A 56,026-nucleotide genomic window follows, 5' to 3' on the forward strand; every position below is an offset into this window, starting at 1 on the left:
ATCGTCGGCCGGCTGATCGCCCCGCCCGGTGAGGTGCCGGCCGGGATCATCACCGCCCTGATCGGCGCGCCGCTGCTGGCGTACCTGGTCCGCCGCGCCAAGGTGGTGACCGCGTGAGCGCGAGGAGTGAGCCGGGTCTGCGAGCCCCGCAGTCGCGAACTGAGGCTGGCACCGTGAGCGTCCACGACCTGACCGCCGCCGCTCCGACCGGCCTGACCGGGCTGCCCGGGCGGTCGCTGGTGCGGGTCGGGCCGGTCAGCCTCCAGGTGCGCCGCCGCGCGGTGCTCGTCGCGCTCGCCTCGACCGTGCTGCTCGCCCTCGCCGCGCTGCTCAGCCTCTGCCTCGGCACCCCGTACGTCGCGCCGGCCGACGTGCTGCGCGCGCTCTCCGGCGCCGGCACCCCGTACGACCTGGTGGTGCTCGACCTGCGGCTGCCCCGGCTCGTGCTGGCCGCGACGGCCGGTGCGGCCTTCGGGATCGCCGGCACGCTGATCCAGAGCGTGGCCCGCAACCCCCTGGCCAGCCCCGACGTCATCGGCATCACCCAGGGCGCCGGCCTGGCCGCCACCGTCGCGATCACCACCGGTGCGGCGGCCGTGCTGGTCGCCCCGGCGGCCCTGGTCGGCGGGCTGGCCGCCGCGGTCCTGCTGCTCGCGCTCGGCGCCCGGCACGGGCTGGCCGCGCAGCGGTTCGTGCTGGCCGGCGTCGCCGTCGCGTTCGCCCTGCGGGCACTGACCGAGGTGGTGATGCTCTCCGCCGACCCGATCGACGGGCTACGGGCGCAGATCTGGCTGATCGGCACCCTCGCCGGCAAGGGTTGGACCGAGACGGTCTGGATCGCGCTCACCCTGGCCGTGCTGCTGCCGGTGCTGGCCTGGGCCGGCTGGGCGCTCAACGGCTCCGCCCTGGACGACGACACCGCCCGGGGGATCGGGCTGCGGCCGGTGGCCCGCCGGATCGGCCTGGCCGCCACCGGCGTCGTCGTCGCGGCCACCGTCACCGCCCAGGTCGGCGCGGTCGACTTCGTCGCCCTGGTCGCCCCGCAGGTGGCCCGCCGGCTGGTCCGGGCCGAGCGGCCGCCGATGGTGTGCGCCGCGTTGCTCGGCGCCCTGCTGCTGGTGCTGGCCGACCTCGCCGGCCGGCGGCTGTTCGCCCCCACCCAACTGCCGGCGGGCGTGCTCACCGCCGCGATCGGCGGGCCGTACCTGATGTTCCTGCTGGTCCGCGGCCGTCGGCGGTCGTCGTGACGTCCACCCCTGGCACAGGAGGCGCGATGCTCTCCACCCGCGACCTGGTCGCCGGTTACGACGAACGGACCGTGCTGGACGGGCTCGACCTGGAGCTGCCCGCCGACGCGTTCACCGTCATCGTCGGGCCGAACGCCTGCGGCAAGTCCACCCTGCTGCGCACCATGGCCCGGCTGCTCACGCCCCGCCGGGGCGCGGTGCTGCTGGACGGCACCGCCATCCGCGACCTGCCCACCCGGGAGGTGGCCCGCCGACTGGGTGTGCTGCCGCAGAGCCCGCTGGTGCCGGAGGGCGTCACCGTGGCCGACCTGGTCGGGCGGGGCCGGCAGCCCTACCAGCGGTGGTGGCGGCAATGGTCGGAGCAGGACGCCGTCGCGGTGGACCGGGCGATGGCGCTCGCCGACGTCGCCGGGCTGGCCGACCGGCCGGTGGACACCCTCTCCGGCGGCCAGCGGCAGCGGGTCTGGATCGCGATGACCCTCGCCCAGGACACCGAGGCGCTGCTGCTCGACGAGCCGACCACCTTCCTCGACCTGGCCCACCAGGTCGAGGTGCTGGACCTGCTGCACCGGCTGCGCGCCGAGCGCGGCCGCACCGTGGTCGCCGTGCTGCACGACCTCAACCAGGCCGCCCGCTACGCCGACCACCTCGTGGCGATGCGGGCCGGGTCCGTGGTCGCCGCCGGGCCGCCACGGGAGATCCTCACCGCGGAGTTGGTCCGGGACGTCTTCGGGCTCGACTGCGTGGTGGTGCCCTGCCCGGTCACCGGCGCCCCGCTGGTGGTGCCCGGTCTCACCAGCCCGTCGCTGGCCCCGCTGCCCGGCGCCCCGCTGCCCGCCGATCCGGCTCCGGCCGCCGGCACACCCTCCGTTGCCGGCCCGGCCGGCTCGAATCCCGTGGGCCCGACCGCTCCGGCGGCCCGCACTCCCATCGACGACGCGGACATCCCGCGCGTCGGCCCGTACCCCTCGAAAGGACTCTGATGCGTCGTCTCGCCGCCACCCTCACCGCGGCCCTCGCCCTCGGCGTGGGCCTCACCGCCTGCGGGGAGAGCGACCCGGTCGCCGGCACCGCCACCGGGGAGACCCGGGAGATCACCCACGCCATGGGCAGCACCAAGGTCCCGGCCGAGCCGAAGCGCGTGGTGGTCCTCGACACCGACAAGATCGACACTGCGCTCTCGCTCGGCGTCACGCCGGTCGGCGCCGCCACCGCCGGTGAGGCGAAGAGCTGGCCGACCTACTTCGGCGAGGAGAAGCTCGCCGGCATCAAGGCGGTCGGGGTGCTCACCGAGCCCGACCTGGAGGCGATCACCGCGCTGAAGCCGGACCTGATCCTGGGCAGCAAGTTCCGGCAGGAGAAGTTCTACGACGAGCTGAGCGCCATCGCGCCCACCGTCTTCACCGAGAAGGTCGGCATCACCTGGAAGGAGAACCTGCTCCTCGACGGCAAGGCGCTCGGCAAGGAGCAGCAGGCCCGCGACCTGCTCGACGCGTACGAGAAGCGGGCCAAGGAGTTCGGCGCGAAGCTGGGCGACGCCCCCTCCCGCAAGGTGTCGATCGTGCGCTTCATCCCGGGCAACATCCGGGTGTACGGCCCGGACTCGTTCTCCGGCATCGTCGTCGGGGACACCGGGCTGGGCCGCCCCGAGCGGCAGCGCCTGGAGGGCAAGGAGGACAAGCGCTTCGACCTGGTCAGCGCCGAGCGGATCAACGAGGTCGACGGTGACGTCATCTTCGTGACCGCGTACGGCGAGAAGGCCGCCGCCGAGCAGGCCAAGGTCACCGCCGGCTCGCTCTGGCAGGGCCTCTCCGCCGTCAAGGCCGGCAAGGCGCACGTCGTCTCCGACGAGGTCTGGATGACCGGCATCGGCGTCGGCGCCGCCAACAAGATCCTCGACGACCTCGCCAAGTACCTCACCGCCTGACCCCCTCGCGCCCACCTCGGCGCGCACTTACCGAGAAAGGGTGCCTATTCCACGTGGAATAGGCACCCTTTCCGTGTTGGGGGACGGTCAGGGGGTGGGGTGGTCGGATTCGAAGCGGGAGCGGGTGAGGAAGGCTAGTCGGGCGCGCTTGTCGGGCATCTCGATCTCCTCGTCGAAGGTGAAGCCGACGCGTTCGAAGAGGCGCAGCGACCGGTGGTTGCGGACGTCCGGTTCGACCACGATCCGCTGCCGGGTCGGGTCGCGGAACAGGAAGCGGGCCAGGGCCGGGAAGGCGGCGGTGGCCAGGCCGCGCGGTGCCTCCGGGGCGGGCGCGAACAGCAGGTGCATCCCGATGTCGCCGGGCTGCACCGGGTACCGCTCGCCGACCGGGTCCGCCTCCGGCTGGTAGGTCTGGAACAGGCCGGCGGGGGTGCCGTCGAGCATGATCAGGTACGCGTGGTGGGTGGTCAACCCGTCGATGAACGCGTAGACCTCGCGCACCTCGTCCACCGTGTACCCGCCCATGCCCCAGAACCTCGCGCGTGGCTGGGTCACCCAGCCGTGCAGCAGTTCGGCGTGGGCGGCCGGGTCGACCACGACGAGCCGCAGCTCGCCGAAGCCGGGGATGTCCTGCTGGTACGTCACGTGTTCTCGTCTCCTGCTTCTCGGGTCAGGTGTCGCCAATCGGTGTCCACCGGGTCGAGTTCGCCGGCCGCCCAGCGGCGCAGCTGGTCGGCGAAGTGCGGGTCGTCGGGGCGTCCGGACGCGCCGAAGGGGACGATCCAGCGGCTGCGGGCGCGGTCGCCGAGGTCCCACACGTAGCGGGCGACCGGCCCGCGCCAGCAGGCGTCGGAGACCCCGGGGACGCTGGTAGTGGCGAGCACGCAGTCGGTGTCGCCGGCCAGCGGAGTCGCGGCCCGCATGGCGGCCACCGCCGCGTCGACGGCGGGGGCCACGCCGAGGTGCAGCGGATGCAGCAGGTGCCGCCGGCCCCAAGGCGTCGGCGGCCCCTCGGCGGCCACGTCCGTCAGGGCCGCGGCCGCCACCGGCGCCACGTCGACCCCGAGGCGGTGCAGCCCGGCGACGACGCCGTCGAGGGCGTGGCCGATGCGCGCCAGCGGGTCCGTCCACGGCGTGAACAGCTCGTCGTACGCGCCGGGGGCGCGCAACGGGCGCAGGCTCGGGTGCTCGTGCAACCGGCGGGCCAGGGCGGTACGCCAGGCCGCGAAGGCGCCCGCGTCGGTGCTGTCGGCTCGCATCGCGCCGTCCCAGGCGGTGAGCCGGTCCCATAGCTCCCGGGCGGGCGGGTCGAGGTCGCCGGGATCGAGCCGGTGGAGCAGCGCGCGCAGCGGCGTCGCGGCGAGCCGGGTGTCCATGTGTACGTCGTCCGGCGCGACGTCGTCGGCCAGCAGGGCGCGGATCCGGTCGGCGCGGTGTGGTGGGGCGAAGTCGGCACCGAGGTCGGCCACGTCGGGGCGGCGGTCGTTGGCGCAGACCGCGATGCCGTCGACCGCGACCGGCTTGGTCTCGGCGTAGCCCCCGCGCCAGCGGTAGCGCGGGTCCCAGCCGGGCACCGGTTCCCGCCGGCACCGTTCGTCGCGTTTCGGCACAAGCCCGGCGACCAGCTGGTACACGGCCCCGCTCCGGTCGGCCACGAGGACGCTGTTGACCGGCTCGACCCAGGCGCGCAGCGCGTCGGCGACGTCGTCGACGGTGCGGGAGCGTAGCAGCGGCAGCAGCGCCTCGAAGCCGAGGTCCGCCTCGACCCGGGCCGGGATGCGCAGGCTGATCGCCTCGCCGGTGTGCCGGTCGTGGTCGATCACGGGCCCGCGCGGCGTCTCGATCACCTCCACGGTCTCCGGGTCGCCGTCGCGTACGTCGATCCGCTCGACGTGCCGCCGCGCCGGCACCCAGCCGTCGGCGTCGCGGACCAGCACCCGGTCGCTGTCGCGCCGCAGCTGCTCGCGGTACAGGTCCTGGTAGTCGGCCATCGCGTTGGTGACCGCCCAGGCGACCTCGCCGGCGTGTCCGAAGTGGGGCAGTCCCGGCACGCCGGGGAAGGCGAAGCCGAGCACGTCGAACTCCGGGCAGGCCAGGCGTACCTGCTGGTAGATGCCGGGCAGTTCGAGCAGTCGGTGCGGGTCGCCGGCGATGACCGGCGCCCGGCCGGTGGCGGTGTCCCCGGGCACCGCCCAGGCGTTGCTGCCGGAGCCGCCGGGCCCCTCGACGGCGAAGAGGTCGGTCGCGTCCGGGCCGAGGGTCGCGGCGACGTGGGCGTGCCAGAGCTTGTTCGGGAAGGTGGCGAAGAGGATGTGCTGGACGGTGAAGACGCCCAGCGGCGACCACGGCTGCCAGCGTCCGGGGGCCACCCCGACCGCCGCGAACTCGGGGGCACCGGCGGCGCCCTCGGCGAGCCCGTCGTTGACGCCGGCCGCGTAGGCGGCGACCCAGCGCCGGGTGCCGGGGGAGAGGCGGTGGAAGCACCGCCGGGCGGTGTCGTCGAGTCGGGCGCGCCGGGCGAACCGGTCCCAGCCCAGCGCGTCGGGGCCGACGTGCGCGGCGAGTCGCCCCTCGGAGCGCCACCGCTCGACCTCGATCTGCCAGGCCCGGTCGAGGGCCGCCACCCGGCCCTGCAGCCGGGCCAGCTCGTCGGCCGAATCGGCGCGCAGGTGCGGCACGCCCCGGGCGTCGCGGTAGACGCCGGTCATCGTGCGGCCGGTCCGGAGCCCCGGTGAGCCGCGTGCTCCACGAATATCAACTTAGGTTACCCTCCCCTAACTAAGGCGAACCTTACTGGAGGCCGGGGCGTGAGACGCAACTGGGAGGCCCTCTGGTGCTCAAGGTGTCGGGACGGCTTCATCACCGTCGGTCACCATGGACTACTCCCGGCCCGGCACCGGCGGCAACCGACTTCACCGCCCTTCGGGCTGGTCTGCTCGTTCGTGGCGGCCTCGGTCGGGCTGGCCGCCGCCGACGGGGCGGGGTACCCCGTGGTCGCGGCGGCCTGCGTGGTCCTGGTGCTGCTCGGCGTCGTGGTGGGCGTCGCCCGCCAGCGGCGGTTCGCCCCCGCGTCCGGCTCCGACCCTGCGGCAGAGCCGGAGCCGACGGCCGAACTCCGGCGCGCCGAGCCGGTGCGGCGTTGACCGCAACTTAGGTTAGGGTAACCTAACTTCACTCGATCAACTCGGGACCGCTGGTGGACGCCGCGCCGTCACCCGTCCTCCCGCCGTGTCCACTCTCGACCATTGAGGACTGCCATGAAGCTGCCCGGAGCAACCGTTCAGGCTCTCCCGACCGCAGCGGTTCCCGCTCCGGCGACCGCCGACCGGGCCCACCTGTTCACCGCCGGCTCCGTCGCGCACTACCGCCGGGTGCTGGCCGATGGGATCGACCGGGTGGCCGAGCGGGTGGCCGCCACCGACCGTCCCTTCACCGGCGTCACCCCCCAGGACCTCGCTCCCCGGATCGCCGGCATCGACCTGGACCGGCCGCTCGGCGACACCGGGGCGGCGCTCGACGAACTCCAGGACGTCTACCTGCGCGACGCCGTGTACTTCCACCACCCGCGCTACCTGGCGCACCTGAACTGCCCGGTGGTGATCCCCGCGCTGCTCGGCGAGGCGGTGCTCAGTGCGGTCAACTCCTCCATGGACACCTGGGACCAGAGCGCCGGCGGCACCCTCATCGAGCGCCGGCTGATCGACTGGACGGTCGACCGCGTCGGGCTGGGCCCGGCCGCCGACGGCGTGTTCACCAGCGGCGGGACGCAGTCGAACCTCCAGGCGATGCTGCTCGCCCGGGAGGAGGCCGTCGCCGCGGACGGCGGCGCGGCCGCCCGCCCCGAAGCGCTGTCCCGGCTGCGGGTCCTCACCTCGGCGGCCGGCCACTTCAGCGTGCAGAAGGCGGCGAAGCTGCTCGGCCTCGCCGCCGACGCGGTGGTCGCGGTGGGCACCGACGCCGAGCGCCGGATGCGTACCGACGAACTGGCCCGGGAGATCGACCGCTGCCGCCGCGAGGGGCTGCGGGTGATGGCCGTGGTGGCGACCGCCGGCACCACCGACTTCGGCACCATCGACCCGCTGCCGCAGATCGCCGACATCTGCGCGGCGGCCGGCGTGTGGCTGCACGTCGACGCCGCGTACGGCTGCGGGCTGCTGGTCTCGCCGACCCGGCGGCATCTGCTCGACGGCATCGAGCGGGCCGACTCGGTGACCGTGGACTACCACAAGTCCTTCTTCCAGCCGGTCAGCTCCAGCGCGCTGCTGGTGCGCGACCGCCGGGTGCTGCGGCACGCCACCTGGCACGCCGACTACCTCAACCCCGCCCGGGCGGTCGAGCAGCGCATCCCCAACCAGGTCGACAAGAGCATCCAGACCACCCGTCGCTTCGACGCCCTGAAGCTCTGGCTCACCCTGCGCATCATGGGCCCGGACGCGGTCGGGGCGCTCTTCGACGAGGTGATCGACCGGGCCGCCGCCGCCTGGCAACTGCTCACCGAGGACCCCCGCTTCGAGGTGGTGACCCGGTCCCAGCTCAGCACCGTGGTCTTCCGCTACCTGCCCTCCGGTCCCGGCCGGGCACTCGTCGACGAGGCCAACCTGTACGCCCGCGAGGCGCTGGCCGCGTCCGGCGCCGCCCTCGTCGCGGGCACCACCGTGGACGGCGCGCACCACCTGAAGTTCACCCTGCTCAACCCCGAGACCACCGTGGACGACATCGCCCACGTCCTCGACCTGATCGCCGAACACGCCGGCTGGTACGTGCGTACCCGCACGGCCGGTGAGCTGTCCTGCCCCATCCGCTGACCGGCCGTCCCGCCCTGGAGAACCCCATGTCGACCCACGACTTCATCGCCGTCGGGCTGGGCCCGTACAACCTGGGCCTGGCCTGCCTGACCGCGCCGATCCGCGACCTCGACGGCCTCTTCCTCGAGGCCCGCGACGAGTTCAACTGGCATCCCGGCATGCTGCTGGAGTCCACCCGCCTGCAGACGCCGTTCCTCGCCGACCTGGTCACCCTGGCCGACCCCACCTCGCCCTACTCGTTCCTGAACTACCTCAAGGAATCCGGGCGGCTGTACCCGTTCTACATCCGGGAGAGCTTCTTCCCGCTGCGCAGCGAGTACAACGACTACTGCCGGTGGGCGGCGGCGAAGCTGTCCAGCGTCCGGTTCGGCCACGAGGTCACCTCCATCGAGTACGACCCGGCCGACGAGCGGTACGTCGTGCACGCCACGGCGGCCGGCGAGCGGGTCATCCACCGAGCCCGGCACCTGGTGCTGGGCACCGGCACCCCGCCCCACGTGCCCGACGCCTGCCGGGACCTCGGCGGCGACGTGATCCACAACTCGCGGTACCTGGAGAACCGGGCGGCGCTGCGGGCCAAGCGCAGCGTCACCGTGGTCGGCAGCGGGCAGAGCGCGGCCGAGATCTACCACGACCTGCTCTCCGACATCGGCACCCACGGCTACCAGCTCAACTGGGTCACCCGCTCGCCGCGGTTCTTCCCGCTGGAGTACACCAAGCTCACCCTGGAGATGACCTCGCCGGACTACGTGGACTACTTCCACGCCCTGCCCGAGGCGACCCGGTACCGGCTGGAGGCCGAGCAGAAGGGCCTGTTCAAGGGCATCAACGCCGACCTGGTCAACGACATCTTCGACCTGCTCTACGCCCGCAGCGTGGCCGGCCCGGTGCCCACCCGGCTGATGACCAACACCGCGCTGAGCACCGCCACCCACGACCCGGCGAGCGGGACGTACACGCTCGGCCTGCGCAACGTCGAGCAGGGCCGCGACTTCACCCTCACCACCGAGGGGCTGGTGCTGGCCACCGGCTACCACTACCGGGTGCCCGACTTCCTGGAGCCCATCCGCGACCGGCTCCGCTGGGACTCGCACGGCCGCTTCGACGTCGCCCGCAACTACTCGGTCGACCAGACCGGCCGGGGTGTCTTCCTCCAGAACGCCAGCACCCAGGCGCACAGCATCACCTCGCCGGATCTCGGCATGGGCGCGTACCGCAACTCCTGGATCATCCGGGAGCTGACCGGGCGCGAGCACTACCCGATCGAGCGGCGCATCGCCTTCCAGGAGTTCGGTGCGCCGGTGGCGGTGACCGCATGACGGTGTTCCGCCGGGTCGACGACCGGCTCGGCGAGTTCGCCCTGCGTACCCTTGATCCGGACGGCGACGCCGCGCTGCTGCACGGCTGGGTCACCCACCCCAAGGCCGGGTTCTGGCTGATGCAGGACGCCGACGTGGCCCGGGTGGCGCAGGAGTACCGGCGGATCGCCGCGCACCCGCACCACGACGCGTACCTCGGCTCGTGGCGCGGCCGGCCGGCGTTCCTCGCCGAGCGGTACGACCCGGCCCACGTCGAACTCGTCGGCCTGTACGGCGCCGCCGACGGCGACGTCGGCATGCACTTCCTCTGCGCGCCCGCCGACAACCCCGTGCACGGCTTCACCCGCGCCGTGATCACCACGGTCATGGCGTGGCTCTTCGCCGACCCGGCCGTCCGCCGCGTCGTCGTCGAACCGGACGTGCGCAACCACGCCGTGCACGCGCTCAACGCCGCCGTGGGCTTCACCGTCGTCGGCCCGATCCGCAAGCCCGAGAAGGACGCTCTGCTCAGCGTCTGCACCCGTGAGAAGTTCCTGGCCGCCACCCGAGGAGACCTGCCCGCGTGAACCCGCTCGCATCCGTGGACCACCTGACCCCGGGGCACTGGGCCGAGGCCAACCGGCTGCTGGTCCGCAAGGCCCTCGCGGAGTTCGCCCACGAACGACTGATCACCCCCGAGCCGCTGGGCGCGGACCGCTACCGGGTACCCGGCGACGACGGCACCGTCGAGTACCGGTTCACCGCCCGGCTGCTCGCCCTGCGGCACTGGCAGGTCGACGCGGCCAGCATCACCCGGCACTCCGACGGCCGGGAGCTGCCGCTGGACGCCGTCGACCTCTGCCTCGACCTGCGCGGGGCGCTCGGCCTCACCGACGAGATCCTGCCGGTCTACCTCGAGGAGATCACCTCGACGCTGGCCGGCACCGCGTACAAGCTCGGCAAGCCGGCGATGGACGCCACCAAGCTGGCCCGGGCGGACTTCCAGGACGTCGAGACGCAGATGACCGAGGGGCACCCCTGCTTCGTGGCCAACAACGGCCGGATCGGTTTCGGGGTGCACGAGTACCACCGGTACGCCCCGGAGGCCGCCCGGCCGGTCCGGCTGATCTGGCTGGCCGCACACCGCGACCACACCACCTTCAGCTGCGCCGCCGACCTGGACTACGACACCCTGGTCCGCGCCGAACTCGGCGACGACACGCTCGCCGGCTTCGCCCGTACCCTCACCGGGCTGGGCCTGGACCCGGCCGACTACCTGCTCCTCCCGGTGCATCCGTGGCAGTGGTGGAACAAGCTCTCCGTCACCTTCGCCGGCGAGGTGGCCCGGCGGCAGCTGGTCTGCCTCGGCGAGGGCCCCGACGAGTACCTCGCCCAGCAGTCCATCCGCACCTTCTTCAACGTCACCCACCCGGAGAAGCACTACGTCAAGACCGCCCTGTCGGTGCTCAACATGGGCTTCATGCGCGGGCTGTCCGCCGCGTACATGGAGCACACCCCGGCGATCAACGACTGGCTGGCCGACCTCGTCGCCACCGACCCCGTGTTCCGGCGCAGCCGGCTGACGATCATCCGGGAACGCGCCGCGATCGGCTACCGCCACCGGCAGTACGAGGCGGCGACCGACCGGTACTCCCCGTACCGGAAGATGCTGGCCGCGCTCTGGCGGGAGAGCCCGGTCGCCGGGCTGGAGCCGGGCCGCCGGCTGGCGACCATGGCGTCCCTGCTGCACGTCGACCGGGGCGGCCGGTCGGTCGCCGGCGCGCTGGTGGCGGAGTCGGGGCTGGCGCCGACGGTCTGGCTGCGCCGTTACCTCGACGCCTACCTGGTCCCGCTGCTGCACAGCCTCTACGCCCACGACCTGGCCTTCATGCCGCACGGGGAGAACGTGATCCTGGTGCTGCACGACGGGGCGGTGGAGCGGGTGATCTTCAAGGACATCGCCGAGGAGATCGCGGTGATGGACCCCGAGGCCGACCTGCCACCGGCGGTGCGGCGCATCCGGGTCGCGGTTCCCGACGAGGAGAAGATCCTGTCGATCTTCACCGACGTGTTCGACTGCTTCCTGCGCCACCTCAACGCCATCCTGGTCACCGAGGGCGTCCTGGCCGAGGACGAGTTCTGGCGCACGGCGGCCGAGTGCGCCGCCGACTACCAGCGCGGCGTCCCGCACCTGGCCGAGCGGCTGCGCCGGCACGACCTCTTCGCCGCCGAGTTCCCGCTGTCCTGCCTGAACCGGCTGCAACTGCGCAACAACCGGCAGATGGTCGACCTCGCCGACCCGTCGGCCGCGTTGCAGTTCGTCGGCACCCTGGCCAACCCGCTCGCCCGCTTCGCCCCGCCGCGATGAGCGCCCCCGGCGCGGTACGCGACGGCAGCCCGGCGGCGGGGACCCCGCCGGCCGGCCCGGTCCGACACCGCTGGCTGATCCTGGCCGTGCTCTGCCTGGCCCAGGTCACCGTGGTCCTCGACAACACCGTGCTGACCGTGGCGATCCCGGTGCTCACCGGCGAACTGGACGCCACCACCGCCGACGTCCAATGGATGATCAACGCGTACGCGCTGGTGCAGTGCGGCCTGCTGCTCACCGCCGGCAGCGCCGCCGACCGGTACGGGCGGCGGCGGATGCTGCTCGCCGGCCTGGTCCTGTTCGGCGCCGGCTCGCTGGCCGCCGGGCTCGCCGGGACCAGCGGGCAGCTCATCGCCGCCCGGGCCGGCATGGGGATCGGCGGCGCCCTCCTGGTCACCGCCACCCTCGCGGTCGCCATGCAGATCTTCGACGCTTCCGAGCGGACCCGGGCGATCGGTCTCTGGGCGGCCACCAGCGCGCTGGGCTTCGCGGCCGGGCCGCCGATCGGTGGCGCCATCCTCGCCCACCTGCCGTGGAACGCGATCTTCCTGGTCAACGTCCCGATCGTGCTGGTCTGCCTGCTGGCCGCCGGGGCGCTGGTGCCGGAGTCCCGCGATCCGGTGGACGGCCGCCTCGACCTGCTCGGCGTGCTGCTCTCCACGGCCGGCCTCACCGGGGTGGTCTGGGCGATCATCTCCGGGCCGGAGCACGGGTGGGCGGCGCCGGCGGTGCTCGGCGCGGCCGGCGCCGGCGTGCTCCTGCTGTTGCTCTTCGTGGCGTGGGAGCGGCGGATCCCGGCCCCGATGCTGGACATGAGCCTGTTCTCCGAACGCCGGTTCGTCGGCGCGGTCTGCGGGGTCGTCCTGATCACCTTCGGCGCCACCGGCGCACTGTTCCTGCTGACCCAGCACCTCCAGTTCGTGCGCGGCTATTCGGCGTGGGAGGCGGGACTGCGGATGGTGCCCTTCGCGCTCTCCATCGTCGTGCTCAACCTCGCCGGTGTCGCCGCCCGGGTCATCCGCCGGCTCGGGTCGCCGTCGGCGATCGCCGTCGGGATGGCGCTGCTGGCCGGCGGACTCACGGTCGTCACGCACGCACCGGGGGACGGCTACCCCGTGCTGCTCGGCGGGCTGCTGCTGATGGGCGCCGGCTGCGCGCTGGCCAACCCGGCCATCGTCGAGGCGGTGATGAGCGCCGTGCCGGCGCGCAAGGCCGGCGTCGGCGCGGGCGTGGACGGCACCATGACCGAGGTCGGCGGCAGCCTGGGCATCGCCGTGCTGGGGGCCGTGCTGAACGCCCGGTTCGCCGCGCTGCTGCCACCCGCCCTGGCCGGCGCGGGATCGCTCCCCGCCGCCGTGGCCGCCGCCCGGTCGGAGACCGAACGGCAGGCCGTCTCCGATGCGTTCCGCGCGGCACTGGAGACCGGCCAGACGGTGGGCGCCGTGGCGGTTCTCGTCGGCGGCCTCGTCACCGCGGGGCTGCTGCACAGGGCCGACCGCACCGGCTGATCCCCCGGACCCACCCGCCGGCTGACCCGGCGCGCCGCCACCGGTCCCGAGGTGGCGGCGCGCCGGAGCAGCACGCCCGTCCCGTCCGGACCGGTGGCCGGCCCGGGCGGGGGTACCACGCCCGCACCCGGCCGGATCGTGGCCGGCCCGGCGGGAGCGTCGGGTCAGGCGGCGGTGGACCAGATGGCGCGGAAGGCGGCGGCCTCGCCGGCCAGCCACTGCTCGACCTGCTCGGGCTTGATCGTGTCGGGCATCCGGTGGGCCTCGCCCCGCCGCACGTCGACCAGGACCGGCTCGGCGTGCGGCAGCACCGCGTCCATGTGCCGGGCCATCAGGTGCAGCGTGGCCAGCGTCGCCTCCTCGCTCGGCGGGGCTTCGTCGAAGTGCAGCCGGACGGCCTCGGCGTGGCCGTCGGCGTACCGGACGCCGAAGTGCGGATTGATCTTGACGGGCAGGTCGCCCAGCATGGCGAGCGCGTCGCGGGTCTGGGCCAGGTCGATGCCGGCCGGCTCGCCGAGGGACTCCAGCCAGGCCGTCGCCCCGGGGACGAGCGCCTGGTAGAGCGGGCGCCACCGGGGCTTGACCACGTCGGCCACGCCGGCGAGGTGGGTGCCGCCGGTGTGGAAGGCGATGTCGGCCTTGAGGGCCTTGACGAACTGGCCGTGCGGGTTGAACCCGTGCCGGCTGGCCCGCTGCTTGCGCAGCCCACCGACGAAGGTGGCCTTGGTCGGCCCGGTGCGGTCGACGTACCGGGTGAAGCCGAGGAGCGTGGCGTAGGGGGTGAGCGGGGCGGCGGAGGTGGGCGCGGTCACGAGCGTCCTCCCAGGTCAGGAACCTCGATTAGTACACACATTCTAATCGACAGGAGTGACATCGCCCAGGGAACGAAAGGGGCCGCCCGGACACTCCGGACGGCCCCGCGAAACTCTTTTCTACAGCTGCCCGACGTCGGTGATCCGGACGACCGCGGCGCCCGCCTCGTCGGACGCGGCGAGGTCCACCTCGGCGCTGATGCCCCAGTCGTGGTCGCCCTCGGGGTCGTCGAGGATCTGCCGTACCGTCCAGCGTTCCCGGCCCTGCTCGATCATCAGCAGCGCCGGCCCGCGCGCGTCGGGGCCGACCCCGATCGAGTCGTACAACTCGAAGTACGGCTCCAGCGCCTCGGCCCACGCGTCGCCGTCCCAGCCCGACGCGGAGTCCAGCTCGCCCAGGTCGTACCAGCGGCGCAGCGCGGCCAGCTCGACCCGGCGGAACAGCGCGTTGCGCACCAGCACCCGGAAGGCGCGGGCGTTGCGGGTGACCGCCGGCGGCTTGTCCGCCAGCGACGAGGCCAGCTCCGCCACGTCGGACGGGTTGCGCAGCCGCTCCCACTCGTCGATCAGGCTGGAGTCGACCTGGCGGACCAGCTCGCCCAGCCACTCGATGAGGTCGACCAGCTCCTCGGTCTTGGCGTCCTCGGGCACGGTCTGCCGCAGCGTCTTGTACGCGTCGGCGAGGTACCGCAGCACCAGGCCCTCCGAGCGGGACAGCCCGTAGAACTGCACGTACTCGGTGAAGGTCATCGCCCGCTCGTACATGTCCCGGACCACCGACTTGGGGGAGAGCTGGTGGTCGGCGACCCAGGGGTGGCCCTGCCGGTACATCTCGTACGCGGCCCCCAGCAGCTCGGCGAGCGGCTTGGGCCAGGTCACCTCGTCGAGCAGTTCGAGGCGGGCCTCGTACTCGATGCCCTCGGCCTTCATCGCGGCCACCGCCTCGCCGCGGGCCTTGAACTGCTGCGCGGAGAGCACCTGCCGGGGGTCGTCGAGGATCGACTCGACGACCGAGAGCACGTCGAGGGCGTACGAGGGGGACTCGACGTCGAGCAGCTCGATCGCGGCCAGCGCCAGCGGCGACAGCGGCTGGTTGAGCGCGAAGTCGAGCTGAAGGTCGACGGTGAGGCGGACCCGCCGGCCGGCCTCGTCCGGCTCGTCGAGCTGTTCGACCACCCCGCCGGCGCGCAGCGCCCGGTAGATCGCGATGGCCCGGCGGATGTGCCGGCGCTGGGCGGCCCGGTCCTCGTGGTTGTCGGTCAGCAGGTGCCGCATCGAGGCGAACGCGTCGCCGGGCCGGCCGATGACGTTGAGCAGCATCGAGTGGCTGACCTGGAAGCTGGAGGTCAGCGGCTCCGGCTCGGCCTCGACCAGGCGCTCGAAGGTGGGCTGCCCCCAGCCGACCGAGCCCTCCGGTGGCTTCTTCTTGACCACCTTGCGCCGCTTCTTCGGGTCGTCGCCGGCCTTGGCCAGGGCCTTCTCGTTCTCGATGACGTGCTCGGGGGCCTGCACCACCACCCGGCCGAGGGTGTCGAAGCCGGCCCGCCCGGCCCGCCCGGCGATCTGGTGGAACTCGCGGGCCTTGAGCAGCCGGGTACGCACCCCGTCGTACTTGGACAGGCCGGTGAAGAGCACGGTGCGGATGGGCACGTTGATGCCGACGCCCAGGGTGTCGGTGCCGCAGATGACCTTGAGCAGGCCGGCCTGGGCGAGGGTCTCCACCAGTCGGCGGTACTTGGGCAGCATGCCGGCGTGGTGTACGCCGATGCCGTGCCGGACCAGCCGGGACAGGGTCTTGCCGAAGCCGGAGGTGAACCGGAAGTTGCCGATCGCCTGGGCGATCATGTCCTTCTCGGCCCGGGTGCAGACGTTGACGCTCATCAGCGCCTGGGCGCGTTCCAGCGCGGCGGCCTGGGTGAAGTGCACGACGTAGACCGGGGCCTGCTTGGTCTCCAGCAGCTCCTCGAGGGTCTCGTGCATCGGGGTCATCGCGTACGAGAAGAGCAGCGGGACCGGCCGCTCGGCGGAGCGGACGACGGCGGTGGATCGCCCGGTGCGCCGGGACAGGTCGTCGACGAACCGGGTGGTGTCGCCGAGCGTGGCCGACATCAGCACGAACTGCGCCTGCGGCAGCTCGATCAGCGGCACCTGCCACGCCCAGCCCCGGTCGGGCTCGGCGTAGAAGTGGAACTCGTCCATGACCACCTGGCCGACGTCCGCCCGGGACCCCTCGCGCAGCGCGAGGTTGGCCAGGATCTCGGCGGTGCAGCAGATGATCGGGGCGTCGGCGTTGACGCTGGCGTCGCCGGTGAGCATGCCGACGTTCTCCGCGCCGAAGACCTCGCAGAGGGCGAAGAACTTCTCCGACACCAGCGCCTTGATCGGCGCGGTGTAGAAGGTGGTCCGGTTGTCGGCCAGGGCGGCGAAGTGCGCCGCGATCGCGACCAGGCTCTTGCCGGAGCCGGTCGGCGTGTTCATGATCACGTTCGCGCCGGAGACGATCTCGATGACCGCCTCCTCCTGGTGGGGGTAGAGGTCGAGGCCGCGCTCCTTCGCCCAGCCGGCGAACGCGTCGTAGAGGGTGTCGGGGTCGGCGCTTCGAGGCAGCGCGGCAGTGAGCGTCATAGCCGCTCCATCGTGCCCGCCCCGCACCCCCGCCCGCCAACCGGGTACGCGCCCCCAGCCCTTCGCGCGTCGCAGATTCAGAGAAAGCGTGGCTATTCCCGCCCCGATAGGCACTCTTTCTCGGAAAGAGCACCCGGCGTCGGCCGGGTGGGCGCGGCGGCGGGGAGGGGAGGGGTGGGGTGGGTCAGGGGTGGCGGGGGTGGATGAGGTCGAAGACGGGGCGGCCGGCGGTCAGGGCGCGGCGCTCGAACCTGGTGACCGGGCGGTGTGCGGGGCGGGGGGCGAAGTCTCCGTGCGGGTCCGCCAGGCCGGGGTCTGCGGTCAGGGTCTCCCGCATCGACTCGGCGTACTCGGCCCAGTCGGTGGCGCAGTGCAGGATGCCACCCGGCCGCAGGCGGGAGCGGAGCAACGCCACGTGTTCCGGCTGGATGATCCGCCGCTTGTGGTGCCGGGCCTTCGGCCAGGGGTCGGGGAAGAAGACGTGCACCGCGTCCAGAGCGTCGGTCGGCATGGCACGGACCAGGTCCAGCGCGTCGCCCTTGGCCACCCGGACGTTGGTCAGCCCATGCCGTTCCACCAGTTCCAGCAGCTTGCCGAGGCCGGGCGTGTGCACCTCGACGGCCAGGTAGTCCCGGTCCGGGTCGGCGACGGCCATCGCCGCCGTGGCGTCGCCCATGCCGGAGCCGATCTCCAGCACCACGGGGGCGCCCCGGCCGAAGAGCGCGGCCGGGTCGAAGGGGCCGTCGAGCTCGGCGATGTCGACGCCGTACTCCGGCCAGAGCCGTTCCAGCGCGTCCGTCTGGCGGCCGCTCATCCGGCCGCGGCGGGGGTGGAAGGTGCGGATCCGGGCGGCCGGCGGGGCCGCCGGGACGGCGGGGTTCTGGTCGGTGGAGGTCACAGCGACCCGAGCGTACGCGACGGTTCCGTCGTATCGGATGTGATGTACGCCCGGGGGTGAGACGATTCATCCCGTACGGCAGGCCGGCGCTCGCTGTCCCGGCGCTGCCCGAGGCGGCCGGAAGGGGGCAGGATGTCGATCACGCTCCAGCGCACCGCGTTGGCCATCACGTTCGGTGCCCTCGGCCCGGCGTTGCTCGGGGCGGGCGCGGCGCTCGCCGCCCCGCCACCCGCGGCGGCGGCCCTGGCCCCCAGCGAGCCGGCTGAGGTCTGGCCGCTGCAGGCCGGCGAGCCGCAGCCGACTCCCAACGTGGTCTTCGTCGAGGTACGCCCGACCCCGGTGCAGCCCGGCTTCCTGGTCGGCATCCGGGCCAGTTGCCGGGACAACTCCATCCCGGCGACGGTCGTCTCCGACGCGTTCGGCCGGGTGCAGGTGCACCCCCAGCGTGGTGAGCTGACCGCCTCGGCCGAGGTCCGGGAGCGGACCCGGCCGGGCAACTACCGGGTCAAGCTGGAGTGCCGCGACGGCGCGACCGCCTCGACGATGCTCCAGGTGGTCAAGTCGATGAAGCCCAGCCCCGGCCCGCACACCGGCTTCGGCGGCTCCGCCGGCGCCAACCTCACCGGCCTTCTCGTACCCGGTGGCCTGGCCCTGACCATCGCCGGCGCGACGGTCGGCATCATCGCGGCCCGCCGCCCCCGTGGCGCCGCCCGAGGCTGAGCGGCGCGATGGCCTCGCAACCCGCCTCGACACCGGCCGCCCGCGGCGACCGTGCCTCGGCACGCAGCCCCTGGTCGGTGCCGCTCGCGGCGGCCCTGGTGCTGCTCGGCGTCTTCGCGACCGGCGCGGGCCTCGGGCGTACCGTCGGGCCGCTGGACTGGGCGGCCGGCCAGCAACGCCCGGCGGACGCGCAGGAGCGGCCCGACGCAGGGCGCGGCGGCGGGTTGCCGGCCAGCCGGCCGGTGAGCCTGGCGGTGCCGGCCATTCAGGTGACCGCCCCGGTGGCCCCGGTGGGAAAGGCGAGGGACGGGTCGATCGACGTGCCGCCGCTGAACCGGCACCACGAGACCGGCTGGTACGACCGCGGCCCGACCCCGGGTGAGCCCGGCCGGGCCATCATCGTCGGGCACGTCGACTCCAAGAGCGGCCCGGCCGTCTTCTACGAGCTGCGCAAGCTCAAGCCCGGCGACCGGATCGAGGTGACCCGCGAGGATCGCAAGGTCGCGGTGTTCACCGTCGACTCGGTCGAGTACTTCGACAAGTCCCACCTGCCGGCCGACCGGGTCTACGGCGACGACGGGCCGCCGGCGCTGCGGCTGATCACCTGCGGCGGCGCCTGGGTCGGCGGCCGGACCGGCTACGAGGACAACGTCATCGCCTTCGCCTCGCTCGCCGAGACCCGGCAGCCCTGATCGGCCGGGCGCTCAGCCCTTGCCGGTGACCTGCTGGACGACCTCGAACTCCAGCAGCGTGGCGCCCGAGGAGACCGGCCGCCGCTGCTCCCCGCCCGCGCCGCCGGCGTGCGCGGCCCGGGCCGGGCCGGCCGCCCACGCCTGGTACGCCTCCTCGCTCTCCCACCGGGTGTAGACGAAGTAGCGGCTCTCCCCGGCGACCGGACGCAGCAGCTCGAAGCCGAGGAACCCGGGGGAGTTCTCCACCGCGCCGGCCCGGGCGGCGAACCGCTTCTCCAGCTCCTCGCCGGCGCCGGACGGGACGTCGATCGCGTTGATCTTCACGACTGCCATGGCTCCACCCTAACCAGCGGCCGATCAGCCGGGTGGACGCCCCGCCCGCTCCCCGACGCCGGCCGGGGCCGCCGGACCACCCGCGTCGAGGCAGGGCTCAGAACGACTCGACGGCCGGCACCAGCTCGGCGTCGACCACGATCGGGGCGTGGTCGGACGGGCCCTTGCCCTTGCGGGCCTCCCGGTCGACGTACGCGGAGCGGACCGCCCGGGCGAACGGCGCGGAGGCGTAGACGAGGTCGATCCGCATGCCCTTGTTCTGATGGAACATCCCGGCCCGGTAGTCCCAGTACGTGAAGGGGTGCGGGCCCTTCATCGGGGTCGGCACCACGTCGACCAGCCCGAGGTCGCGCAGCGCCGCCAGGGCGGCCCGCTCGGCCGGCGTGACGTGGGTGGAGGTGACGAAGAGCGCCGGGTCCCAGACGTCGGCGTCGGTGGGGGCGACGTTGAAGTCGCCGCAGACCGCCACCGGCGCCCCGCCGGCCAGCTCCGGCTCCAGCGCGTCCCGCAGCGCGGCGAACCAGGCCAGCTTGTACGCGTAGTGCGGGTCGTCGGGGGAGCGGCCGTTCGGGACGTACACCGACCAGACCCGGACCCCGTCGCAGGTGGCCGAGATGGCCCGGGCCTCCGGTTCGGGGAACCCGGGCTCGCCGGGGAATCCGACCGCCACGTCGGCCAGCCCGACCCGGGACAGGATCGCCACCCCGTTCCACCGGCCGTCGCTGTGGCTGGCCACCTCGTAGCCCAGCTCGCCCACCTCGGCGCTGGGGAAGGAACCGTCGGGGCACTTGGTCTCCTGCAGGCAGACCACGTCCGGGCCGGTCGTGGCCAGCCAGTCGAGCAGCCGGGGCAGGCGGGCCTTCACCGAGTTCACGTTCCAGGTCGCCAGACGCATGCCTTCAGCCTGCCGTATCCGGCCCCGACGCGCCGGGCCAGCCGGCCCGGCGCGCCGCATGATCGGCTATGGAGCCGGCCGCGCGCGGGCGGGCGGTCTGCCGTATCCGGGCTCAGTGCCCGGCGGGGCCAGGCAGGGCGGTCGGCGCGGTTGGTGACGGCGCCGACCGCCGGTTGTTCAGCGGTCGGCCGGGTCAGCCGTTCGGGGTGTCGCCGGGTCGGGTCTGCTCGGCCAGGAACCGCTCCAGCTCGGCGCCGAGCTCGTCGGCGGTGGGCAGCGGCCCGGCCTCGGCGGCCAGCAGGTTCTTCTCGCCGCGCCCACGGGCGAACGCGTCGTACTGCTCCTCCAGGGCCTGGACCAGCGCGGCGGCCTCGTCGGTCTGCGCGACCTGCCGGTCGATCTCGACCCGCACCACCTCGGCGGCAGTGCGCAGACTGTCGCTGGGCAGCAGCAGCCCGGTGCTGCGGGAGACCGAGGAGAGCAGCACCTCGGCGGCGGCCGGGTACTCGGTCTGGGCGACGTAGTGCGGCACGTGCGCGGCGAAGCCGATCGCGTCCCGGCCCGCCTCGCCCAGCCGGTACTCGAGCAGATGGCCGACGCTGCCGGGGACCTGCACCCGCTGGAGCCAGGGCTCGTAGCCGGAGATCAGCTCGCGCCGGGTGGCGTGCGCGGTCACCCCGGTGGGGCGGGTGTGCGGCACGGCCATCGGGATGGAGTTCAGCCCGGCGGTCAGTCGGACGCCGAGTCGGGTGGCCACGGCGGCGACCGCGGCCACGAACCGCTCCCACTGCAGGTCCGGCTCCGGGCCGGTGAGCAGCAGGAAGGGGGTTTCGTCGTCGTCGTGCAGCAGGTGCAGCGCCAGCTCCGGCGCGTCGTAGTGCTCCCAGTGGTCCTCGACGAAGGTCATCACCGGACGGCGGGAGCGGTAGTCGAAGAGCTGATCGACGTCGAAGGTCGCGATCTGACGCGATTCCAGCGAGGTGAGCAGCTGCTCACGGGCCAGGCGGCTCGCGTTGCCGGCGTCGACGAAGCCGGTCAGGGCCTGGATCAGCACCGGCTGCCCGAGGTCGGGCAGGTCGTCGGTGAGCTGGTAGAGCTCGTGTGGGTCGAGCACCGGTCGGACCTCCTGAGGAAACGCGCGTACGGGCCGCCGTGCGCGCACGGCTCCCGGTTCGCCGAACGTACCCGCCCGCGGTATCCATTCCAGCAACGGGCGGCTCGCGGCGATCCTGGCGAGCAAAGACGGACGAAGCGCGCATTTCGCCGATCATCCGAGGCGCGGTTGTCCGTTGGTCTACCAATCGCTCATACCAACGGGGGATATGGTCGATCATGCGGGCCGGGGCGGCGATGTCGACCCCGTCGTTCCGGAACTCCCGCCGCCGGGGGGTCTTCCCGAGATGCCGGTTCTGCGGGGTTACGCCCTGCCGCCACGGGGCACCACCGACGCGTCCCGGTTCGACCCGTCGGATTGTGGCGAGGGCCACTCGCTCACGGTGGGTGGCCCGTAAAACGCCTGCCTAACGTCGTCGGATGCGTGACGACGACACCATCGACGACCAGTACGCCCACGAGGGCCCGACTGGCCGTTCGGACGATACCCCCTCGTCCGTTCAGGTCGGCGTTCTCCGTGGCGGCGAGGCCGCTCCCTCGCTCCGTACCCGCCTCGGCGCCCTCGTTAACCCCCTGGCCCGCCGCCCGTCGCGGGTGGCGCTCGCCTCCGGCGTGGTCTGCTGCCTCGGCGTGGCGGCCTTCGCCGGCGTGCAGGCCCTGCCGGCCGACCGGCTCGATCCGGTCGCCGCCCAGCCGGCACTCACCGAGCGGGCGCAGGAGGGCGTGGCCTCCCGAGGCCAGGCGCGTACCCCGGTCACCGCGACCCCGACCCCCGCCGCCACCCGGACCGCCTCGCCGTCGCCGACCGCGACGAAGAAGGCCACGCCGAAGCCCAAGCCGAAGCCGAAGCGGATCGCCCCCGTCGCCGGCCTGGACCAGGCCCAGATGGACAACGCCAAGGCCATCGTCAAGGCCGGCCGGAAGATGGGCGTGCCCCGACAGGCCCTGATCATCGCCGTGGCCACCGCGATGCAGGAGAGCAACCTCTACAACTACGCCAGCGGCGTGCTGCCCGAGTCCCAGAACTACCCCCACCAGGCCATCGGCTGGGACCACGACTCGGTCGGGCTGTTCCAGCAGCGGCCCAGCAGCGGCTGGGGCGAGGTCCGCGACCTGATGGACCCCGAGTACGCCACCCAGGCGTTCCTCTCCGCGCTGCTGGAGATCCCCGGCTGGCAGAACCTGGCGCTGACCGACGCGGCCCAGGCCGTGCAGGTCTCGGCGTTCCCGTGGGCCTACGCCCAGCACGAGTGGCGGGCGACCGAGGTGGTCGAGGCCATCCTGGCCTGATCGTCCCGGGTTGTCGGTTGCCGGTTGTCCGTTCGGGGTACACATGATGCACGACCATCGAACGGAGGACGACATGTCACTGGTGCAACGGATCAGGGCGTTCCTGCGCTCGCCGCGCGGGCAACAGCTGGTCGACCGGGGCCGGCGTGAGTTGGCCAAGCCGGAGAACCAGGCCAAGCTCAGGCAGGTGGCCAACCGGTTCTCCAGCCGCCGCCGCTGATCGTCCCCCGCTCGCCCTCGACACCGGGAGCCCCCGTGACCGACTCCGCCCCCGTCGACGACGAACCCACCACCCCCACCCCGCCGCCGGCCAGCCCGGCGGCGGCGGTCACCCCGCCGGCCACCCGGGCGGGGGAGCCGGACGCCCCCGAGGCGCCGCCCGCCCGGCTCTGGGACCGGATGCGGGAGGACCCGCAGTACGCGCCGGAGCACCTCGCCCTGGAGGCGGTGCGCCGGCTGGGGCCGGAGGCCGCCGAGTGGGCGGCTCGGGCCCGTGCCGAGCGCCCCGACGTCTCCGCCGACGACCTCGCCGAGCAGGCGGTCCGGAAGTTCGTCAACCGGGCCCGCCTCTCCGGGGCGGTCTCCGGCGTGGCCGGGCTGCCCGGCGCGGTGATCGACGTCGGCGTGCTGGCCTGGACCCAGGCCCGGCTGGTGCTGCACATCGCCGCCGCGTACGGGGTGGACCCGGTGCATCCGGACCGGGCCACCGACCTGCTGGTGCTGCAGAAGGTGCACAAGGTCGCCGAGAGCGCCCGGCTGGCCCTGGGCGTGGCGGCGGGCCGGGAACGCGCCGGAGCCCTGTTCGGCCACGGCGCGCAGAACCCGCTCGGCAAGGTGATGCTCCGCCTCGGCGTGCGGCTGGCCCAGATGGCCGGGGTCCGTGCGGCGAAGCGGATGTTCGCCAAGGTCGTGCCGGGCGCTGCCATCATCCTCGGCACCTGGGCCAACTCCTCGGCCACCAAGGACCTCGCCGAGCGCGCCTGCGCGCTCTACCGGGCCGGTCTGGGCGGCGTGCCGCAGCCTCGCCGTTCCTGACCCGCACGGCAGGACGGCGGTGCGCCGGTCTCCGGGGCACCGCCGTTTCGCGTGCCCGGTGGGCAACAGCGGTCCACGCCGCCCGCGGTCGGCGGCCGACCGTTCCACCTCAGGCTCTGCCGGTCGGCCCGAGCGTCCCGGTGACCCGCTCGGAATGCTCGTCAGAGTCGCCAGCCGGCGGTGGAGAAGCTGACGTCGGCGAGCCGGTTCTGCCCGGCCACGTTGGGGTGGAACCAGTCGAGCCCGTTCACCTCGTCCAGGGTGAAGCGCACCCGGTGCACCGCCCCGCCGTCGTGCCGGCAGCGTGTCCCGTACGCCCGGCAGGCCGCCTTCAGTTGGGCGTTGTAGTCGTCGATGCGGTCGCGGAACCTGGCCCGGCGGGCCCGGTCGGCCGGGGCGGTGGAGGTCGGGTTGGCCAGCAGTGAGGGGCAGATGCCGGCCCGCCAGATCCGGGTGGCCCGCGAGTCGGTGTGCCCGACCTCCCAGAGCCGGTACAGGTCGGGGATGCTCACCACCAGCACGCGGGCCTTCGGTCGCCCTTTGCGCAGCACCCGCAGGCCACGGTCGACCTGGGTGCGGAACGTCGCCACCGGCGTCATCGTGTCGATGTCGTCGCGGCAGGCGTCGTTGGCGCCGATCAGCACGGTCACGTAGTCGGCCTTGTCGCGTACGGCCGCCTGCGCCTGCCCGGCGAGCGCCTCGGCCCGCGCCCCGGGCACGGCATGGTTGTGCGCCCGGCCGCGGATGTCCGGGTTGGCCTCGAGCAGCCGGCGGTAGTGGCTCTCCACCCGGATGCCGTCCCCTGTGGACCAGGAGTTGCGCTGGCAGGAGGTGAGCACGAGGCAGGAGCCGAAGCCGGTGGTGACCGAGTCGCCGAGCGCGGCCATGGTGGTGGGCAGGCCGGACTGGCCGGGCTCCCGCGTCGGCCGGGGCGAGGCGTTGCCGCCCTCCTCGCACGCGAGGGCGACCAGCGCCAGCAGGCAGGCGACGGCGGCGACCCAGCGTCGAGGCATTGTGTTCCCCCGGTCCGGCGGCGCAGAGCGACAGCGCGGTAACTCTACGGGGGCGGCCGGCCGGGTTGGGCCGTTCGTGTCGACTTTCAGGCAGAGTAAATATTTAGAAACATGGATTTGATAGGACGGGTCAGCGGGACGCCCGCCACGGCGGCCGCTGCCCGTGCAGCCACCAGTGCAGCGCCCGGGTGATCCGGGGCAGCACGAGGTACGTCATCAGCGGGGTCAGGCAGAGCGTCATGAGCAGCGTCCGCGCGGCCAGCGGCACCCCGCCGATGAACCGGGCGGTGAGCAGGGTGGCGGCCAGGCTCAGCGGAAAGAACGCCAGCCAGATCGTCACCGCCTGCTTCCAGCGCGGCGGGGACACCGGCGCGGCCGGCTCGCCGACGGCCGGCGCCAGGGTCTCGACCACGTGGTCGACCGGCGGGTCGAACCAGCCCTCGATCCCGGTGCGCCGCTCGACCCGGGTGTGCTCGACGATGCCCTGCGCCGAGGTGAGCCACCAGTTCCGCTGCGGGGACTCCTCCCAGCGGCGCAGCGTCTCGTGGTCGGCGAACCGGTAGAGCATGTGCCACTCCGGCGAGCCGGGCGCGCTCTGCACCCAGCCCATGCCGAGGAACCCCGGAAAGCTCTCGGCCAGCGCGCTGCCGGCCCGCATCCAGGCGACCATTTCGTGGGCGCGCGCGGGGTCGGCGCGCCGGGCGATGGCGACGGTCACCGGCACCGCGTGGGTCATGGTCATGCCCTCATCCTTCCCGCCCGCGCCGGGGCCGGCCCGGTCGTGGCGCGTCGGTGTAACGCAACCCACCGCCGGCCGCATCCGCGGCATACCCGCTCCGTGGCCGGCATCACCGCCCCGCCCTCCCGAGCCACCCCGGACCCCTGAGCGCGTCGGTCCCGGCCCGGTTTGCGGCGTGTCGCGGTGACGTCGGGCCGGGATGGCGCGACACGCCGCAAAGCGCGTGCCGCGGCCGCGATGGCCGAGACGCGTTGTCCTGCAGCGGCCGCCGTGGCGTGACTCGCTGTTTGCGGCGTGTGGCGGTGACGTCGGGACGGGATGGCGCGACACGCCGCAAACGGGGCCCCGAGGTCCGGTTCGCGGGCGGGCGGCGGGCGGGACGGCGGCGGTCGGTGCGGCGGCTGGGGCGGGCGGTTAGGGCCCGTCCTGCGGGGGTAGGCCGGAGGAATGACGAGATCGCAGCCCCGGCGTGCCCGTGGCACGGTCGGCCACGCGTACAGCGCGTTGAACCTCCGGCTCGCGCTGGCCCTGTTCGGCCTGGTCACCATGACCGTCTTCGCGGTGCTGGCGTTCTGGGCCGACGTGGTCTGGTTGGGGGTGGTGTGCGCGGTCTTCGCCGTGGTCGCCGTGGTCGACCTGGTCGTCATCCAGCGCCGCCGCGCCGCGCGCCGCCGTGAGGAGCCGGGCGTGCGGCACTCACTCTTCGAGTGACAGGAGTACGAGATGCCCATCGCCACCACCAATCCCGCCAACGGGCAGCTGCTCAAGTCGTACGAGCCGATGTCGGCCGAGCAGATCGACGCCGCGATCGACCGGGCCGACGTGGCGTTCCGGGACCTGCACGGCACCACGCTCGCCCAGCGGGCGCAGTGGATGAACGCCGCGGCCGATCTGCTCGACGCGGAACGGGACGCCACCGCCCGGCTGATGACCACCGAGATGGGCAAGACGTACGTCGCGGCGCAGGCCGAGGTGACCAAGTGCGCCACCGCCTGCCGGTTCTACGCCGCCAACGCGGAGCGGATGCTCGCCGACGAGCCGGCCGACGCCGGCGCGGTCAAGGCCAGGCGGGCCTTCGTGCGGTACCAGCCGATCGGGCCGGTGCTCGCGGTGATGCCGTGGAACTTCCCGCTCTGGCAGGTGATGCGGTTCGCCGCGCCGGCGCTGATGGCCGGCAACACCGGCCTGCTCAAGCACGCCTCCAACGTGCCGCAGACCGCCCTCTACCTGGAGGAGCTGTTCCGCCGGGCCGGCTTCCCCGAGGGCGCGTTCACCACCCTGCTGGTCGGCTCGGAGGCCGTGGACCCGATCCTCAGCGACCCGCGGGTCCGCGCCGCCACGCTGACCGGCAGCGAGGGGGCGGGCCGCTCGATCGGCCAGATCGCCGGGCGGGAGCTGAAGAAGACGGTGCTGGAACTCGGCGGCAGCGACCCGTTCGTGGTGATGCCGTCGGCCGACCTGGACCGCGCCGCCGAGGTCGCCACCACCGCCCGCTGCCAGAACAACGGCCAGTCCTGCATCGCCGCCAAGCGGTTCATCGTGCACACCGACGCCTTCGACGCCTTCGCCGACAAGTTCGCGGCCAACATGTCCGCGCTGCGGGTGGGCGACCCGATGGACGAGAACACCGACGTGGGGCCGCTGGCCAGCGAGCGCGGCCGGGACGAGATCCACGCCCAGGTGCAGGACGCGGTCGACCACGGCGCCACCGTGCTCTGCGGCGGCGAGAAGCCCGCTGGCGCCGGCTGGTTCTACCCGCCGACCGTGGTCACCGACCTGAACCCGCAGATGCGGATGTGGTCGGAGGAGGTCTTCGGGCCGGTCGCCGGCCTGTTCCGGGTGTCGTCCTACGCCGAGGCGATCGAGGTCGCCAACGGCACCGCCTTCGGCCTCGGCTCGAACGCCTGGACCACCGACACTCAGGAGCAGGAGCGCTTCGCCGTCGACCTGGACGCCGGCAGCGTGTTCATCAACGGGATGACCACCTCGTACCCGGAGCTGCCGTTCGGCGGCGTGAAGAACTCCGGCTACGGCCGGGAGCTGTCCGCGCTCGGCATGCGGGAGTTCTGCAACACCAAGACCGTCTGGGTGGGTGAGGGCGCGGCATCGGCCGGTGCCGGCGCGCACGCCGAGTAGCCCGCTTTTGGCCGGACACCGTCATGGGTAGGGATAGCCCATGACGGTGTTCGGCTTCCATGCCTCCCACGAGCAGATCCACCCGAGCCGGCTGCTGGATGCGGTGATCCACGCCGAGCGGGCCGGCTTCGACGCCGCCATGTCCTCGGACCACTTCTCGCCGTGGAGCGCCCGGCAGGGCCAGTCCGGCTTCGCGTGGTCCTGGCTCGGCGCCGCCCTCCAGGCCACCGGCCTGCCGTTCGGCGTGGTCAACGCGCCCGGCCAGCGCTACCACCCGGCGATCATCGCGCAGGCGATCGGCACCCTCGGCGCGATGTACCCGGGCCGGTTCTGGGCCGCGCTGGGCACCGGCGAGGCGAGCAACGAGCACGTCACCGGCGACGGCTGGCCGCGCAAGGACGTGCGCGCCGCCCGGCTGCGCGAGTGCGTCGACGTCATCCGGGCGCTCCTCGCCGGCGAGGAGGTCAGCCACGACGGCCTGGTCCGGGTCGACCGGGCCCGGCTCTGGACCCGCCCGGAGCAGCCGCCGGCGCTGATCGGCGCGGCGGTCAGCGCCGCCACCGCGCGCTGGTGCGCCGAGTGGGCGGACGGCCTGATCACCGTCAACGCCCCCACCGCACACCTGCGGCAGATGATCGACGCCTACCGGGACGCCGGCGGGCGCGGCCCGCTGCACCTGCAGGTGCACGTCAGCTGGGCGCCCGAGCAGGCCGAGGCCGAGGCGATCGCGTACGACCAGTGGCGCAGCAACGTCTTCGCCCCGCCGGTCTGCTGGGACCTGGACACCGCGGAGCACTTCGACGCGGTCTCCGAGCAGGTGCCGATGGAAAAGGTCGCCGAGGTCGTCAACATCTCGGCCGACACCGGCCGGCACGTCGGCTGGCTGGAGGAGTACGTCGAACTCGGCTTCGACCAGATCGCCCTGCACCACGTCGGGCAGGAGCAGCGCGCCTTCATCGACACGTTCGGCGCGCAGGTGCTGCCGAAGCTGCGGACCACGGCCTGATCTCGTCCCGCCGGCGGGCCCCCTAGGCTCGTACCCATGGAGGCTCTGTTCCAGGTCGTGGTCTTCCTCGCGATCGCGACGTTCGGCGCGGCGCTGGCCCGGCGGCTCGGCGTGCTCGCGCCCATCCTGCTGGTGGTCCTCGGTCTCGCCCTGTCCTACCTGCCCGGCTTCCCGCAGGTGCGGCTCGACCCGGACCTGGTCCTGGTCGGCATCCTGCCGCCGCTGCTCTACGTCGCGGCCCTGGAGACGTCGGTGCCGGCGTTCCGGCTGAACCTGCGGCCGATCCTGCTGCTGGCGGTGGGACTGGTGCTGTTCACCGCGTTCGTGGTGGGCACCGTCGTGTACCTGCTCATGCCGGGCCTGCCGTACGCGATCTGCCTGGCGCTCGGCGCGGTGGTGGCGCCGCCCGACGCGGTGGCCGCCACGGCGGTGGCCCGGCGGGTCGGGCTGCCCCGCCGAATCGTGACCATCCTGGAGGGCGAGAGCCTGGTCAACGACGCCACCGCGCTGGTGCTGCTCCGTGTCTCGATCATCGCCGCGACCGTGAGCGGCGGCCGGGTGGAGTTCGGGGAGGTGGCCTGGGAGGTGCTGCGCTCCACCGGCGGCGGCATCCTGGTCGGCCTGCTCGGCGTGGTCGTCTTCGGCTATCTGCACAAGCGAACCGGTGACGCGCTGCTGGACAACGCGCTGTCGCTGATCGTGCCGTTCGCGGTGGTCTTCGCCGCCGAGGAGATCCACGCCTCCGGGGTGGTCGCGGTCGTGGTGACCGGGCTCGGGATCGGCCACAAGATGCCGCTGCTGATGTCGGCGGCCTCGCGGCTGCAGGTCGGCGCGTTCTGGCGGCTGGCCCGGTTCCTGCTGGAGGGGCTGGTCTTCCTGCTGGTCGGCCTCCAACTACGGGAGGTGGTCCGCGACCTCGACGAACCGATCGGCCGGCTGGCCGGCGTCACCCTGGCGGTGCTGCTCGCCGTCTTCCTGTCCCGGTTCGTCTGGCTCTTCCCCGCCACCTACCTGGCCCGGCTGGTGCCCCGGGTGCGACGCCGGGACCCGGCCCCACCGGCGCGGGTGCCGATCGTCCTGGGCTGGGCCGGGATGCGCGGGGTGGTGACGCTCGCCGCCGCGCTGGCCCTGCCGCTGACCCTGGCCGGGGGCCGGCCCTACCAGCGGGAGCTGTTCATCTGGCTGGCCTTCGCGGTGATCGTGGTGACCCTGGTGGTGCAGGGGGCCACCCTGCCGATGGTGGCTCGCCGGCTGAAGCTGCCGCCGGACGACCCGGTGCAGGACGCGCTCTCCGCCGCGGCGGTGCAGCAGCAGGCCAGCAAGGCGGCCCGGGACCGGCTGTACGAGCTGGCGCCCGGCGCGCCGTCGTCGGTGGTGGAGCGGCTGCGCGAGCTGCTGGAGGCACGGACCAACCTGGCCTGGGAGCAGCTGGGCGGCGAGGGCCGGGAAACCCCGTCCCAGGCGTACGGCCGGCTGCGGCAGGAGATGATCGACGCCGAGCGGGAGGTGTACCGGGCCGCGCGTGACTCCGGCCGGATACCGGAGGAGGTGCTGGTGCGGGCGTACCGTGACCTGGACCTGGAGGAGTCTTTGCTGACCCGGGAGGCCGACGAGTGAGCTGCCAGCACCTGACCGAGGCGGGCGACGCCGAGCCGCAGGCCGAGGACGTCTGCCCGGACTGCGTCGCCATCGGCAACGACTACTGGGTGCACCTGCGCGCCTGCCTGACCTGCGGGCACGTCGGCTGCTGCGACTCCTCGCCGCACCAGCACGCGACGAAGCACTTCGAGTCCAGCGGGCACCCGGTGATGCGCTCGATCCAGCCGGGGGAGACCTGGCGCTGGTGCTTCGTCGACGAGGAGATCGGCTGACCGGTCCGGTTGCCCGGATCAGTGGCGGCCGGCGGCTCCCCGTCGCCCGGCAGCATGGGGCGCCGGTGCAGGCAGGTCGTTCGCCGCCTGCCCCGCACCGCCGGCGAGAGCCCGCCGGGTCAGGGTCGGGACGAGCAGCCCGACGAGCGCGAAGAGCAGGGCCAGCGCGCACCACCCGGCGACCCCGCCGTCGAGGACCGCCCAGGTCAGCAGCGCCGGTCCGCCGGCCCGGGCGAGGCCGGCGAGCAACCCGTCCACCCCCTGGTACGCCCCGATCGACTCCGGCGCGGCCAGCCCGTAGGCGAGCCCCGCGCCGGCGCTGCTGTGCCACAGGTCGCCGACGGTGTAGACGGCGGTGGCGAGCAGCAGCAGGCCCGTCGCCGGCCCGGCCGGTGTGCCGGTGGTGGCCGCGTACAGCAGCATCGCCACCGCCAGCACCAGGCCGGCCCGGCGCATCGCGGCGGCGGCCGGGACGGCGGTGTCCGCGCCCCGGGCGAGCCGCACGGCCAGCAGCACCGTGAGTGACGTGTTGACCAGCAGCACCGCCGACACCACGGCCGGCGGGGCACCGGTCCGGCTCACCGTCCACAGCGGCACGACCAGGGTGAGCACCGTGGCGTGCAGTGCCAGCACTGCCGACGCTCCGCTGACGGCCAGGAACGGCAGGTCCCGCAGCGCCCGCGCCCGACCCGACGTGGCCGGCCGCGCCGGGGCCGCCGGGGGCGGGTAGCCGGGCAGGCGCATCAGCAGCGCCGCCGACACCAGATAGGTGGTCGCGTTGCCGACCACCAGCACCTGGTACGCCAGGTGCGTGTCGGCCGCCAGGGCGAACCCGGCCAGGCCGGCGCCGAGCGCGATGCCGAGGTTCGCCACCGCGCGCAGGGTGGCGAACGCCTGCACCCGCCCCGCGGGTCCGCCGACGGCGGCGACCAGGGCGGCGCGGACCGCCAGGTTGCCGGCGGTGAGCAGCGCGTCCAGCACCGCCACCATCAGGAACGCGGGGAAGGACGCCACCAGCAGGTACGCCCCGGCGACCGCGGCCTGCAGCAGTTGCAGCAGCGCGCGCAGCGTACGCGGGTCGCGGCGGTCGGCCAGGCCGCCGAGCGGGACGGCGGCGGTCAGCCCCAGCAGCCCGGCGAGGGTGAGCCCCAGCCCGACCGAGGCGGGACTCAGCCCGACGTCCCGGGTCAGGTAGAGGGGCGCGCCGGCCAGCCAGAGCCCCGAGCCGACGGTGTTGGCAAGCGTGGCCAGGGCCAGGGTGCGCAGCCGACCGGGCGGCGGCAGTGGCGACCAGCGCCCGGGAACGGTCATCGGCTCGACCGTAGGGACCGGCCGCCGCCTGCGGGGACCCGCGGCGGGCGACGCCGGTCACACCTTCGCCGCACTCGGGGCCTGGCGGTGTTTGTCCGCCGTGAGAACGCCCGGTTGGCGGGCGCTCAGGCGTGGCCCACCCACCCGTTCTGGACGGCGTACCAGCTCAGTTGCATCCGGGTGCGGACACCGGCCGTGTCCATCAGGTGGCGCAGCCGTCGTTGCAGCGTACGCAGCGACAGGTCGAGCTGCGTCGCGACCGCCTGGTCGGTGAGCCCGGCGAGCAGCAGCGCGATGATCTTACGGTCGAGGTCGGTGGGTTCGTCGGTGGCCAGCTCCGCGAGCTGCGCCGGGCCGGCCCCGACGGTGGACAGCTCCAGCGGATGGGCGCGCTGCCATACCGCGTCGAACAACGCCTCCATCGCGGTCAGCAGTCCGCTGCGGTGCAGCAGCACCGCTCCCGGCTCACCACCGGGCGCCACGGCGAGCGGCACCAACGCCAGGTCGGCGTCGGCGATGGCCAGTTTCATCGGCAACTCGTCGACCACGCGCAGCTCGACGCCGCGGCCCAGCGAGTCGACGGTCTCCTCGACGTGACCGGGCTGCTCCAGCACCGCACGCTCGAGCACGGCGCGGAAGCGGATCCCGCGCTCGACGGCCGCCGTCTCGGCCGTGTTCTCGCCGGGCGGCACGGCGATGAACGGCGCGGTGATGAACAGACGCAGCTGGGTGCGGGCGGCCTGTTGCAGCTGGAGGAAGCGGTGCCGGATGGCGTCGACCCCGGTCACCACCTCGATCAGCTCGCCGATCGTGCGTCCGGCCACCGCCGCCCGGTGCTCCTCGGCGAGGGTGACGAGCGCGTGCTCGGCCATCCGGAGCGAGTCCCGCCGCTCGGTGATCAGCGCGCCGAGCCCGACGGCAGGTGGCGTCGCCCGGTACGCGCCGGTCGGGTCGCGGTTGACCAGACCGACGTCCTCCAGCCGGGCCAGCGCCCTGGCGGCGTCCGGCTCCGCCAGTTCGAGGAGCTCGGCGATCCGCAGCGCCGTGGCGCTGGGTCGGTTGAGCAGGGCGCGGTAGATGGCCTCCTCGGCGGGCTCCAGCCCGAGCGCGGCCAGCATCGGTACCCGTCCCTCTCGCCGTACGCGGTAGCGGGGAGAGTATGCGCCATGGCTGCTGACTTCGGTAGGTCGGCACGAGCCGGTGCCCGGCGGGACGGGCCCTGGGACGTGGTCGCCCCAGGGCCCGCTGAGCTGGCTCATCGCAGGCCGTAGGCCCGGATGATCTCTTGTTCGATGCCGTACCCGCTGTCTGTCGCGGCGCCGGCGCGCACCGAGACGAACCCGTTCGCCTTGGCGGGCGCGCGGAAGGTGCCGTTCCACCAGCCGTCGGCGTTCCTGGTGAGGGTCACCGACCGCCAGGTGGCGCCGTCGTCCGACGAGACGTCCAGCGTGACGCTGGTGATCTTGCCCGGGATGGTGCCGGCGTCCGAGGGTCGCGGCCGCACGGCGATCTGGTGGACGGCGTTCGCCTGGACGTCGCCGCGCAGGTCGGTCGCCAGCCGGTAGTCCAGCTGCAGCACGGAGAACGGCCGGATGAAGTCCGCGTCGACCGTGTCGGAGCGGAACGTCCACTCGGTGTGGGTGCGGGTCGACAGCCGGAACACGTCGCCGGGGCGTTCCGCGTCGAGGACGGCGCGGTAGGGAAGGTCGCCCGCGGGCACCTCCATCCACTGCATGTCCGTGCTGAACGGGTTGTCGTGGATCAGCGTGTCGCCCTGGAAGACCCGCAGATGGGTCGGGGTCTCACCCCACGGCAGGTAGCCGCCCAGGCGTTGGACCTCGCTGGACGAGCTCCACGGCTGCACGTTCCAGGTCATGAAGTTCTGCCAGCGCTCGTTGGTCACCGAGAAGGCGTCGCTGAACGCCGGGCGCACCGCCGGGGCGAACCAGTCCAGCCGGGTGGTGGCGCCGGCCGGGAAGGTGTTGACGCCCGACACCACCTCCCACGGCAGGGCGCCGTGGATGTTCTGGGCGTGCGACTCGGCCCAGACCTGGTCCGGGCTGACCCACTCGGTCCTGGTGCCCGGGTGCCACTCGCGCTCGTGCTCGCCGAGCGTCGGGATCAGCGTCATGTCGTAGCGGTAGCCGGAGCCCTCACCGTCGCGCACGCCGTAGTAGCGGGCGTCGATCCGGGCGAGGTCGTGCTGGCTGGGCCGGTAGACCAGCGGCCGGTCCGGCACCCGCCCCGGGTAGTCCCGGGTCAGGTCGTAGACGAAGTCGCTGTACTCGGACTGGGTGACGGTCAGCTTGCGGCCGAGCCGGGCCAGCGCGATGAGGGCCTTGCCCGCGTCGCGGTGCACGGTGGCGACGGGGATCGGCGACTGGCCGACGTACTCCGTCAGGCCGCCGACACCGTCGTTGACGACGATGAGCGCCTTGGCGCCGGCCGCGACAGCGGCGGCGGTGCGTTCCTCGGGCGTGACCGCGTCGCTGCGTCTGACGACGACGACCTTGCCCTTCGCGTCGACCTTCCGGTAGTCGTCGGCGGCACCCGTGCCCGCATAGGCCGACCCCACGGTGTCGCGGGCGTCCGCCAGCGTGCTGCCCCGCTGCACCAGGGTCTCGAATGCCGGCTGGCCATCCGGTGCGCTGAGCCCGAGCATGGGCTCGCCCTTGCGCCAGCGGGTGGTCAGCGTGAACTGGCCCTGCGTCATCGGCTCGGTGGGCGAGACGTACAGGTCGTCGTAGTTCGGTGGGACCAGGTACGCGTTGCGGAACGTCAGGCCGAAGCCGTCCACCACGCTGAAGTCGACCTTGCGCTGCCGGTCCTCGGTGCGTTGCGGCGCGTCGGTCTGCAGCAGGCGAGCCTCGCTCGCGTTCAGGACGACCTCGGTGTCGCGCTGGAGCACGGTCTCCGGATCGACCAGCACCGCCAGGCCGGACCGGTCCGCCCGCTCGCCGGCCACGTCGAGGTTGGCCGCGACCAGGTACGTGCCGACCGGCATGCGCATGGTCGTCTCGCCGTCGACGTGGATCGCCCACGGCCAGGAGTCGCCGGACTTGCTGATCCCGACCCAGCCGGCGGCGGGCTTGCCGTCCCGCCCGACCAGCTTGATCTTCAGGTCGTAGCGCTCCTCCTCCTTGACCAGGGCCACCGAGGTGCGGGTCACCGCTCGGCCGGTGGCCGCGTCTGTGCCGACCACGTAGCCGGTGAACCGGCCGAAGTCGGCGGCCCGCGGGTCACCGGTCACCGGCACCGTCGCCTTGCCGCCGGCCGGCACCGTCACCGTGGACCCACCGAGGGTGAACTGGCCGCCGGTGCTGGTCAGCGCCAGGTTCAGCGTGACGTCGGTGGCGCCGTGGTTGGTGAGGACGAGGTCCTTGGTGACGGCGACGTCGGTCGGTTCGTGGGGCCAGTCGTAGTTGCCGAAGAACAGTGAGCCGGTGGCGGTCACCGTGGTGCGCGTGGCGGCGGCGACGTCGAGCCGGCCGGTGCCGACCTCGTACGGCGAGTACCACTCCGCCAGGCCCTTCGCGCTGCTCATCAGGTGCTCCTTGACCTGAGCGCCGGTCCACCCCGGGTGTTGCTGGGCCAGGATCGCCGCCGCGCCGGCGACGTGCGGGGTGGCCATGGAGGTGCCGCTGATGGTGCGGTACGGGCCGTCCCCGCCGTCGGTCATCGCCTGCGAGCGCGCTGCGGTGATGTCCACGCCGGGCGCCGAGATGTCCGGCTTCATGCCACCGGACCAGGCCAGCGGGCCGGTGCTGGAGAACCCCGCCAGACCGTCCTGCTTGTCCGTCGCGCCGACGGTCAGGGCCGATGCGGCCGCGGCCGGGGTGGAGATCGTCTCCGGGCCGGCGTTGCCGGCGGCGATGACGAACAGCGTCCCGTACTGCGCGGACAGCGCGTCGACCGTCTGCGACATCGGGTCGCTGCCGTCGGAGGGCATGGTGTCGCCCAGGCTCATGTTGACGACGTCGGCACCGGACTCGGCCGCCCACTGCATGCCGGCGATGATCCACGAGTCCTGGCCGGAGCCTTCCTCGCCGCCGAGCACCTTGCCGACGATCAGGTCGGCGCCGGGGGCGACGCCCTTGAGCTCGCCGCCGGAGGCGGCGCCGCTGCCGACGATCGTGCTGGCCACGTGGGTGCCGTGCCCGTTGACATCGGTGATCGCCTCACCCGGCACGAAACTGGCGGTGCCGTCGATCTGGTCCTTCAGGTCGGGGTGGTCGACGTCGACGCCGGTGTCGAGCACCGCGACCTTGACGCCCTTGCCGTCGTACCCCGCCGACCAGGCCTCGGGCGCGCCGACCAGCGGCACGCTCTCCTTGAGGTTGACCTTGACGCGGCCGTCGAGCCACAGCTTCGCCATGCCGGCGCCCAGCTCCGCCTTGCCGCCGCGCGCCGGGCCGGCCGCCGGCGCGACGGCGGACCAGAAGGTGCGGGCCTGCTTCTTGTCGGCGGCGAGCGCGGCGCCGTGGATGCCCGCCAGTTTGCGGACCACCTTGCTGCCGCGGGGCGCGGTCGGCTGGACCGCCGCGCGGGCCGTCGGCCCGGCGTAGGTCGCGATCAGCGGCACGCCGCCGGCCTTCGCGTCGTCGTAGCCCATCTCCACCAGGTCGGAGACGTTGAACAGCCGGCGGTCCAGCTTGTCGGCGCTCAGCAGCGCCGCCGCCTCGTCGGGGACGACGTACAGGTCGCCCTTGATCTCCTGCATGCGTACGCCGCCGACGGCGTCGTCGGGCCGGTCGACGTCGGCGATCTGCCGGCCGTCGGCCAGCGTGGTGATCGTGACGACGTCGCCGGTGACCAGCGTGACCTTGTGGGTCGCGGAAGGCTTGGGGGGAACGGTGGGCCTGGACGGCGCGGCCTGCCCGGGCGCTTGCGCGACGACGGCGCTGGCAGCCAGTACCGGGACCATGGCGGCCGCCGCGACCAGCTGCCAGCGACCGCGGCGCCGGCGAGATGGCTTTGAGGGTGAGGACATGTCACGGGTTTAGCGGTACGCCGGCGACCGCGTGAAGGGCTGGTGACGACGGTCTTCTGCCATGGCGCGGATCCGCCAACCAGGATCGCGCGATACCCGGAGCTTTCGCCCACCTCGACCGCCCGCCCGCCGTGCCACGGCCAGCATATGACGAATCCGGTATTCCACAGACACCCATCGATACATCTAGCATCAATGGACATCTATCGATGGGAGGTCGGATGTTCCGACGACACAATCTTCCGCGTACGGCGGGCGCCCTGCTCGCGATGGTGCTGGCGGCGCTCGGCCTGGTGGCGGTCGAGACGACGGCGGCCTCGGCGGCCGTCCGGACCGTCTACTACGACGCCAGCCGGGCCGGCGAGTTCCGCACCAACTTCGACCAGGCCGCCACGATCTGGAACAGCTCGGTGAGCACCGTGCGGCTCGCGCCGCGCACCCCCGGCAACGTCACCATCTACGTCGACGACGGCTGGCCCCGGGCGCAGCCGACCGGGCTCGGCTCCGGTCGGGTGTGGATGGGCCGGCAGGCGGTGAACCAGGGGTACGACCGGACCCGGATCGCCACCCACGAGATCGGCCACATCCTCGGCCTGCCCGACCGGCGTACCGGGCTCTGCTCCGACCTGATGTCCGGCAGCAGCGCGCCGGTGTCCTGCAGGAATGCGTACCCGAGCGCCGCCGAGGCGTCCCGGGTGAACTCGCTGTTCGGCGGCACGCTCACCGCGCCCACCGGGGTCAGCTACACCTGGACCGGCGCCGAGGACCCCGGGCCGTTCGTGGTCGGTGGCCGCCCGGCCAGCGAGAACTACCCGTGGATGGTCTACGTCTCCGGCTGCACCGGGACGCTGATCAAGGCGAACTGGGCGGTCACCGCCCGGCACTGCTCGACCCCGTCGTCGGTGCGGGTGGGCAGCGTCAACCGCACCACCGGCGGGACCGTGGTCCGGGTGACCAGGGCGGTGAGCCACCCGTCCGTGGACGTCAAGCTGCTGCAACTGGCCAGCTCGGTCAGCTACGCCCCGGCGCCGATCCCGGGCACCTCCGGCGCCGTCGGCACGGCCACCCGGATCATCGGCTGGGGGCAGACCTGCCCGCAGCGGGGCTGCGGCTCCGCACCCGCGGTCGCCAACGAGCTCGACACCTCCATCGTCGCCGACAGCCGCTGCATCGGCATCAACGCGACGTACGAGATCTGCACCAACAACACGAACGGCAACTCCGGCGCCTGCTACGGCGACTCCGGCGGCCCGCAGGTGCGGCGGATCAACGGAGTGTGGAACCTGATCGGCGCCACCAGCCGGGCCGGCAACAACAACCCCACCTGCGCCACCGGCCCGTCCATCTACGTCGACCTGCCGTCGATCCGCTCCTGGATCAACACCCAGGTGGGCGGCCTGCCCGCCTGAGTACGACCCGTACACCCTGGGGCGTCCGTTCCTTCCGCAGCGGGCGCGGACGCCCCACCGGGCCGCCCCGACCGCCGCCGTTTTTCGTCGGCCTGACCGCCGCCGCCCGGGCGCGGGCCGGGCGGCGTGACCGCTGCCGGTCCGAGCCGGGCGGTCCAGGTCGGCCGGGCGGCCCGAAATTCGGTGGGCGGCATGCGCCGCAGCTGGTTGGGTCTGGGCCGTGGAGCGGATCAGAACGGCCCGGATGGACGAACTCGCCGACCTGCAACGGATCGAGGTGGCCTCCGGCGCGCCGTTCCGGGAGATCGGCATGGTCGACATCGCCGACGCGCCGCCGCTCGACCTGGATGTGCTCGGGGACTGCCAGCGGGCCGGCCGGGTCTGGGTGGCCCTCGGGCCGGACGACCAGCCGATCGCCTTCGCCGTGGCGCACCTGGTCGACGGCTGCGCCCACGTCCAGCAGCTCAGCGTCCACCCCAGCCACGCCCGCCGGGGCGTCGGCCGGCGGCTGCTCGACCACGTTGCCGGCTGGGCGGGGCGGCGGGGCCTGCCGGCGCTGACCCTGACCACCTTCCGCAGCGTGCCGTGGAACGCGCCGTACTACGCCCGGTGCGGGTTCGTGGAGCTGTCAGCGGCACAGGTCGGCCCCGGCCTGGCGGAGGTGCTGGCGGCCGAGGCGGCGCTGGGCCTCGACATGACCGACCGGGTCGCGATGCGCAGGGCGACGGGCGAGCGGGCGGTCGCCGACCGCCGGCCCGGAGTGGCGGCAGTTTCACGGAAAGAGTGGCCTCCCGGAGCCGGGAGGCCACTCTTTCCCTGAACGTGCGCGGATCGTGACCGGCGCGTGGCGTGCCGGAATGAGGGGTCAGGACGGGGTGCAGGCGGCGCCGTTGAGGGTGATCAGGTTGGGGGTGGGGTTGGCGAGGGTACCGGCCTTGCCGAGCAGGCCGAAGGTGACGCTGCCGCCGGGCGGGATCTTTCCGTTGTACGCCAGGTTCCGGGCCGTCACGGTGGCGCCGGACTGGCTGACCTGGGCCGTCCACGCCTGCTCGACCTTCTGGTCACCGGTGAAGGCGTACCGGACGGTCCAGCCGTTCACCGCGCTCGTGCCGGTGTTGCGGATCGTCACCTGGGTGTTGAAGCCGTCCGGCCAGGCGCCGTGCACCTGGTACGTGGCGGCGCAGCTCTGCGCCGGTACCGCCCCGGCGTCGCCCTGGTCGGCGAGGAACGAGGCGAGCCAGGCCAGCGCCGAGTTCCAGTTGATCGCCACCTCGTTGGTCGCGTACGAGTTGATGTCGTCGACGTAGCAGAACATCGGCTTGCAGCCGGCGAGCAGTTGGGCGGCGTACGGGTCCTGGAGGGCGGCGTTCGGGCCGCCGGCCAGCGAACCGGCCGGCGGGTTCGGCAGGTCGGGGTTCAGCTGGTGGCCGAAGATGCGGCTGTGCTGGTTGCGTGCGTGCTGCTCGCCCCAGCCGGTCACGTACGACATGTTGAGCGCGTTGCGGCCGAGCAGGTAGTCCGTCGCCTGCACCGCCCCGTCCCGGTAGGTCGCCTTCCGGGTCAGGTCGAAGGCGGTGGCCAGCACGATCGCGTTGTTGACGACGTTGCTGTTGCTGCCCCACACGTAGTTGCCGGCGTCAGCGGGCAGCGGCAGGCCGTACGCCTGGGCGCGCAGCGCCGCCAGGTACCGGTCGGCGGCCTCGGTCACCGAGGCGCGGATCCGGGCCTTCTCGGCGGCCGGCAGGCCGTTCGGCACGGTGGCCAGGTCGAGGCGGCCGAGGGCGGCCACGCTCTGCCAGCCGAAGGCCCCGCCGGCGGCGAAGACGTCGCCGGTGTGGTGCGGCGAGGCGGTCAGGTCGTCCAGGTAGCTCTTCTTCCCGGTGGTCAGGTACAGCTCGACCGCCGCCCAGTAGAACTCGTCGGTGACGGTGGTGTCGTCGTACGCCCCGCCGCCGGTGCCGTCGGCCGCGCTGGCGTAGATCGCCGGGTGTGCTTTCGCGGCCGCGTACGCGGTCCTCGCGGCGGTGCCGCAGCGGGCGGCGAAGGCCGCGTCGTAGGGGGCGAAGAGGCGGGCGCACTGGGCGGCGACGGCGGCCAGGTTGAGGGTGGCCGCGGTGGACGGCGGGTGCAACTCGCGCGGCTGCGGGTCCTCGTGTGGGGCCAGCGGCAACCCGGTCCAGTTCCGGTCGTGGATCTTGTGGTGGGCCATCCCGGCGAGCGGCCGGCCGGCCGGCACCTGCATGCGCAGCAGGAACTCGAGCTCCCAGCGGGCCTCGTCGAGCACGTCGGGAACCGCGTTGCCGCGCTCGGGCACCCGCAGGGTCGCGTCGCCCAGCGCCGCGCCGCCGTCGGCGGTCTCCGCCGTCTTGGTCCGCTCGAAGGTGTTCAGCAGCTGGTAGGTGGCGATGCCGCCGTTGACCACGTACTTGCCGTGGTCGCCGGCGTCGTACCAGCCGCCGCGCACGTCGAGGGAGTAGTCGCAGACGCCGGGCTGGCAGGGCACCTCGGTGTCGCCCTGGTTGGGCGCGACGCCGACGTGGCCGGCCGGGCGGGCGTACTCGGCGCCGATCAGGTCGCCGTCGATCGGGGTGCCGCTGCGCTGGGCGTAGAAGAACTGGAGGGAGTCGGCACGCAGCCGGTCGTAAAGGCCGCCGGAGATGTCGAACGGGTGGCTGGTCTCGCCGTCGGCGACCAGCGTGTAGCCGGTGCCCGGCGTGCGGTACGCGGAGAAGTCGACGGTCTGCACGTGCTGCCCGGAGGCGGCGTCCACCCCGCGCGGGGTGCTCTCGCCGCTGGCCACCACCGCGCCGGCCGCGGATCGCAGCTCCCAGCGCAGCGGGTCGGTCGCCTCGGTCACCACCGTGGCGTTCTTCGGCCCGCCCGGCAGGTAGCCGACCTGGTTGACCCGCACCCGGGGGCCGGTGTCCGGCTGGTAGGGCGGGGCCGCCTCGCCGCCGCGCAGCGAGACGTTGTCGAGGCAGATCCGCTGCTCGGCGGCGGACCCGCCGACCTGGAAGATCAGCTGCGCGGCGGGGTTGTCGTCGGGCACGGTGAAGGTCTGCTCGACCCGGGTGCTCTCGGGGCCGGCGGTGGCGCCCACGGCCGCGTACGTGGTGTAGGGAGCGCTGCCGAGCTGGAGGACGGCCTTGATCGCGGTGCCGGGGGTGGCGGAGACGTCGAAGCCGAGCCGGTACTCCGCGCCGGCGTTGAGCCGTACCCCGTCCTGGCCGATGCCGGCGTCCCAGGGGTTGGCCGACCCGCCGGGGACGGTGGTGCAGAGCCGGCCGTCGGCCGCGTCCAGCGCGCCCGTGCCGTAGGAGAACCAGGGGGAGACACCGGCGCTGAAGTCGCCGTTGCTGAGCTGTTCGGGGGCGTCCGGCGGGACCTCGGCGCGGGCCACGCCGGTGCCGGCGCCGGTGAGGGCCAGGGCGGTCGCCGCCAGCAACGCGAGGTGTTGGCGTCGGATTGGGATCACGGGGGATTCCTTCCGGGCGGGGGAGCGGTGGGGGTCGGGAGGGAGCGGTACCTGGGAGCGCTCCCACCACCGCCCGATGTTTCCAGCGCATCTCGTCGATGTCAATTGATCGGGCTGGATGACCTTCCGGCCGAGGTGGACGACCCCCGGGAACGTGAAGGACAGTGAGATTCGCCGCGCCACGACCCGTCGTCCTGATCTCCTAGAGACAACAGCGGCCTTCGCCTGGCAGGCTGCCTCCCATGACCCTGAAGCTTCGTTCCGTCGGGACGAGCGACCGTGGGCTGATCCGAAGCGGAAACCAGGACGCCCTGCACGCCGGTGCCTGGCTCGTCGCCGTCGCCGACGGCATGGGCGGGATGGCGGCCGGCGACCTGGCCAGCCGGATCGCCATCGACGCGATCGCGCCCCTGGACGTGGAGACCCCCGAGGACGCTCTGGTGGCGGCGCTGCAGAGCGGCATCGAGCTGGCCACCACGCGGATCCGCCAGGCGGTCGCCGAGGATTCGGAACGGCAGGGCATGGGCACCACACTGACCGCCCTGCTCTTCTCCCGGACCGGCAGCTGCCTCGCCCTGGCCCACATCGGCGACTCCCGGGCCTACCTGTTCCGCGAGGGCACGCTCAAGCAGATCACCCGGGACGACACCTTCGTGCAGATGCTCGTCGACCAGGGCGTGATCAGCCCCGAGGAGGCCGCCAGCCACCCCCGGCGGGCGGTGGTCACCCAGGCGCTCCAGGGCGAGGACGTCTCCCCGACGTACGCGACCATGGTCCCCTGGGCGGGGGACCGCTGGCTGCTGTGCAGCGACGGCCTCTCCAACGTGGTCCGCCCGGACACCCTCGCCGAGGTGCTGGCCGAGACCGCCGACCGGGAGCTGTGCGCCCGCCGTCTGATCGACCTCGCGCTGCGGGCCGGCGGCCCGGACAACGTCACCGTGCTGATCGCCGACATCGTCGAGGAGTGAGCCGGAGCCGGTTCAGCGGCGCCGGGGTGTGGCGTGCCGGGTGGGCGTGGCGCTGCCCGGGTCCTCCGGCCACGGGTGGCGCGGGTAGCGGCCGCGCAGCTCGGCGCGGACCTGCGGGTATCCGGTACGCCAGAACGACGCCAGGTCGGCGGTGACCGCCACCGGCCGGCCGGCCGGGGAGAGCAGGTGCAGCAGCACCGGCACCCGGCCGTCGGCGATCCGGGGCGCCGCCGGCCAGCCGAACGTCTCCTGAAGCTTCACCGCCAGCACCGGCGCCGCCGGGTCCGCGTAGTCGACCCGGATCTTCGAGCCGCTGGGGACCTCGATCCGCTCCGGCGCCAGCTCGTCCAGCCGGGCCGCCTGCCGCCACGGCAGCAGCCGGCGCAGCGCGGCGGCCACGTCGATCCGGGCCAGGTCGGCCCGCCGTCGCGCGGCGGCCAGCTCCGGGCCGAGCCAGTCGTCGACGGCCGCGAGCAGCGCGTCGTCGCTGACCTCGGGCCACTGCTCGCCGAGCGCCCGCCGGCAGAACGCCATCCGCTCCCGCAGCGCGCGGGCCGCCGGCGTCCAGGTCAACACCGACAGGCCTTCCTGGCGCAGCCCGTCGCGCAGCGCCGCCGCCAGCAACGTCTGCTCCGGCCGGGCCAGCGGGCGGGCCAGCAGCTCGATCGCACCGAGCCGGACCACCTCCCGGGCCACCACGTCACCGTCGACCCAGCCGACCTCCCGCGCCTCGCGCAGCAGCGGTCCGCCCGCCTCCCGGGCGGTGGCCTCGTCCAACCCCGCCGCCAGCCGCACCCGGGCGGTCGGCGCCCCGGGTGACCGGTCGGCCACCGCGACGGCCAGCCAGTCGACGCCCGCCAGCCCCGACCCGGGCGCCAGCTCCGCCGCGGTCCCACCCGCCATCAGGTACGACCTCCCGCCGGCCCGGCGGACCCGGGCCAGCCGTTCCGGGTACGCCAGCCCCACCAGCAGCCCGGCGGCCAGGTCGTCGGGCAGGTGGTCCCGGCCCCCGGCACCGGGAGCGGTGGGCAGGGCGGCGCGCAGCCGGCGTACCTCGGCCCGCCAGCGGGCGGTGGCCCCCGGATCGGCGTTGCCGCGCAGCCGCCGCCAGCCGGCGACCAGGTCGTCGTCCCGGCCGGTCAGGCCCTCCTCGGCCAGCAGCGCGACCAGCTCCGCCGCCCGGTCGGCGCCGACCCGCGGCGCACCGTCGAGCAGGGCCCGGCCCAGCCGGGGATGGGCGCCGGCGGCCGCGATCGCCCGGCCCCGCCCGGTGATCCGGCCGTCCGCGTCGACGGCACCGAGGCTGGCCAGCGTCTCCCGGGCCACCGTCAGCGCCGCCGGCGGCGGCGGGTCGGGCAGGGCCAGCGCCGTGCCGTCCGGGCTGCCCCAGGCCGCCAGTTCCAGGGCGAAGCCGGTCAGGTCGGCGGTGGCGATCTCCGGCTCCGGCTGCGCCGCCAGCCGCTCGTGGGTGGCCGCGGACCAGCAGCGGTAGACGTGGCCGGGTGCCTCCCGCCCGGCCCGGCCGGCGCGTTGCGTGGCGGCGGCCCGGGAGACCGGGACGGTGACCAGGGCGCCCAGGCCGCGGGACAGGTCGGTGCGGGCCACCCGGCTCAGCCCCGCGTCCACCACCACCCGGACGCCGGGCACGGTGAGGCTGCTCTCGGCCACCGAGGTGGCCAGCACCACCCGGCGGCGGTCGGCCGGCCGCAGCGCCGCGTCCTGCGCGGCGCCGGGCAGCCGCCCGTGCAGCGGCAGGACGGCCACCCGGTCGGTCAGGTCCGCCAGCCGCCGGGCGACGCCGGCGATCTCGCCGGCCCCGGGCAGGAAGACCAGCAGGTCCCCCTCGCGCTCGTGCAGCGCCCGCCGGACGGTGGCCGCCACGTGGTCGAGCAGGGCCGGGTCCACCCGACCGGCGCCGGGTGGGGTCACCGGCCGGGGTGGGGGCGCCCAGATTCGGGTGACCGGGTGCAGCGCCGCCTCGGCCCGGACCACCGGGACCGGCCGGTCCGTGCCGAGCAGCGCGGCGAACCGGTCCGCCTCCGGCGTCGCCGACATCGCCAGCAGCCACAGGTCGGGGCGCAGGGCGGCCCGGGAGTCCACCGCGAAGGCCAGCGCCAGGTCCGCGTCGAGCTGCCGCTCGTGGACCTCGTCGAGCAGCACCGCGCCGACCCCGGGCAGCTCCGGGTCGTGGTGCAGCCGGCGGACCAGCAGGCCGGTGGTGACCACCTCGATCCGGGTGCCGGGGCCGACCCGGCGCTCCCCGCGCACCGCGTACCCCACCCGTCCGCCGACCCGTTCACCGAGCAGGTCGGCCATCCGGCGGGCCGCCGCGCGGGCGGCCACCCGACGCGGCTGGGCCACCACCACCCGGCCCTCGACCCGGTCGGCCACCGCGAGGGGCGCGAGCGTGGTCTTGCCGGTGCCAGGCGGCGCCACCAGCACCGCGCCGCCGGCCTCGGCCAGCGCCGCGACCAGCGCCGGCAGGACCGGACTGACCGGCAGTCTCAGGGGTACGTCGGAGAGCACGGTGCCCACTGTGGCACCCGGCGGTCAGCCGGGGCGCACCGCGTCGACGCCGGTGACGAAGGCGACCCAGGTCGCGGACGAGAAGACCAGCACCGGCCCGCCCCGGTCCTTGCTGTCGCGGACGGCGACCCGACCGTCGACGGTGGCGACCTCCACGCAGTTTCCGTTGCCACTGCTGCGCGTGCTGGTGCGCCAGTCCGCCCGGGTCAGGTCGAGCGCGGTCATCCCCGTACCTCTCGTCTTCTGCGGGCGTGCCGCGATGCGGTCACGCAAAGTTACGAGAAGCGGCCTCCAGGCGGGCCACGGAGTCCGCCGGATCCAGTGCCATCCGGCACAGCTCCTCGTGCACAAGGCTATACCCGCGCACGTGACCGGCATCCTCCAGAGCCAGCCCCATCGTGAGATTGTCCAGGTAAACCACGGAGGCGTCGGCGGCGTCGGCGAACTGCAGGATGACGTACGGGGTGCTCATCGCCGGATGCGCCCCGGCCGTGAATGGAAGTACGTAAATAGTCACGTTCGGTGATTGTGCGATCCGAGCCATGTGGGTCAGCTGCTCGGCCATCACCGCCGCCCCGCCGACCGGGCGCAGCAGCACCGCCTCGTTGAGCACCACGGAGAGCTGGACCGGGGACTCCCGGCGCAGCACCTCCTGTCGGCGCAGCCGGGCGGCGACCTTGCGCTCCAGCCCCTCCTCGCCCGCGGTGCGCCGGTAGATCTCCCGCGCGTACGCCTCGGTCTGGAGCAGACCGGGCACCGACTCCGCCTCGTACGTGCGCAGCGTCGCCGCCTCGGCCTCCAGTCCGACGTAGAACTCGAACCATTCCGGTAGGACGTCGCTGTAGTTCTGCCACCAGCCGCGCTGCTGCGCCCCGCGGGCGATCTCGATCAGCGCCTCCGCGTCCGCGCCGGTGACCGCGTACAGCGCCAGGGCGGCCCGTACGTCGCGCGGCTTGATGCCGATCTGGGCGTTCTCGATCCGGGACAGGTTGCTCTTGGACATGTCGAGCTGGCGGGCGGCGACGTCGAGCGTCATGCCGGCGCGCTCGCGCAGTTGACGAAGTTCGCGGGCGATCCGGCGGCGGCGGACGGTGGGGCTGGCGGTCACCCTCTGAGTCTGGCACGGCAAGATCCGCAGGTCGCGCCAGTACGGAGTGCAACCATCGAATCCGGGAGTTGCAATGGCCGGAGGGTGCGGGCATCCTGTCACCCGGCGTCGATCACTTGTGGACAACCCGCGTTGGAGGCTCGTTTGCTCATCGCCGACGAGTTCTTCCTCATCGCCCACAACGACAGCCGGGGCAAGGCGAAACTGCACCCGGCCGCGACCGGGCTGGGGCTCGCCGGCGCCCTCCTCGGCGAACTGATCCTGTTCGGACAGATCACCGTCTCCGGCGGGCTCGTCACGGTGCTGGACCGGCGTCCACCGCCGGACGCCCTGGCGCACACCGTGCTGGACCAGTTGAACGGCGAGTCGCAGCACCAGTCGCTGCGTACCTGGCTGAGCTTCCTGGCCCAGACGGCGACCACGTCGGTGGGGGAGCGGCTGGCCCGCGCCGGGGTGCTGCGCCGGCAGGAGAGCCGGCGGTTGCTGCGCACCAGCGTCAGCTACGTCCCGATCGACCTCAACGTGGTGGCCTGGCCGGCCACCCGGCTGCGCGCCCTGCTGGAACGGCCGGATCCCCCGGGAGTGCCGGACGCCGTCCTGCTCGGCCTGGTCTGCGCCGCCGGGCTGAGCCGGGAGGTGCTCTGGAGTGCCGGACCCCGGGCGCACCACCGGCTCGGTGTGCTCATCCCCGCCCTGCCCGCCCCCCTGCGGGAACTCGTCGCGCACACCGAAGCCGCGGTCGGCGCGGCCGTGCTGCGCGGCATCCCCTGATCTGCGCCACCACCATCCCCCCTCATCCCCCCTCGAACCGGAGTCGCCCCCATGTCTCCCACGTCGACGCCGAAACGCCCCAGCAACGTCTCCGACGCCCTGGCCCGTGGCCGGTTGGGCGTCCCCTCGGTCATCTTCTTCGTCCTCTCCGCCGCCGCGCCGTTCACGGTGGTCGCCGGGGTGGTCACCACCGGGTACGCGGTCACCGGCGTGACCGGCATCCCGCTGGCCTTCCTGGCGGTCGCCGCGGTGCTCGTGCTCTTCTCCGTCGGCTACGTGGCGATGGCCCGCCGCGTCGCCAACGCCGGCGCGTTCTACGCGTACATCTCCCGCGGGCTGGGCCGGCCGGCCGGCGTCGGCGCGGCCTGGGTGGCGCTGATCGCGTACAACGCCCTGCAGGTCGGGCTCTACGGCACCATCGGCATCGCCGCCGAGCCGGTGCTCGACCGGCTCTTCGGCGGCCACCCGCAGTGGTGGGTGGTGGCCCTGGTCGCCTGGGGCCTGGTCGCCGTGCTGGGCCTGCTGCGGGTCGACATCAACGGGCTGGTGCTGGCCGTGCTGCTGGTCACCGAGATCGCGGTGATCGTCGGCTACGACCTCGCCCAGCTCACCCACCCGGCCGGCGGAGAGGTCAGCGTCGCCGCGCTGTCGCCGGAGAACCTCTTCGTGCCGGGCGCCGGGGCGGTGCTCGTCCTCGCCATCACCGGCTTCGTCGGCTTCGAGTCCTCGGTGGTGTTCAGCGAGGAGAGCAAGGACCCGCGCCGGACGGTGCCGATGGCCACCTACCTCTCGATCGCGATCATCGCGGCGCTCTACGCCCTGTCGTCCTGGACGATGACGGTCGCCACCGGGCCGGACCGGATCGCCGAGCGGGCCGGCGAGGACAGCGTCCTGCTCATCTTCAATTTGGCCGGCGAGCACCTCGGCGACACCGCGGTGCTGATCGGCCAGGCGCTCTTCGTGACCTCGGTGCTGGCCGCGATGATCTCGTTCCACAACACCACCGCCCGGTACGCCTTCGCGCTCGGCCGGGAGCGGGTGCTGCCCGCCGCGTTCGGGCAGACCTCGCCGCGCACCGGGTCGCCCCGGGTGGCGTCGCTCGCGCAGAGCGTCCTCGGTCTGCTGGTGATCGTGCTCTACGCGGTGAACGGCTGGGATCCGGTGCTGAAGCTGTTCTACTGGGCCGGCACCGGCGGCGGCTTCGGCGTGCTGCTGCTGATCGCGGCGACCTCGGTCGCGGTGATCTCGTTCTTCGCCCGGCAGGGGGTACGGGAGACCCTGTGGCGGCGGGCGATCGCCCCGGGCCTGGCGGCGGTCGCGTTGGCCGTGATCATCGTGCTGGCGCTGGACAACTTCGCCAATCTGCTCGGCGTCGCGCCGGACTCCCCGCTGCGCTGGGCGATCCCCGCGGTCTACCCGGTCGCCGCGCTGCTCGGCGTGCTCTGGGGCCTGTTCCTGCGGCGCAGCCGGCCCGACGTGTACGCGCGGATCGGCCTGGGCGCGGAGAGCGCAGCGGTGGCCGTGCTGCCGGAGCCGGGCCAGCCGACGCCGGCCGGGGCGGGGGTGCGGCGGTGACCGGGCTGACCGTCGAGCGGCTCGGGCCGGCGGAGACCCGGGCGGTCGCCGAGCGGATCGCCGGCGCGTTCCACGACCTGGCGGCGACGCGGTGGCTGGTGCCGGACGCCGCGAAGCGGGAGGCCGTGCTGGCGGACAACTTCGAGATCCTGGTCGACCACGCGATGCGGCACGGCCTGGTCCAGGCCACCGTCGACCGGTCCGGCGTCGCGGTCTGGTTCCCGCAGTCCGGCGACCCGGCGCCGCCACCGGCCGACTACGACGAGCGGCTGGCCGCGGCCTGCGGCGAGTGGACCGAGCGGTTCCAGCACCTCGACACGTTGTTCGAGGCGCACCACCCGCACGACGACCACCACCACCTGGCATTCCTGGCGGTGGCCCCGCAGCGGCAGGGGCGGGGCGTCGGCACCGCCCTGCTGCGGCACCACCACGCGGCGCTGGACGCGGCGGGCGTGCCGGCGTACCTGGAGGCGAGCAGCGAGCGCAGCCGCGACCTGTACGCCCGGCACGGCTACCGGGGTGGCGAGCCGTTCCGGCTGCCCGACGGCTCCCCGTTCTACCCGATGTGGCGGGAGCCGGGCGCCCGCTGAGCACTGGCCCCGAAGGCCGGCACCCGCGACCGCCGGTGCCGGCCTTCGCGGTGCCCGACGGCCGGCGCCGGGCGACGGCCAGCGCCGGCCGTCGGCACGCGGCGCCGTTTGCGGCGTGTCGCGGTATCCGCCGCCCCCGACACCGCGACACGCCGCAAAGCGTGCGGCGCGGGACGTCCTCCGGATGCGCGCCCGCATGTCGGCCGCCCCGGACACCGCGACACGCCGCAGACCGTGCGGCGCGGGGCGCCTCGCCGGATGCGCGCGGCCCGCGGTGTGGGGTATGGGCACGGAAAGGCCCGGTCGGCGAACCGCCGACCGGGCCCGAAGGACGCGACGGTGACCGGGTCCGCCGACCCGGCCGCCGTCAGCGCACCCTAGTAGGTTCCGTCGAGCTGACCCCGCAGCTTGGTCAGCGCCCGGGCCAGCAGCCGCGAGACGTGCATCTGCGAGACGCCGATCTGCTCGGCGATCTGCGACTGGGTCAGGTTGCCGTAGAAGCGCAGGGTGAGGATCTTCTGCTCACGCTCGTCGAGCGTGGCGAGCGCCGGGCCGAGGGCCACCCGCAGCTCGGCCAGCTCGAACTCGCTGTCCTCGCCGCCGAGCATGTCGCCCAGCTCGGTCGCCCGGTCGCCGTCGCCGGTCGGGGTGGACAGCGAGACCGCGTTGTACGCGCGGGCGCCCTCCAGGCCTTCCAGGACCTCTTCCTCGGTGAGCTTGAGGTGGGCGGCGATGTCGGCGACCGTCGGCGACCGGCCGAGGGTCTGCAGCAGCGAGCTGTTGGCGTCGGAGATGGCCAGCCGCAGCTCCTGGAGGCGGCGGGGCACCCGGATGTCCCATGTGCGGTCGCGGAAGTGCCGCTTGAGCTCACCGATGATGGTCGGGATGGCGTAGCCGGCGAAGTCCACGCCGCGGGAGGGGTCGAACTTGTCGATCGCCTTGATCAGGCCGACGGCGGCGGTCTGCGCCAGGTCGTCGGTGGGCTCGCCACGACCGCTGTAGCGGTGGGCGAGGTGGTTGGCGAGCGGCAGCCAGGCCTCGATCGCCCGGTCCCGCATCGCGGCGCGGGACGGATGGTTGGCGGGCAGCGCGGCCATCGCGTTGAGCAGGTCGGCGGCGCTGTCGGTGAGCGCGCGCGGGTCCAGCTTCTCGGTGCTCGGCGCGGCGGTGGCCGGCTGCTCGGTGGTCGCTGGCGCGGTCATGGGTGGTCCTCCCTGCACCTCGTCCGCGGACAAAAAGACGTGACGCTTTGGTTTAGCTTCAGATGGTCCGTTCGGGACTCACCTTAGCCTGATCGGCTTGACGAAATCTAGCCGAAAGGACGATGTACTTAAGTAATTTTGAGCCATCAAAGGTGTGTACCGGGCATAAACTCGCGGGTTTGTGATCACGGTTACCGGGTCGCTCGACCGATGGCGGTGTCCGACGGACACCCGTTCGTCCGGTCCGGTTGGCCCCGCCTGCTCGACCGGACGGTCAATCGCGGAACCGACATGGCGGACGAGTGTCGGCTTTCCGTCCTTGTCCCATTGACAGGACCGCACGTAGCGTCGCCCTACACCCATCGGTACGGAGGCGTCGTGCTGGACCCCGCGGATCCGCAACTCGTCGTCGACAGTCGCACGCTGCACTTCAGCTGGCTGCCGGCGGATCCGGACGCCGTCGCCGCGCTCGTGCCGCCCGGGCTGCGGCCGCGCCGGGACCGGCAGGTCTTCATGAACCAGTACGTGGTGGAGGACGCCGCCCAGACCTCCGGCTTCGGCGCCTACTCACTGACCTACCTCGGGGTGGCCCTGGACGGGGTGAACGCGCCCGGCGGCGTGAGGCCGGGCGGCTGGTGGACGCACTACGTCACCTCGAGCCCGCTGGTGCGGGAGTACGCGGCCGCCCGCGGCGCTCCCGCGGTGCTCGGCCGGACCACCATCGAGGTGCGGGGCGAGGCGCTGGTCGCCGAGACCGTGGCCGACGGGTCGCCGCTGATCCGCGCCCGGGCGCGGATCGGCGAGACCGGGCACGTGGTCCACGCCGGGCACAACCGCTACTTCACCCGCTGTGCCGGGCAGCTGGTCAGCTCCGTCTACCCGTTCATCTCCGAGACGGTCGACCCCTTCGAGATCGAATCGGTGGAGTTCCTGGAGCCCGGGCACCCGGTCTACGCGCTGCGCCCGGAGAACCCGCTGCTGATCACCTGGGGCTTCTACGCCCCACGCACCGCGTTCGCGTACCCGGGTGGGCTGACCCCGTACCCCGGGCAGCAGGCGCGGGCGGAGGCGCGTGGCGACGCCTCACCAGGTGCCGGCGCGCCGGGCCCGCAGCGGTCTGCCGTCCGGGTCGTAGACCAGCCGGTACGCCGGTAGCGCCCAGAGCCGGGTCAGCCAGGGCAGCCGTTCCGGCCGGTGCGGGCGCAGCCGGCCCGGGGGCCGGGGGCCCTGCCGGCCGCCGTCGTACCACCGCTGGAGGGCGTCGGCCGCCGAGGTGATCGCCTTCACCGCCGCTTCCGGGTCCAGCAGGTCGGCGTCCTCACCGCCGTCCGGGTCGCGGTCGAGGTGCTCGCGCCACAGCCGCAGCCGCAGCTCCCGGGCGAAGACCCGAGCGCCGTCGCCCGCGCCGGTCGGATCGGTGGGCGCGCGCTCGTCGCGGGTGTCGTCGAGCACCGCGCAGGACAGCTCGCTGTCGTGCGTCCAGGACCGGCGGTTGAAGTTGTCGCTGCCCACGCTCGCCCAGGCGTCGTCGACCACGCAGACCTTCGCGTGCACGTAGACCGGCTCGCCCTCGCGGTTCTCCAGGTCGAACACGTGCACCCGGTCGGGGGCGGCCTTGTCGCAGAGCGAGAGCGCCTGCTCGCGGCCGACCATGTTCGGTGGCAGGGCCAGCCGGCCGTCCACGTCCGGGTAGCGGGGCACCACCGCCACCAGGTGCAGGTCGGGATTGTCGCGCAGCGCGTCGGCGAACAGCTCGGCCACCTCGGTGGACCACAGGTACTGGTCCTCCAGGTAGATCAGCCGGCGGGCCCGGCGTACCGCCTTGGTGTAGCCGCGGGCCACGGTGCGCTCGCCGTCCGGGGCGAAGGAGTAGCGGGGGCGTACCGCCGGGTAGGTGCGCAGCACCTGGATCCGGTGCGGGCCGCAGGGCGGCGGGTCGGCCGGCTGCTCGGGCAGCGGATCGGGACTGAGGTCGGCGCCGCGCAGCCGGTCGCGCAGGTAGGCCAGCGGGTTCTCCGAGTCCATCGGCATCGGGTCCGTCCAGCGCTCCCGGAACGTGGTGTCCAGCGCGCCGACCACCGGGCCGCGGACGGCGAGCTGCACGTCGTGCCAGGGCGGGTGCGGGCCGTACCGGGGGGACATCCGCACGGCCTGCGGGTCGCCCCGGTGCGCCGCGTCGTCGCGCCGGCTGTGGCACAGGTCGATGCCGCCGGCGAAGGCGACGTCGCGCTCCGGGGCGCCGGGGTGTCGCAGCACCACCAGCTTCTGGTGGTGCGAGCCGCCCCGCCGGACCCGCTGGTCGAGCAGCACCTCGCCGCCGGCCGCGCAGATCGCCTCGCTGAGGCTGCGGTTCTCCGTCTCGCTGTAGGAGAGGGCGTCGAGGTGGGAGCGCCAGATCAGCCCCTTGACCACGACGCCCCGCTGGGCGGCCCGGGCGAAGAGCTGGACCACCGTCGGGCCCTCCGGGCGCATCCGCTGGTCCGGGTCGCCACGCCAGTCGGTGAAGAACAGGTGGTCACCGGCGCGCAGCGCCTCCACCTCGTCGACCAGCCGGTCGAAGTACGCCGCACCGTGAATCAACGGCTCGGCGAGGTTTCCCGCCGTCCAGACGGGTAACACCGAGACCGGGTTGGCGCGTTCGTCAGCGGTCAGGAACCAATCCTGCGTCGCCACGTTCCAGCCCCCCGAGGTCGTCGACAACGTCCTCACGGTAGGTGTCCTGCCGCCGGTACGCACGCCGGGCCTGCTCCGCGTGCCCTGGTGGTGGCACCTGTCGGACCCGAGACGCGCACACCGAGGAGGCCACAGCATGCCCGCCGAGACGACGAACCCCGTGACCGAGTACCGCCCTCAGGCGGTGGAGAGTGAACGGGGTGCGCTGTTGGCGGTGTTGCTCATGGTGATCCTCGGGGTCGCCGGAATCTTCGCCGTCTCCTGAGACCGACGCGGGGCGCCCCGGTGGACCGGGGCGCCCCGGCGTGCGATCAGGGACGCCTGCCCTGGCCGCCGGTGTGCGGCAGCCGCTTGGCGGGGACGACCCCGAGCCGGCCGGCCTGGAAGTCCTCGAAGGCCCGGACCAGTTCGGCGCGGGTGTTCATGACGAACGGCCCGTAGTGCGCCACCGGCTCCCGGATGGGCCGGCCACCCATGATGAAGAGGTCCAGCGCCGGGGTGTGGGCGTCCTGCCGGGCGTCGGCGGTGACCCGCAGCGCGTCGCCCGGGCCGTGCACGGCCAGCTGGCCGGTGCGCACCGGCCGCCGGTCGGTGCCGACGGTGCCGCGGCCGCCCAGCACGTAGACCAGCGCGTTGAAGTTCGGCCGCCAGGGCAGGCTCAGCTCGGCGCCGGGCTGGAGCGTCACGTGCGCGATGGTGATCGGGGTGTGGGTCGAGCCCGGACCCCGGTGCCCGGCCACCTCGCCGGCGATCACCCGGATCAGCGCCCCGCCGTCCGGCGTGGTGAGCAGCGCCGCCTCCCGGCCACGGATGTCCTGGTAGCGCGGCGGCTTCATCTTCGCCACCTTGGGCAGGTTGACCCAGAGCTGGAGGCCGTGGAAGAGGCCACCGCTCATCACCAGGTGCTCCGGCGGCGCCTCGATGTGCAGCAGGCCACGGCCGGCGGTCATCCACTGGGTGTCGCCGTTGGTGATGGTGCCGCCACCACCCTGCGAGTCCTGGTGGTCCATGATCCCGTCGATCATGTAGGTCACGGTCTCGAAGCCGCGGTGCGGGTGCCACGAGGTGCCCTTCGGCTCGCCCGGCGCGTAGTCCACCTCACCCATCTGGTCCAGGTGGATGAACGGGTCCAGCTCGGTCATCGGCACCCCGGCGAAGGCCCGGCGCACCGGGAAGCCTTCGCCCTCGTAGCCGCGCGGGGCGGTGATCAGGCGGCGCACCGGACGGAAGCTGGTGCTCTCGTCGAGCCGGGGCAGGCGGGGCAGGACGAGGACGTCGTCGACGGTGATGGCGGGCATCGCGAACTCCTTAGTCGCTCAGGGTGGACGACGCGTCGCGGTCGGCGCGCAGGCGCCGGCCGAGTCGTTCGAAGACCCGGGTCAGGGTGGCGACCTCGGCGTCGTCGAGGTCGTCCATCAGGTGCCGGCGGACCGAGGCCAGATGCCCCGGTGCGGCCTCGCGCAGGGCGAGCAGCCCGGCGGCGGTCAGCACCGCCTCGCTGCCCCGGCGGTCCTGCGGGCAGGACTCCCGGGCGACCAGGCCGCGCCGCTGCATGGACGTGATCTGGTAGGTCAGCCGGCTGGGGGAGAAGACCAGGCGGTCGGCCAGCTCGCCCATCCGCAGCCGCTGCCCCGGCGCCTCGGCGAGCAGGACCAGCACGTGGTAGTCGGCGAAGCTCAGGCCGCGGTCGGCGCGCAGGTCGTCCTCCAACTGGGTGAACAACCGCTGGCTCGCCTCGATGTACGCGCGCCAGCCGGCCATCCGCGCGCTGTCCAGACCCTCCGTCACGGCTACGACTGTAGCACTCCTTTAAATTTAAACAAGCTTTCTTCGAGCTGTCGACGACCGGCGGAGCGCAATCGAGCGGCCGGGTGCTTCAGTTGTGAAGGAACGCGATCGGCGGAAAGCGCGGGCGGGCCGGCGGCACGCCGTGCCACACTCCGGCCCGTGGATCCCGTCGAGCTGACCGCCCCCGGTCTGCTGCTGCGCGCCTGGCGGACGCGGGACGCCGCCGCCGTGCTCAGGGCGCTGCGGGAACGCGAGGTGGAGCGGTGGAACCCGCAGGGCGTACGGGACGAGGCCGGGGCGCGCGAGTGGCTGCGTCGGCGCGCGGACCCGACGGCGGTGGACCGGCTGTCCCTGGCGGTGACCGACGCCGCCGACGGCACCCTGCTCGGCGGGGCCTCGCTCTTCCAGATCCACGACGGCAACGCCTCGATCGGCTACTGGACGGCCGCCGCCGCGCGGGGCCGGGGAGTGGCCTCCCGGGCCGTCACCGCGCTCGGCGGGTGGGCCTTCGCCCACCTGGGGGTGCACCGCATCGAGCTCTGCCACGCGGTCGCCAACCCGGCCTCCTGCCGGGTCGCCGCGCGGGCCGGGTACCCGATCGAGGGCACCATGCGTGACTCCCACCGGTACGGCGACGGCCGCCGCCACGACGAGCACCTGCACGCCCGGCTGGCCACCGACCCCTGACCCGGGCCCGGTTAGGCTCGGCGGGTGGACGATCTCGAACTGCTCGACTGGCGGGAGCGGGTGGCCCGGCTCTACCTCTCCGACCTCGACCTGGCCGGCTTCCGGACGGCCCGCGACGAGCTGTTCGCGGGGCACCCGCAGAGTCCGGTGCCCGCCGCCGACCGGGCGGCCTTCACCGGGCTGGGCTGGTTCCCGCCGAACCGGGACGCCGTCGTGGAGGCGCCGCTGCGCCCCGCCTCGGGCACCGAGAGCATCGACACCGGCGGCCCGGACGGCGTGGTGACCTACCGGCGGGTGGCGGTGGCGCAGACCCCGTGGGGCCCGCTGACCCTGTGGTGGATCGAGGCGTACGGGGGCGGGCTCTTCGTGCCGCTGCGCGACGGCACCAGCGGCCGGGAGAGCTACGGTGGCGGCCGGTACCTGACCGACACCGTCAAGGGCACGTATGGCCGGGGGCTCACCGTGCTGCCCGGCGGGCGGGTACGCCTGGACGCCAACTACCTCTACAACCCCAGCTGTGCCTACGACGACCGGTGGGCCTGCCCGCTCGCCCCGCCGGAGAATCGGGTCGACGTGCCGGTCCGGGCCGGCGAGCTGGCGTACCACCGGGCCTGACCCACGC

The 56,026-nt window shown here is 73.7% G+C and carries 51 protein-coding genes (1 of these 51 running past the window's edge); 30 read left to right on the plus strand and 21 right to left on the minus strand.

Features of this window, described 5'->3' with window-relative positions; all coding sequences use genetic code 11:
• The 4 genes in view from ACTMTB_RS21100 to ACTMTB_RS21115 are tightly spaced (at most 56 nt apart) and all read left to right on the plus strand, a layout consistent with a single transcriptional unit that may run on beyond the window.
• Positions 1-117 carry the 3' portion of a FecCD family ABC transporter permease gene (locus tag ACTMTB_RS21100; RefSeq protein ID WP_441148005.1) on the plus strand. It extends 930 nt beyond the left edge of the window, so 117 of the gene's 1,047 nt are visible here — the last part of the coding sequence; its start codon lies off the left edge, out of view; it ends in the stop codon at positions 115-117.
• 56 nt (positions 118-173) lie between these two features.
• On the plus strand, positions 174-1,247 hold the full coding sequence (locus ACTMTB_RS21105; protein ID WP_441148006.1) for a FecCD family ABC transporter permease: 1,074 nt from the start codon (positions 174-176) through the stop codon (positions 1,245-1,247).
• Between the two features lie 26 nt (positions 1,248-1,273).
• Positions 1,274-2,230 (plus strand): ABC transporter ATP-binding protein, encoded by a 957-nt coding sequence (locus ACTMTB_RS21110; protein ID WP_441148007.1) that lies wholly within the window; start codon positions 1,274-1,276, stop codon positions 2,228-2,230.
• Positions 2,230-3,174, plus strand: coding sequence for an ABC transporter substrate-binding protein (locus ACTMTB_RS21115; RefSeq protein WP_441148008.1), 945 nt, complete (start codon positions 2,230-2,232; stop codon positions 3,172-3,174). Before ACTMTB_RS21110 ends, ACTMTB_RS21115 begins: the two co-directional genes overlap by 1 nt.
• A gap of 87 nt (positions 3,175-3,261) precedes the next feature.
• On the opposite strand, the gene ACTMTB_RS21120 is transcribed toward ACTMTB_RS21115, so the two are convergent.
• Positions 3,262-3,819 (minus strand): GNAT family N-acetyltransferase, encoded by a 558-nt coding sequence (locus ACTMTB_RS21120; protein ID WP_441148009.1) that lies wholly within the window; start codon positions 3,817-3,819, stop codon positions 3,262-3,264.
• Positions 3,816-5,882, minus strand: coding sequence for a penicillin acylase family protein (locus ACTMTB_RS21125; protein WP_441148010.1), 2,067 nt, complete (start codon positions 5,880-5,882; stop codon positions 3,816-3,818). The genes ACTMTB_RS21120 and ACTMTB_RS21125 overlap by 4 nt, the downstream gene beginning before the upstream one ends.
• Before the next feature lie 99 nt (positions 5,883-5,981).
• Here ACTMTB_RS21125 and ACTMTB_RS21130 point away from each other — a divergent pair, with 99 nt between their 5' ends.
• From ACTMTB_RS21130 to ACTMTB_RS21155, 6 genes are all read left to right on the plus strand, one after another.
• Positions 5,982-6,317 (plus strand): hypothetical protein, encoded by a 336-nt coding sequence (locus ACTMTB_RS21130; RefSeq protein WP_441148011.1) that lies wholly within the window; start codon positions 5,982-5,984, stop codon positions 6,315-6,317.
• A gap of 114 nt (positions 6,318-6,431) precedes the next feature.
• On the plus strand, positions 6,432-7,979 hold the full coding sequence (locus tag ACTMTB_RS21135; RefSeq protein ID WP_441148012.1) for a pyridoxal phosphate-dependent decarboxylase family protein: 1,548 nt from the start codon (positions 6,432-6,434) through the stop codon (positions 7,977-7,979).
• Positions 7,980-8,005: 26 nt separating this feature from the next.
• On the plus strand, positions 8,006-9,298 hold the full coding sequence (locus ACTMTB_RS21140; RefSeq protein WP_441148013.1) for a lysine N(6)-hydroxylase/L-ornithine N(5)-oxygenase family protein: 1,293 nt from the start codon (positions 8,006-8,008) through the stop codon (positions 9,296-9,298).
• Positions 9,295-9,864, plus strand: a complete 570-nt coding sequence (locus ACTMTB_RS21145) for a GNAT family N-acetyltransferase (protein ID WP_441148014.1) — start codon at positions 9,295-9,297, stop codon at positions 9,862-9,864. Before ACTMTB_RS21140 ends, ACTMTB_RS21145 begins: the two co-directional genes overlap by 4 nt.
• Positions 9,861-11,645, plus strand: coding sequence for an IucA/IucC family protein (locus tag ACTMTB_RS21150; protein WP_441148015.1), 1,785 nt, complete (start codon positions 9,861-9,863; stop codon positions 11,643-11,645). Before ACTMTB_RS21145 ends, ACTMTB_RS21150 begins: the two co-directional genes overlap by 4 nt.
• Entirely contained in the window at positions 11,642-13,153 is a 1,512-nt protein-coding gene (locus ACTMTB_RS21155; protein ID WP_441148016.1) for an MFS transporter, read from the plus strand. The genes ACTMTB_RS21150 and ACTMTB_RS21155 overlap by 4 nt, the downstream gene beginning before the upstream one ends.
• Before the next feature lie 164 nt (positions 13,154-13,317).
• Here ACTMTB_RS21155 and ACTMTB_RS21160 read toward each other — a convergent pair whose 3' ends face one another.
• From ACTMTB_RS21160 to trmB, 3 genes are all read right to left on the minus strand, one after another.
• Complete coding sequence (locus tag ACTMTB_RS21160) at positions 13,318-13,965, minus strand: hypothetical protein (protein WP_154938380.1); 648 nt, start codon at positions 13,963-13,965, stop codon at positions 13,318-13,320.
• A 120-nt stretch (positions 13,966-14,085) separates the two neighbouring features.
• Positions 14,086-16,590: a DEAD/DEAH box helicase gene (locus tag ACTMTB_RS21165; RefSeq protein ID WP_441148017.1), complete on the minus strand. Its 2,505-nt coding sequence runs from the start codon at positions 16,588-16,590 to the stop codon at positions 14,086-14,088.
• A gap of 184 nt (positions 16,591-16,774) precedes the next feature.
• The gene (gene trmB / locus ACTMTB_RS21170; RefSeq protein WP_441148018.1) at positions 16,775-17,488 is read right to left on the minus strand and encodes a tRNA (guanosine(46)-N7)-methyltransferase TrmB; all 714 of its coding nucleotides are present in this window, start codon (positions 17,486-17,488) and stop codon (positions 16,775-16,777) included.
• A gap of 132 nt (positions 17,489-17,620) precedes the next feature.
• On the opposite strand from trmB, the gene ACTMTB_RS21175 reads away from it, so the two are divergent.
• Both ACTMTB_RS21175 and ACTMTB_RS21180 read left to right on the plus strand, forming a co-directional pair.
• Positions 17,621-18,208, plus strand: coding sequence for a hypothetical protein (locus tag ACTMTB_RS21175; protein ID WP_441148019.1), 588 nt, complete (start codon positions 17,621-17,623; stop codon positions 18,206-18,208).
• An 8-nt stretch (positions 18,209-18,216) separates the two neighbouring features.
• Positions 18,217-18,900 carry a class F sortase gene (locus ACTMTB_RS21180; protein ID WP_441148020.1) on the plus strand — a complete coding sequence of 228 codons (684 nt, stop codon included), beginning with the start codon at positions 18,217-18,219 and terminating at the stop codon, positions 18,898-18,900.
• 12 nt (positions 18,901-18,912) lie between these two features.
• Here the strand turns inward: ACTMTB_RS21180 and ACTMTB_RS21185 are convergent, their stop codons facing one another.
• From ACTMTB_RS21185 to ACTMTB_RS21195, 3 genes are all read right to left on the minus strand, one after another.
• Positions 18,913-19,233, minus strand: coding sequence for an antibiotic biosynthesis monooxygenase family protein (locus tag ACTMTB_RS21185; protein ID WP_441148021.1), 321 nt, complete (start codon positions 19,231-19,233; stop codon positions 18,913-18,915).
• 97 nt (positions 19,234-19,330) lie between these two features.
• Positions 19,331-20,128, minus strand: a complete 798-nt coding sequence (locus ACTMTB_RS21190; protein ID WP_441148022.1) for an exodeoxyribonuclease III — start codon at positions 20,126-20,128, stop codon at positions 19,331-19,333.
• Between the two features lie 193 nt (positions 20,129-20,321).
• Positions 20,322-21,242, minus strand: coding sequence for a proteasome assembly chaperone family protein (locus ACTMTB_RS21195; protein ID WP_441148023.1), 921 nt, complete (start codon positions 21,240-21,242; stop codon positions 20,322-20,324).
• A 419-nt stretch (positions 21,243-21,661) separates the two neighbouring features.
• Here ACTMTB_RS21195 and ACTMTB_RS21200 point away from each other — a divergent pair, with 419 nt between their 5' ends.
• The 3 genes from ACTMTB_RS21200 (at position 21,662) to ACTMTB_RS21210 (ending at position 23,566) form a co-directional block, all read left to right on the plus strand.
• Positions 21,662-22,531, plus strand: coding sequence for a peptidase M23 (locus ACTMTB_RS21200; RefSeq protein ID WP_441148024.1), 870 nt, complete (start codon positions 21,662-21,664; stop codon positions 22,529-22,531).
• A gap of 73 nt (positions 22,532-22,604) precedes the next feature.
• Complete coding sequence (locus ACTMTB_RS21205; protein ID WP_170285326.1) at positions 22,605-22,751, plus strand: hypothetical protein; 147 nt, start codon at positions 22,605-22,607, stop codon at positions 22,749-22,751.
• A gap of 35 nt (positions 22,752-22,786) precedes the next feature.
• Positions 22,787-23,566: an EcsC family protein gene (locus ACTMTB_RS21210; protein ID WP_441148025.1), complete on the plus strand. Its 780-nt coding sequence runs from the start codon at positions 22,787-22,789 to the stop codon at positions 23,564-23,566.
• 161 nt (positions 23,567-23,727) lie between these two features.
• Here the strand turns inward: ACTMTB_RS21210 and ACTMTB_RS21215 are convergent, their stop codons facing one another.
• Both ACTMTB_RS21215 and ACTMTB_RS21220 read right to left on the minus strand, forming a co-directional pair.
• Positions 23,728-24,579 (minus strand): GDSL-type esterase/lipase family protein, encoded by an 852-nt coding sequence (locus ACTMTB_RS21215; RefSeq protein WP_441148026.1) that lies wholly within the window; start codon positions 24,577-24,579, stop codon positions 23,728-23,730.
• A gap of 130 nt (positions 24,580-24,709) precedes the next feature.
• Positions 24,710-25,321, minus strand: coding sequence for an antibiotic biosynthesis monooxygenase (locus tag ACTMTB_RS21220; RefSeq protein ID WP_210778629.1), 612 nt, complete (start codon positions 25,319-25,321; stop codon positions 24,710-24,712).
• Positions 25,322-25,765: 444 nt separating this feature from the next.
• Here ACTMTB_RS21220 and ACTMTB_RS21225 point away from each other — a divergent pair, with 444 nt between their 5' ends.
• From ACTMTB_RS21225 to ACTMTB_RS21245, 5 genes are read left to right on the plus strand one after another with little or no spacing between them, the layout of a single operon-like run.
• On the plus strand, positions 25,766-26,029 hold the full coding sequence (locus ACTMTB_RS21225; RefSeq protein WP_179804193.1) for a DUF6343 family protein: 264 nt from the start codon (positions 25,766-25,768) through the stop codon (positions 26,027-26,029).
• A gap of 12 nt (positions 26,030-26,041) precedes the next feature.
• A complete protein-coding gene (locus ACTMTB_RS21230) occupies positions 26,042-27,454 on the plus strand; it encodes an NADP-dependent succinic semialdehyde dehydrogenase (protein ID WP_441148027.1) in 1,413 nt (470 codons plus the stop codon).
• Positions 27,455-27,494: 40 nt separating this feature from the next.
• Positions 27,495-28,460, plus strand: a complete 966-nt coding sequence (locus ACTMTB_RS21235) for a TIGR03885 family FMN-dependent LLM class oxidoreductase (RefSeq protein ID WP_441148028.1) — start codon at positions 27,495-27,497, stop codon at positions 28,458-28,460.
• A gap of 36 nt (positions 28,461-28,496) precedes the next feature.
• Complete coding sequence (locus ACTMTB_RS21240; RefSeq protein WP_441148029.1) at positions 28,497-30,077, plus strand: Na+/H+ antiporter; 1,581 nt, start codon at positions 28,497-28,499, stop codon at positions 30,075-30,077.
• On the plus strand, positions 30,074-30,331 hold the full coding sequence (locus ACTMTB_RS21245) for a UBP-type zinc finger domain-containing protein (protein ID WP_441148030.1): 258 nt from the start codon (positions 30,074-30,076) through the stop codon (positions 30,329-30,331). The genes ACTMTB_RS21240 and ACTMTB_RS21245 overlap by 4 nt, the downstream gene beginning before the upstream one ends.
• Before the next feature lie 18 nt (positions 30,332-30,349).
• Here ACTMTB_RS21245 and ACTMTB_RS21250 read toward each other — a convergent pair whose 3' ends face one another.
• The 3 genes from ACTMTB_RS21250 to ACTMTB_RS21260 all read right to left on the minus strand — a co-directional run bounded on the left by ACTMTB_RS21250 (position 30,350) and on the right by ACTMTB_RS21260 (position 36,632).
• Complete coding sequence (locus tag ACTMTB_RS21250) at positions 30,350-31,642, minus strand: MFS transporter (protein ID WP_441148031.1); 1,293 nt, start codon at positions 31,640-31,642, stop codon at positions 30,350-30,352.
• A gap of 125 nt (positions 31,643-31,767) precedes the next feature.
• Positions 31,768-32,760: a helix-turn-helix domain-containing protein gene (locus ACTMTB_RS21255; RefSeq protein WP_441148032.1), complete on the minus strand. Its 993-nt coding sequence runs from the start codon at positions 32,758-32,760 to the stop codon at positions 31,768-31,770.
• Between the two features lie 137 nt (positions 32,761-32,897).
• Positions 32,898-36,632: a S8 family peptidase gene (locus tag ACTMTB_RS21260; protein ID WP_441148033.1), complete on the minus strand. Its 3,735-nt coding sequence runs from the start codon at positions 36,630-36,632 to the stop codon at positions 32,898-32,900.
• A gap of 269 nt (positions 36,633-36,901) precedes the next feature.
• Here ACTMTB_RS21260 and ACTMTB_RS21265 point away from each other — a divergent pair, with 269 nt between their 5' ends.
• Both ACTMTB_RS21265 and ACTMTB_RS21270 read left to right on the plus strand, forming a co-directional pair.
• Positions 36,902-38,041 (plus strand): snapalysin family zinc-dependent metalloprotease, encoded by a 1,140-nt coding sequence (locus tag ACTMTB_RS21265; RefSeq protein WP_441148130.1) that lies wholly within the window; start codon positions 36,902-36,904, stop codon positions 38,039-38,041.
• Between the two features lie 220 nt (positions 38,042-38,261).
• Positions 38,262-38,861, plus strand: a complete 600-nt coding sequence (locus tag ACTMTB_RS21270) for a GNAT family N-acetyltransferase (RefSeq protein ID WP_441148034.1) — start codon at positions 38,262-38,264, stop codon at positions 38,859-38,861.
• A 45-nt stretch (positions 38,862-38,906) separates the two neighbouring features.
• Here the strand turns inward: ACTMTB_RS21270 and ACTMTB_RS21275 are convergent, their stop codons facing one another.
• Positions 38,907-41,516: a glycoside hydrolase family 9 protein gene (locus ACTMTB_RS21275; protein ID WP_441148035.1), complete on the minus strand. Its 2,610-nt coding sequence runs from the start codon at positions 41,514-41,516 to the stop codon at positions 38,907-38,909.
• A 242-nt stretch (positions 41,517-41,758) separates the two neighbouring features.
• Here ACTMTB_RS21275 and ACTMTB_RS21280 point away from each other — a divergent pair, with 242 nt between their 5' ends.
• A complete protein-coding gene (locus ACTMTB_RS21280; RefSeq protein WP_441148036.1) occupies positions 41,759-42,484 on the plus strand; it encodes a PP2C family protein-serine/threonine phosphatase in 726 nt (241 codons plus the stop codon).
• Positions 42,485-42,496: 12 nt separating this feature from the next.
• Here the strand turns inward: ACTMTB_RS21280 and hrpB are convergent, their stop codons facing one another.
• From hrpB to ACTMTB_RS21295, 3 genes are read right to left on the minus strand one after another with little or no spacing between them, the layout of a single operon-like run.
• The gene (gene hrpB / locus ACTMTB_RS21285) at positions 42,497-45,010 is read right to left on the minus strand and encodes an ATP-dependent helicase HrpB (protein ID WP_441148131.1); all 2,514 of its coding nucleotides are present in this window, start codon (positions 45,008-45,010) and stop codon (positions 42,497-42,499) included.
• A gap of 24 nt (positions 45,011-45,034) precedes the next feature.
• Positions 45,035-45,235 carry a DUF397 domain-containing protein gene (locus ACTMTB_RS21290; protein ID WP_441148037.1) on the minus strand — a complete coding sequence of 67 codons (201 nt, stop codon included), beginning with the start codon at positions 45,233-45,235 and terminating at the stop codon, positions 45,035-45,037.
• Between the two features lie 40 nt (positions 45,236-45,275).
• Complete coding sequence (locus ACTMTB_RS21295) at positions 45,276-46,118, minus strand: helix-turn-helix domain-containing protein (protein WP_088962881.1); 843 nt, start codon at positions 46,116-46,118, stop codon at positions 45,276-45,278.
• A 144-nt stretch (positions 46,119-46,262) separates the two neighbouring features.
• Here ACTMTB_RS21295 and ACTMTB_RS21300 point away from each other — a divergent pair, with 144 nt between their 5' ends.
• The 3 genes from ACTMTB_RS21300 to ACTMTB_RS21310 are packed head-to-tail and all read left to right on the plus strand — an operon-like array spanning position 46,263 to position 49,054.
• A complete protein-coding gene (locus ACTMTB_RS21300) occupies positions 46,263-46,889 on the plus strand; it encodes a GOLPH3/VPS74 family protein (protein ID WP_441148132.1) in 627 nt (208 codons plus the stop codon).
• Between the two features lie 51 nt (positions 46,890-46,940).
• Positions 46,941-48,464 (plus strand): APC family permease, encoded by a 1,524-nt coding sequence (locus ACTMTB_RS21305; RefSeq protein WP_441148038.1) that lies wholly within the window; start codon positions 46,941-46,943, stop codon positions 48,462-48,464.
• Entirely contained in the window at positions 48,461-49,054 is a 594-nt protein-coding gene (locus ACTMTB_RS21310) for a GNAT family N-acetyltransferase (RefSeq protein ID WP_441148039.1), read from the plus strand. Before ACTMTB_RS21305 ends, ACTMTB_RS21310 begins: the two co-directional genes overlap by 4 nt.
• 377 nt (positions 49,055-49,431) lie before the next feature.
• Here ACTMTB_RS21310 and ACTMTB_RS21315 read toward each other — a convergent pair whose 3' ends face one another.
• Entirely contained in the window at positions 49,432-50,256 is an 825-nt protein-coding gene (locus ACTMTB_RS21315) for a SigB/SigF/SigG family RNA polymerase sigma factor (protein WP_441148040.1), read from the minus strand.
• A gap of 378 nt (positions 50,257-50,634) precedes the next feature.
• Between ACTMTB_RS21315 and ACTMTB_RS21320 the strand changes: the two genes are divergently transcribed.
• On the plus strand, positions 50,635-51,411 hold the full coding sequence (locus tag ACTMTB_RS21320; RefSeq protein WP_441148041.1) for a hypothetical protein: 777 nt from the start codon (positions 50,635-50,637) through the stop codon (positions 51,409-51,411).
• Here the strand turns inward: ACTMTB_RS21320 and ACTMTB_RS21325 are convergent.
• Positions 51,340-52,929 carry a phospholipase D family protein gene (locus tag ACTMTB_RS21325; protein ID WP_441148133.1) on the minus strand — a complete coding sequence of 530 codons (1,590 nt, stop codon included), beginning with the start codon at positions 52,927-52,929 and terminating at the stop codon, positions 51,340-51,342. The two genes, ACTMTB_RS21320 and ACTMTB_RS21325, sit on opposite strands and share 72 nt — an antisense overlap.
• A 136-nt stretch (positions 52,930-53,065) precedes the next feature.
• Between ACTMTB_RS21325 and ACTMTB_RS21330 the strand changes: the two genes are divergently transcribed.
• Complete coding sequence (locus ACTMTB_RS21330; RefSeq protein WP_257028442.1) at positions 53,066-53,194, plus strand: hypothetical protein; 129 nt, start codon at positions 53,066-53,068, stop codon at positions 53,192-53,194.
• Between the two features lie 46 nt (positions 53,195-53,240).
• Here ACTMTB_RS21330 and ACTMTB_RS21335 read toward each other — a convergent pair whose 3' ends face one another.
• A complete protein-coding gene (locus tag ACTMTB_RS21335; protein ID WP_441148042.1) occupies positions 53,241-54,227 on the minus strand; it encodes a pirin family protein in 987 nt (328 codons plus the stop codon).
• Between the two features lie 10 nt (positions 54,228-54,237).
• Positions 54,238-54,690 (minus strand): MarR family winged helix-turn-helix transcriptional regulator, encoded by a 453-nt coding sequence (locus tag ACTMTB_RS21340; RefSeq protein ID WP_247658476.1) that lies wholly within the window; start codon positions 54,688-54,690, stop codon positions 54,238-54,240.
• Positions 54,691-54,876: 186 nt separating this feature from the next.
• Between ACTMTB_RS21340 and ACTMTB_RS21345 the strand changes: the two genes are divergently transcribed.
• Both ACTMTB_RS21345 and ACTMTB_RS21350 read left to right on the plus strand, forming a co-directional pair.
• Positions 54,877-55,404 carry a GNAT family N-acetyltransferase gene (locus ACTMTB_RS21345; protein WP_441148043.1) on the plus strand — a complete coding sequence of 176 codons (528 nt, stop codon included), beginning with the start codon at positions 54,877-54,879 and terminating at the stop codon, positions 55,402-55,404.
• Positions 55,405-55,428: 24 nt separating this feature from the next.
• On the plus strand, positions 55,429-56,019 hold the full coding sequence (locus ACTMTB_RS21350) for a DUF1684 domain-containing protein (protein WP_441148044.1): 591 nt from the start codon (positions 55,429-55,431) through the stop codon (positions 56,017-56,019).
• The last annotated feature ends 7 nt before the right edge of the window (positions 56,020-56,026 follow it).

Origin of the sequence: Micromonospora sp. L32 (assembly GCF_052068055.1) — a bacterium.
In the GTDB taxonomy this organism is placed as follows: Bacteria; Actinomycetota; Actinomycetes; order Mycobacteriales; family Micromonosporaceae; genus Micromonospora; species Micromonospora purpureochromogenes.

Bases quoted from the DNA above. Each gene is read 5' to 3' on its own strand.
- ACTMTB_RS21110 (WP_441148007.1), top strand. From the start codon at position 1,274: ATGCTCTCCACCCGCGACCTGGTCGCCGGTTACGACGAACGGACCGTG.
- ACTMTB_RS21115 (WP_441148008.1), top strand. From the start codon at position 2,230: ATGCGTCGTCTCGCCGCCACCCTCACCGCGGCCCTCGCCCTCGGCGTG.
- ACTMTB_RS21125 (WP_441148010.1), bottom strand. From the start codon at position 5,882: ATGACCGGCGTCTACCGCGACGCCCGGGGCGTGCCGCACCTGCGCGCC.
- ACTMTB_RS21135 (WP_441148012.1), top strand. From the start codon at position 6,432: ATGAAGCTGCCCGGAGCAACCGTTCAGGCTCTCCCGACCGCAGCGGTT.
- ACTMTB_RS21140 (WP_441148013.1), top strand. From the start codon at position 8,006: ATGTCGACCCACGACTTCATCGCCGTCGGGCTGGGCCCGTACAACCTG.
- ACTMTB_RS21145 (WP_441148014.1), top strand. From the start codon at position 9,295: ATGACGGTGTTCCGCCGGGTCGACGACCGGCTCGGCGAGTTCGCCCTG.
- ACTMTB_RS21155 (WP_441148016.1), top strand. From the start codon at position 11,642: ATGAGCGCCCCCGGCGCGGTACGCGACGGCAGCCCGGCGGCGGGGACC.
- ACTMTB_RS21165 (WP_441148017.1), bottom strand. From the start codon at position 16,590: ATGACGCTCACTGCCGCGCTGCCTCGAAGCGCCGACCCCGACACCCTC.
- ACTMTB_RS21175 (WP_441148019.1), top strand. From the start codon at position 17,621: ATGTCGATCACGCTCCAGCGCACCGCGTTGGCCATCACGTTCGGTGCC.
- ACTMTB_RS21180 (WP_441148020.1), top strand. From the start codon at position 18,217: ATGGCCTCGCAACCCGCCTCGACACCGGCCGCCCGCGGCGACCGTGCC.
- ACTMTB_RS21185 (WP_441148021.1), bottom strand. From the start codon at position 19,233: ATGGCAGTCGTGAAGATCAACGCGATCGACGTCCCGTCCGGCGCCGGC.
- ACTMTB_RS21190 (WP_441148022.1), bottom strand. From the start codon at position 20,128: ATGCGTCTGGCGACCTGGAACGTGAACTCGGTGAAGGCCCGCCTGCCC.
- ACTMTB_RS21200 (WP_441148024.1), top strand. From the start codon at position 21,662: ATGCGTGACGACGACACCATCGACGACCAGTACGCCCACGAGGGCCCG.
- ACTMTB_RS21205 (WP_170285326.1), top strand. From the start codon at position 22,605: ATGTCACTGGTGCAACGGATCAGGGCGTTCCTGCGCTCGCCGCGCGGG.
- ACTMTB_RS21215 (WP_441148026.1), bottom strand. From the start codon at position 24,579: ATGCCTCGACGCTGGGTCGCCGCCGTCGCCTGCCTGCTGGCGCTGGTC.
- ACTMTB_RS21220 (WP_210778629.1), bottom strand. From the start codon at position 25,321: ATGACCATGACCCACGCGGTGCCGGTGACCGTCGCCATCGCCCGGCGC.
- ACTMTB_RS21225 (WP_179804193.1), top strand. From the start codon at position 25,766: ATGACGAGATCGCAGCCCCGGCGTGCCCGTGGCACGGTCGGCCACGCG.
- ACTMTB_RS21230 (WP_441148027.1), top strand. From the start codon at position 26,042: ATGCCCATCGCCACCACCAATCCCGCCAACGGGCAGCTGCTCAAGTCG.
- ACTMTB_RS21235 (WP_441148028.1), top strand. From the start codon at position 27,495: ATGACGGTGTTCGGCTTCCATGCCTCCCACGAGCAGATCCACCCGAGC.
- ACTMTB_RS21240 (WP_441148029.1), top strand. From the start codon at position 28,497: ATGGAGGCTCTGTTCCAGGTCGTGGTCTTCCTCGCGATCGCGACGTTC.
- ACTMTB_RS21250 (WP_441148031.1), bottom strand. From the start codon at position 31,642: ATGACCGTTCCCGGGCGCTGGTCGCCACTGCCGCCGCCCGGTCGGCTG.
- ACTMTB_RS21255 (WP_441148032.1), bottom strand. From the start codon at position 32,760: ATGCTGGCCGCGCTCGGGCTGGAGCCCGCCGAGGAGGCCATCTACCGC.
- ACTMTB_RS21260 (WP_441148033.1), bottom strand. From the start codon at position 36,632: ATGTCCTCACCCTCAAAGCCATCTCGCCGGCGCCGCGGTCGCTGGCAG.
- ACTMTB_RS21265 (WP_441148130.1), top strand. From the start codon at position 36,902: ATGGTGCTGGCGGCGCTCGGCCTGGTGGCGGTCGAGACGACGGCGGCC.
- ACTMTB_RS21280 (WP_441148036.1), top strand. From the start codon at position 41,759: ATGACCCTGAAGCTTCGTTCCGTCGGGACGAGCGACCGTGGGCTGATC.
- ACTMTB_RS21290 (WP_441148037.1), bottom strand. From the start codon at position 45,235: ATGACCGCGCTCGACCTGACCCGGGCGGACTGGCGCACCAGCACGCGC.
- ACTMTB_RS21305 (WP_441148038.1), top strand. From the start codon at position 46,941: ATGTCTCCCACGTCGACGCCGAAACGCCCCAGCAACGTCTCCGACGCC.
- ACTMTB_RS21315 (WP_441148040.1), bottom strand. From the start codon at position 50,256: ATGACCGCGCCAGCGACCACCGAGCAGCCGGCCACCGCCGCGCCGAGC.
- ACTMTB_RS21330 (WP_257028442.1), top strand. From the start codon at position 53,066: ATGCCCGCCGAGACGACGAACCCCGTGACCGAGTACCGCCCTCAGGCG.
- ACTMTB_RS21335 (WP_441148042.1), bottom strand. From the start codon at position 54,227: ATGCCCGCCATCACCGTCGACGACGTCCTCGTCCTGCCCCGCCTGCCC.
- ACTMTB_RS21340 (WP_247658476.1), bottom strand. From the start codon at position 54,690: ATGGCCGGCTGGCGCGCGTACATCGAGGCGAGCCAGCGGTTGTTCACC.